Genomic DNA, 57,671 nt, shown 5'->3' on the forward strand with positions numbered 1-57,671 from the left:
GGAATATTTCAATTCCTGTATGGTGCGATTAAGGGATAGGAAGAGATATTTATGGTGTTAGTAGTTCCGTAATTTCAATTCCTGTATGGTGCGATTAAGGGGCCTTCAATTCATTCCCTTCCAGTCCTGTTAATTGTATTTCAATTCCTGTATGGTGCGATTAAGGGTCAGCCATTGCCCTCAATATCTTTGCAAGTAGCTTTATTTCAATTCCTGTATGGTGCGATTAAGGGATTAATAGGCTGATCGAAGGGCTGCCTGATAATGATATTTCAATTCCTGTATGGTGCGATTAAGGGGGCGGTTAATCAGTTTGGTAAACTTGGAATAGCAGAATTTCAATTCCTGTATGGTGCGATTAAGGGCCGTCGGCCTGCAAACAAAAATAGGCCAAATTCTTGTAAAATAAAGGCTTTTCTCTTTGGTTTTTTGCACGGAGATTGTCGATGCCCAATAACAGGATTTTTCCCTGTATTCGACAACCAGCCGCTAAGGCTTGAATCCGGGATTATTGGGTCCTGGGTAGGGGTAAATTCCGTAAAATTTCCACAGTGTCCCATTGATCGACAACCAAAACCCCTAAATAAACGTGTCCAGGTCATTTTTGTCCTGGCCGATGATTTCCTTTTCCAACCACTTCTGCTCCCGGCTCTTAAAAATAATTAAACTGTCGTCTTCTTCCTTCATAAACAACCTGGCCTGACTGATAAGTTCTTTCAACTTTACTTCTGTGATTTCTCCCTCAAACACGGAGTTCTGGATCCAATTCAAGTATTGCCGGCAGAGCTTTAACATCTTGCCAACCCGCTTTTCGCCAATGTCGTAAACCAGAATGATGTACATGCTAATGAGTTAATGTGTGATTTGTTCATCCAAGATGGAATGCAATCCCATCCCCCTATTTGGTTACACCCCAATAAGATTTGCTCACCACCAAACTTTAAATGGCTGATAGGTTTCCATTCCCAGCAAATGCTTGCTCAGTTTGTAGCACTCCAGCTTCACCAAATGCTTGTAACTTACTTGTTTTTTCAAGGTCCTGTGTTTGATGGTTTCATTCAGCCGTTCTTCAAACGCCCGGATAAAGGCTTTTTTGCCGCTTTCCTTCAAAATGACCTTATTGACATGAAAATCAAAGTCCTTGGATTTGACTTCCCTTTTGTTCAATACCCGGAAAATGGTGCGATCCACCAGAATGGGCTTGAATATCTCTGCCAGGTCCAGTGCCAGAGAGTACCTTCTGTATCCTGGTTCATGCAGAAAGCTGATGGTAGGATTGAGCTGGGTATGGTAAATCTGATCCAGGCAAAGTGTATAGCACATCATGTTGCCGAAGGAAATCAGCGCGTTTACCTCATTCATGGGGGGCTGCTTGCTCCGACCTTCCGTGGCATGGTCTTTCAGGATCAGGTCAAAGGCCCGGTAATATTCCTGCCGAATATTGCCCTCTACCCCCATCAAAGCAGGAATATCCGCAGCAGCATCTATAAGCATACCGAACTGGGAAATTTTCTTCAGGGAGTCTTCCAGGTCTTTGCCCCGGTTTTGGTAGTACTTCAGGTTTTTACTGATATTAAAGGAAGCTCCCTCTACAAATTTTTTGGCGATTTTCAATCTACTCTCCAATTGGGAATAGTGCATGGTTTGTTGGATCTTCATTTTTCCGGCCAGCAGGTATTCTTTTGGCTGAAAACTGCCCGTGTAATGCTCGTAATAATCAAAAAAATGCACGCTGATGCCCGCTTTTCCCAGAAAATTATACAAGGCCGAATTGGCGTCCAGGCTGCCAAAGCAATACAGGTCCGAGACGCCCTCCACAGGGATGTACTTGGGTGTGCTTTCTTTTCCCGCATCATCGACCGGAGTGAATTTCAATGTGAAATCCTTTCGACTGAGCCGCCCTGGGTTGAAGAGGTAGTAGGTTTTTTTCAATTTATCGGATAGCTAAAAATCAGATTTTCGATCCATGACATCAACCAATTTTTCATTGCTTTTTTGTTCAGCCGTTTCCAATTGATAGGTCGCCTGTTCACCTTTGATCAAATCCAATATTTGGTGTACGAGGTTTTGATCTGTCGTGCTGATAGTGATCTTGGTTTCCATTCTTTTTTTGGTTCAATATACTAAATTAACTCATTATCGGCACTTTCGGTTGCATAACAGAAGTCAAAATAGCTGCAGGAGCGGCAGATGCTTTTTTTCTCCAAAGAGGGACAGTTTTCCTGGGAAATAAGTGCTTTCACTTCCTGTACCCAACCTTGCACCAGCGTTTGATCCCCTTCTTCCCATTCCACAATTTGAGTTTGCCTCATTTTGGGGTATTCGAGTAGCGCACTGGCCCCTTCGATTCCATTTTTTGACAAAATATACAGGTAATACTTAACCTGAGCGATATGTGCCTGTTCGACCTTATCGGTTTTCTTGACTTCGTGAATGACTTTGTTTTTGGCATCGTAAAAGTCGATTTTGATACCATCCAGTTCCAGTTCAGTATATTTTTTCGAACGGTCGGGATAGCTGGTTTCTCCAATGAGTTTGCCTTCGGCTACAATATCCGAAGTATGCTCCATCCGTATGCCATGGGCAAAGAGCCAGAGTTTGCGGTGGCAGGTGTGCAGGTAGGCGATATGGGTGCCTGTGATGTTCAATTTTTACATTGAACTAAGGCATTGTGAATACCAGGAAGTTTGGCCTTATGCATGTGGGTTAATGGTATTTTCGCTCTGAATCTGGCTTATTAAAGTTGTTGTAGCCACCTCATTAATAGGGTGTCATGAAGGCGGTAGTGGTCTTTCTGATAAACAACAAACTCTTTTTTTACAAGTAACTGTAGGGCTGTACTTACTGAGCTGGCAGCACCAAGGCTATATTTGGCAATAAATTCCTGGGCCGTGGGGGAGGATACGATTTCTTGCGAGGCGATCGCTTTCAAGGTCCTCCACTGAAAATCAGTTAACAATTGCTAAACTGCTCCTCCAGCCAGGCCAACTCCGTTTTCCTGTTGCAGAAGTAGGCCGGACTGTGGTAACCGCTAAGGACAAATGGATTGGAAGGCTTTCTTATGTTTCGTGATGTGCGTTACGTAATCTACGTAAAGCAGGTTATGAAATAACCAACAGAAACCCAGTGAAATTATATGAGTTTTTTTAAATTTTGTATGGGCCAGCTTCCGGGGAAATCAATCTTTACTATGGAATTACAAAAACTGAAGTATTGTCAATCAGTACTTTGGCATTTACGATATACCCAAAATTAACATCCCGCTTCATTTCCAGACGTATCTCCGTAGGCTTCAGATAAAAAGCTTGGAAATCTTCTTTTAAATGAGGGTATTTCTTGAGAGTTTTTTCCTGGAAATCCAGTTTAAGACAGTCCCTCGTAATTTGGTGGAGTTGGTCGAACATTGGAATTCACCTTATTGATTTTATGGAAAAGAAATAAGAGTAGGGTAATTAATTCCAGTATAAGAATGAAATCAATATGTAATTCGGTTACATGTGACATGCGAGAAATGATCCGTTTTACTTGTTTAATTTACCTAACCAAATTCCGCATTATACTCCTCCTTTCTTTCAATTAAAAAAATCCACCCAACCCTCCTCAAACGATTGCCGGGTATCACGGCTCCATTCCCTGGAGTGAAAATAGGCTTTTAATGTTTCATTTATTGGAGCTATGGCCACTTTTTCCAACTCATAAGGGGTTTTCATGTCAAGCCCCAGCCATTCCCGGTAGGAACGGTATTCCGGATGTTTTTTATTGTCAATGGCATCACAAAATTCCTGATAACCCCATGGTCCGCCTACATCTTCCGGAGGACACTTACCAAAGGTATCAAGGCAAACGGGGAATCCCTCAAAATGCATAAGCTCCTTTTTGGTAGGTTTTAAAAGGCTGATCTTATGCCACCAATCATCCCCGAAATCATACCAGTACCAAAGGTTTTTTCTTCCCAGCGTTTCCATGAAATCTCTTTTAAGCTGGATCCTGTGCGCTTCAAACTCATTCGGAGGCAGTTCCTCAAAACCATCGATTTCTCCAAAGCTGGCAATAAGTTTAGGTCGCTGCCGGGTGTCTATAAATTGAAAAAGGTGACTAAATGTCCAGCCCATTGCAATTTGAAGGACGCCGTGAAGTTGCATCATGTTGATGTAACCGGGAACCAATAGTTTTCTGTAAACCCCATGGGGCATGTTTTCAAGCTGAATACCCAGTTTGATGGGGTTTAGGTGAATGTTTGAGGAAGACATAGATCTTTTAAGTTACCGCAAGGTAGCCGACAATTCGAAATTACCAACCAAATTTGAAAAGTTAGATAATACGGGCGGGCATGGCTGTTTGCCTGCCGAACAAACCACTAAACATGCTGATCAATAAGGATCGCATTGCCATCCGGATCGGTCAGGACGATGCTGGCAGGTCCGCTGGACGTATCGTTTGCTTCCTGATCCAAACGGAGGCCCTTTTCCTTTAACCTGGCCTGGATTTCCCGCACATCTTCAAAATCAGCCAGTGTTTTTGCGTCCGCATCCCACCCCGGGTTGAAGGTCAGGATATTGTTTTCAAACATCCCTTCAAACAAGCCGATTAGGCTGGCTTCATTTTTCATGATGAGGTATTTCTTTTCGAGGTCTCCAGCAAATACGGAAAACCCCAACTTTTCATAAAATTGTTTGGAAGCCCTGATGTCCTTGACACTGAGACTAACGGAAAATGCACCTAGTTTCATCATTTCGTGTTTAGGTTTATGATTTTGTTATCCTTTCATTTTATGAGTTTTCACATGATAGGGCAAAGATTGAAGAAAAAAGATTGAAAAAGAGACCCAATCTCCCTTCAATCTCCCCTCAATCTAAGGCCGTATAATCGTTCCGTCAAACTTTCTTACCGTCCAGTTGGAGCGGGTATGCATGGGGTATTTGGCTGCCAGCTCCTCGTTGATGTCTACTCCCAGCCCCGGAGCTTCGTTTACCCACATGTAGCCGTCTTTCATGGTCGGTGAACCAGGGAAAATTTCCCGGGACAGGTCGGAAATGCGTGCGGCTTCCTGAATGCCAAAATTCCATACCGCCAGATCAATGTGCGCATTGGCGGCATGCCCTACGGGCGAAACATCCCCAGGGCCATGCCAGGCAGTTTTGATCCCGTAAAATTCCCCCAGTCGCGCTACCTTCATGGCCGGACTGATGCCTCCGATTTGGGAGATGTGGATGCGGATATAATCAAACATCCTGTTGGTGATTGGCTCCTTGAATTCATTGATATTATTGAAGAGCTCGCCCATGGCCAGTGGTACGGTGGTAGCTTCCCGCAAGGCCTGAAACCACTCCATTTGCTCCGGAGAAAAGGGGTCTTCTATAAAAAAGGGATGATAAGGTTCCGTACTTTTGACCACCCGAATGGCATCCATGGGTTCCAGTCGCTCGTGGATATCGTGCAGCAATTCCACTTCTTCACCACATTGCCTCCGCACGGTTTCAAAAAGCTTCGGTACATCCCGGATGTATTTGCCCTGATCCATGTACTGGTCGCTTTCCCGCCCATAACTTTGTTTTTTGAAATCCGGCTCTCCGGTAAGCCCGGTTCCACCATAGCCTCCCTGCTGGATACGTACATAGCGGTAGCCTTCCTCCATGTATCCGGATACCTGATCGGCGGCAGCTTCGGGGGTATTGCCACTGGCATGGGTATAACAGGGAACAGCGAAACGAGATTTCCCGCCCAGCAGCTGGTAAACGGGCATGTTGGCCCTTTTGCCTTTGATGTCCCAAAGGGCCTGATCCAGGCCACTGATGGCATTGTTCAGGACAGGGCCGTTGCGCCAGTAGGAACTGACAAAGGCTGATTGCCACATGTCTTCAATATTGTCTACGTCCTTGCCCACGCAGAAATCCTGCAAGTATTTTTCAATTGCTGTAATAACAGCAAAGGCCCGCTGCGTAAAGGTGGCGCATCCCAGGCCGTATAAGCCGGGTTCAGATGTTTCCACCTTTACCACAATGAGATTGGAGCCACTGGGAGCAGTGCCTATGGCTTTGACATTGGTAATTTTCAAAGGGGGTAACCCGTTCAGGTAAGCGGGTGTCTCTTTTTCTGTTTTGGCCAGTGCCGCATTGCCATTGTACAAGCCGAAGAGGCCCGACATGGCACCCAACCCAATTCCTTTGAGTAATTTTCTTCTGGAGTTATTCGTTTCTGTAGGCATATTTTTCATGTTTTGGTTTGAAGCTTATGGAAATATAAAGGAGAATTGGCTCACCAATCCACTACCGATCCATCACGTGGATCATAGGTTTCAGGATTGGTCCAGTCATGGCCGATCTTATCCTGCAAGGCATCTTCATCCAGTTCTATCCCCAACCCCGGTCCTTCAGGAATCAAAAGGGTGCCGTCTGCCTGCAATTTGAATGGGTTTTTCAGATAGCCCTCTCCCAGAGAAACCTGCTCCTGCACCAGGAAATTGGGTATGCTGGCTGCCAGGTGCAGGCCGCAGGCCAGGGAAATCGGTCCCATGGGATTGTGAGGGGCGATGGCCGCATAGTAGGCCTCTGCCATGCCGGCAATCAGTCGTCCTTCTGTCAAACCACCTGCATGACAAAGATCTGGCTGTAAGATGCTGGCGGCGCCCTTTTCCAACAATTCCCTGAAGCCCCATTTGGTGAAGATTCGTTCGCCGGTGGCAATAGGCAGGTGAGTGCTACGGGCAATGTCCACCAATACATCTACATTCTGGGCCTGGCAGGGCTCTTCGATAAACATCGGCTGGTATTGCTCCAGTTCTTTGATGAGTAGTTTGGCCGTTTGTGGGGATATGGCCCCGTGAAAATCAATGCCAATATCCATTTCCGGTCCGCTCGCTTCCCTGAGGGAGGCAAAATTGTCTGCGGCATGTTGGATGAATGCCGGGTTTTCAACGATTCTGGCAGGTTGCTTTTTGGCCACTCCTGTTTTGATGACCATATAACCCTCTGCTTTCCGTGCTTTCATGTCCTGGGCATTGCTGGCCCGCCCGTAAATCCTCACCCGATCCCGGGTAGGACCTCCAAAAAGCTCATAGACCGGAACTCCCAGCAGTTTACCCTTAATATCCCACAAGGCCTGGTCTATGCCGCTGAGGGCGGAGGTTAGGATAGGGCCGCCTCTGTAAAATGCATGCCGGTAAATGGCCTGCCAATGGTGTACCACCCGCCGGGGATCTTTACCAATAAGGTAGGGTTCAATTTCCTTGATGGCCGTCTGTATGGTCAGGGCCCGGCCTTCCAGTAAGGGCTCTCCCAGACCGACAACTCCGGCATCGGTATGGATTTTTAGAAATATCCACCTGGGCTTGACCAGAAAGGTCTCCAGTTTGGTAATCCTCACCTCGTTTTTTCTCAGGTTCTGTGGATCGGGCTGCTGCGCATAGGAGGATAAGGGTAGCATCAGGCCGGTTCCAGCCAGCCCCAGAACAGATTGAATGGCGGCCCTTCGGGATAGAGGTGCAGAAGATTTTTTGGTTTTTTTCTTGACTTGACTTGGCATAGGGCTGGGTTTATTTGGGATTAAATGGTCTGGATGTTTTTTAAATTACCAATTATGAATGGCTCCATCCGGGCTTTTGAGATAGGGATGTGTAAACTCCGTATTTTTGGTGACCTCAAATAGGAAGTCTGCCTTCTTCGGATCAAAAGTGACCCCCAATCCGGGTCTGTCGTTGAGGTGCACCTTTCCTTCTCTGAAATCAATGAAGTCTTGATTAAAATAGGCAGGTTTTTCAGGCTCTCCGCCGGCCAGTTCTATCATGCAGCGGGTGGGACTGGAGGAGCCCAGCACATGCACCAGGGCTGCCGTAGAAAGCGGGCCGGTAAAGTGGGGGATGATGCCCACGTAATGTGTTTCGCCAATGGCAATGATTTTTTTTAGCTCTGTGATGCCCCCGGTATTGGGAAGGGTCACCCGGCTGTAGTCGATCAGGTGGTTTTCCATCAGTACATTGCTGTCCCAGCGGTCGCCAAATTGCTCCCCTACAGCAATAGGTACTTTGGTCTGGTTTCGGATGGTCCGGTATACCTCTGGATTCTCTGATCGGATGATGTCTTCTACAAAATAGGGTTCCAATTCTTCCAGGGCATCACAGATCTTGATGGCTTCCGGCGTGTCGAAGCGCGTGTGCAAGTCTACTGCCCAGTTGCCGTTGCCTCCCACTGCCTTGTCCAGCTGCTGACAAAGGGCGATGGTTTTTTTGCTGTGCTCGTAAAAATCAAAGGGCATATCTCCGTTTCCTCCGGTAGGGCCGATGCGGTAGCACCTGAGCCCCGCTTCCAGGCAGTCCTGCGCCCTTCCTTCCATGGTGCTGGCATTTGAATTTCGGAATCCTGTGGCATAACATTCCACATAGTTTCGGGTTTTGCCCCCCAATAAGTCATAGACAGGTACATCAAGTGCCTTGCCTTTCAGGTCCCAAAGCGCCATTTCAATGGCGCCCAAGCCGTGAAGTTTTTCTTTTCCGGGCGGGTAAAACATGCCCCGGTACAGGTACTGCCACAGGTGTTCGATACGGAAGGGGTCTTCCCCAATCAACATTTCCGCACACTGCCTTACCATATCAGGAGTACCCCCTTCTCCTATACCGATCAGCCCCGAATCGGTCTCTACTTCTACGATGCCCCTTGCCTGGTTAAACAGGGGTTTGTTGTAGCCTGGCGCAGCATGGTAGCGGATTTTATTGATTTTAAAATCGGAACGGGCATGGGATGCAAAGGGGTATCCCGCAAATGCCGCCATGGTGCCCAGGGATCCCAGTTTCAAAAATTGTCTTCGTTGCATGAGTTATTTTGGTAGGTACTGGAGATTTTTTTTATAATCTTCTAATAAATCCTGAAAAATGCAAATTCAATGTGGTAAATGGAAAGTTTTCGGCGCAAACGGATCGTCTGGTACCAATCAGTACTTGCCAACTAAATCTGGTTGACCCATCGGGATAAGGAATTAATCGTTTCATCCCGATTATTTAATCTGGTATAATATTCGAACTAGATGACTAACTGTTAAATTTATAATAAAATCAAAACAAAATATAATTATTTTGAATTAATAATGTTAAAATTTGTATTCTATAAATGTCAAAAAAACATGACAAACTTATCATGAAAAAATTCTGGAAGAAAGCGGCTAATTCTGATAAAGGAGTGTTAGCCAGGTTAAATGACAAATCTGAGGAAAAGAAAAAGGTAGTGCCCACAAGCAAGAAAAAGGGAATCCTTTCCAAGATGAATGATAATCCGGATCAAGATAAGGAAGTATCAGGCAAAAAGAGATGGTGGTCCCGGTAAAACTGCCCCGGAAAATAGGAGCAGGAGCATTTGTCAGTATTGATGGGGAAACAGAACCAAAATCCCCTTTGATACCAGATTAAAAAACGGCAAACATTTGAAAATTGAATTAATAACTAAACCAATTAAAAGTGTAATGAAAAATCCCATAGATTTTAAATCAGTCTTTGTTCAATCCTTATGGATGGCGGGACTAATAGTGGCAGTATCTGCTTGTTCTGATAATAAAACGGTAGATTCAAACGAGGTGACAAACCAGGAAGAAGTCAATACAGTGCCTACTAGTGATCATACCATCGTGGTAATCGAAAATGACAATGACTCGACATTTTTAAGGAAAGCGGCAGAAATGCAAATGGAAATGATCAACTTCGGAAAATTGGCTCAGGAAAAGGGCGATTCGCCTGAGGTAAAAGAATTCGGTAGGGTAATGGAAGCAGAAAACACCAAATCCCAGACTGAAATCAATGCGCTGGCCCAATCAAAATCGATGTCCTTGCCAGGCTCAGCCACAGACGATTCCATGGAGGCTTACAATGATCTTAATGAAGAAACAGGAAATGATTTTGGCAGGAGCTATAGCGATAGAATGGTTGATCAGCATGAAGACGCAATCAAGTTATTTGAAAACGCAGCGAATGATTCCGAAGATCCTGAAATCAAAGCCTGGGCTACTGAAAAGCTCCCAATCCTAAGAGTCCAACTGAAACAAGCGGAGGACTGTAAAGAGCAGAGTGATAACAAAACCTCTTAATTGCATTGGAAAAAGCATAGAACTGTATCAATTCATGTGCAACAGACCCCGTTTGTTGCACATTTTTTATGGGCTTAGGCCACAAAAAAAGGTTTGTATCTCCAGATTTTCACTTAAAACAAATATTTAACTCCCAGCGATGGTTGAATCATGTTAAACGCTGACCTTTTTGGCGCCAGCAGTAATTCTCCCTGCTCGCTGTAGGTAGCACTTTCCCTGCTCAGGTAATTAATTTTCCCCGAATGCACATAATTTGCCTTTAACTCAATAAAAGTATCCCTGCTGGAATTTACCGCAACCATTACTCCTGCACCTGCCTGCAGCATCAAGGCCCAATCGTAGTGCTCCGTCCCGGAGGCTATGGGATCGGCCAACCTGTTTTCCCGGATGCGTGACCTGGTGAAAGTATGGATTGCCCCAATCTGCCCTTCCAAAAAGGGACGGAATTTCCAATTCAAATCGGGCATTAACCTGACTACTCCCATGAGGTTGACAAAATTGTTGTTCCTTCTGATCCGGAAGCGTTGGTTGACTCCGGGGAAAATATCCTTTCTTCTGGTCACCGCCGTTCCATAGCGCCCATACCCGAGTTCTGCACCAATGAAAAGTGGGGTGCCTTTTATGCTATGCAAGCCGCTGGCACTCCATTCCGGAATAACACTTATCCCTGACTCCCTTTCAAATGCCCCGGTGGGAATACCTGATTTCAGATGGATGCCACCCAATAATTGCTGCGCATTCCCGTTCAGAATGGTAAAGGAGGTGGAGAGGAGGACGAGGAAGAGCAGCCGAACTTTCATGGTTGACAATGGTTTAGAGAAGAGGTTTTATTTCATAAACTATACGAATAGATTAGATGATTGGTTTTTTTAAAAATAAGCGCTGATCAAATTCCTGATTGACAGTTAATACCCGATAGGCACTACAGCTGTATGTAAATCATAAAAACTATAGTCGGACTTGTCGCATTTTCGTGCTTTTCTACGTATGGCCAGAGAAACCAAACCCGGCAGATGATGAACAGACAACCCAACCTGACTTGTGCCCTTTTTTATTTATTCTTGTTAGGCTCCTGTGACTGGATCGGTGGCGAAGGGGAACCCGCGACACCCAACCTCCGGGTGCTGCAGGCAGAAGAGCAGGAAATGGTCGTGTCCAGTTCCCGCTTTGCCATGGACCTGTTCCATCAGCTCCAGAAATCCGAAGATGTCAATCAGTTTTTCAGCCCTTACAGCATCCATCAGGCCCTTTCCATGGCCATAAACGGCAACGAAGGAGAAGTGTTGGAGGAGTTCATCCAGGTATTAAGGTATGGGGGTATGGGAGTGGAAGAAGCCAACGAAGCAGCCCAGTCCCTGACCAAATTTTTACTGGAGCTGGACCCTAAAGTCAGGCTGTCTATAGCCAATGCCATTTGGTACAAGCAGGAATGGGAAGTCCATCCGGAGTTTGAAGAAACGGTACGCAACAGTTTCGGTGCAGAAGTGGTTGGATTGGACATGGGCAATCCCCAATCGGTCAATGTGATCAACAATTGGATTGAACAAAACACTGAAGGCCTGATCAAAGACATGTTGGATGCTATTCCAGCCAATGCCGCAATGTACCTGGTCAATCCCATCTACTTCAAGGCAGATTGGAAGTACCGCTTCAATGCATCCAATACCCGAGAAGCACCTTTTCATGTCAGCCCAGGGGATGAAGTGGCAGTGGACATGATGCGAATGGAAGAAGCAGCATCGATGAGGTATTTCAGTGATGGCGGACTGGAATATCTCGAAATACCTTACAGCACCGGACAGTATAATATGGGCGTGATCATTTCGGACGAATTTGACCTGGATGATAAGCTGCAGGACTTTTCCTTTGAAGACCTGGAATACTGGAGGGAAAATGCGACCGAAGCCAATTTTATTCTGCAGATGCCCAAATTTAAGCTACGGTACAAGATGGAGAAAATGAATGAAGACCTGATGGCATTGGGCCTGGAAAAACCCTTTTATCCGAGTCCCATGAACTTTACCAAACTCTTTGCCCATCCCACAGACCCCATGTACATCAGCAGGGTCATCCATGATGCGCTGATTGAAGTGGATGAAAGGGGAAGCGAGGCCCCAGCAGCCACCATCGTGGAAGTGAGTTACACTTCTGTAGGACCCCATCAACCCAGGGTATTCGCCTTGGACAAACCCTTTGTTTTCTTAATCCAGGACAAGCACAGCGGGGCCATTCTTTTTATGGGAAAACTGGGTGATCCTTCTCTGTTGAATTAAATCAGGGATTAACTTAAATGCTGAGATCATAAAGTTGGCCTGATATTTTTTTAAAGCGGGGCCAAATCATTCAGGGTTGGTGGTAAAAGGTTATCTACCAAACTTAACATAGGTCAATGCAGGGATCAATGGGCATCCTTTATTTTGTATCCAACTAAATGGAAAATAAAATGATGCATATTAAATTCAATACCGGAAGTTTATCTTATTGGCCAGCTATAAGTGCTGTCCTTTGGCTTTTGATCTCCTTTTCTTTGGGTACGGGGATGTACGATTGGTTCCTCCATCAGCGGCACCTGGATTGGCATGAGCAGCTTGACTTTATCATGCTCAACGGGTTGACTGATGCAGTAGGATTTTTCTTGGTCTGGTTATTTTTAAGGTGGATGGCTGAAAAACTGATGAATAAATCCATCGAATTAACAGTGAAGCCTTCGGAGTCTGGGGAAAAGTAGGCCTTTCAAATAAATATTGCCTTCGTGATTCCTGCAGCCCATTTATACCTTCCAGGAAAAAAAATGACCATGAACGTTTCTTTTCCCGATAAGCATTGTAGCACATGAGGTTTGTTATGCGTCTGGGTAATAACCAAAATCGGAAGTTATCATGAAATCGAGCATGACGAGAACGTCACACAGTGGGATGATAATAAAGCATGTGAGATTCCATCTGACCAATCAAAGAAAATTATAAACACATGAAAAATTATTGCTGTCTTTTCGCTTCGCTTTGCTGGTTGTTTTGGTCCTGTAATGGGTTGACCGGGGAGGATCAACCACTGGAACCCAGGATCCGGACCCTTCAAACGGCAGAGAATTCTCTGGTAAACAGCAGTTCTGCCTTTGCGATGGACCTCTTTCAGCAGCTACAAACCCAGGAAGGTCCCAACCAATTTTTCAGTCCTTACAGCATTCACCTGGCACTTGCCATGGCGATGAACGGAAATGAGGGGGAGACCTTGGAGCAATTCAGGAAAGTACTCCATTTTGAGGGTTTGTACATGGAGGAGGCAAACGAGGCGGCCGGTACCCTTACCCGATTTTTGATGGAATTGGACCCAAAGGTCCGGTTAGCTATAGCCAATGCCATTTGGTACAAGCAAGGCTATACCCTTGATGAAGGCTTTGCCAGCAGGCTACGTGAAGCCTATGATGCCGAACTGGCTTCCCTGGACATGTCCAATCCTCAGGCAGCCAACATCATCAATCAGTGGATTGAAACGAACACGGAAGGACTGATCAGGGATATGTTGGATCAGGTTCCGTCCAGTGCGGTCATGTACCTGGTCAATGCCATATATTTTAAAGCAGACTGGAAATACCGGTTTGATGAGGAACTGACAAAAAAGGCTCCCTTCACTACATCCGAGGGAGCTGAGATAGAGGTCGACATGATGCAGTTGGCTGAGGCCACTACCCTGAAATTCCATACGGACAATGGTTTGGACTACCTGGAAATCCCATACAGCACCGGGCAGTACAGCCTGGGGATTTTGACCTCAGGTGAAGGATTGCAGGAAAAGCTGGAAGGGCTGGACCTGGAGAAGTTGGAGCAGTTCCGGGAAGAGGCGAGGGAAAGCGATTTTCTGCTGCACATGCCGAAATTTAAAATGCGCTATAAAGTAGATAATCTGAAAAATGACCTGATAAGCCTGGGGCTTACACTTCCATTTCAAAGTCATCCAGGAAATTTTACCCGTTTGTTTGCCAATACTACCGCACCTTTAAAAATAAGTCGCGTAATCCATGAGGCCTTGATTGAAGTAGATGAAAAAGGAAGCGAAGCAGCAGCTGCTACCATAGTAGAAATCAGAGAAACAAGTCTCCCATCTTTTTCAGAATATAAGCTGGATAAGCCGTTTGTGTTTTTTATTCAGGAAAAGCACAGCGGTGCCATCCTGTTTATGGGGAAATTGGGTGACCCTTCCCTATTGGATTGAATCCCGACCCGTTTATAGCGTGGAAAAAAAATCCGTTTTTTCCTGGTCGATGTCCGCAAGTTTTTTCTTCAGGTCCGGCACAAGTTGTGGATGGTCTTCCCGGATATTTTGATGGGGCAGCGGTTGCTCCCGGTTATCAAACAGGTTGATTTCCAGGGTGTCTCCGCTCGCTTTGTCGATCCATACCATCAATCGGTAATCCCGGCTTCGTACCGTCCTTCCGAGCACCCCCCAGGCATCTCGCTCTCCCAGTACGTACTCCTTGAGCGGGGCTTCCGGGTTATCCAAAGCGGAGGTGAAGCTTGTTCCATCCAGATGGCCAGGGGCAGTAATCCCGCACAAATCGGCAAGTGTGGGGAAAATATCCACGGTCTCCACCAGGCCATGTGCCGGCACACCGGGTTGCTTCATCTTGGGTTGCCGGACAATGAGCGGGCTATTGAGGGCGATATCGAAATTGGTATGTTTGCCCCAGATGCCGTAATCACCCAGGTGCCAGCCATGATCTCCCCACAAGACCACGACGGTTCGGTCATCCAAATCCAGGCGTTTCAGCTCGTCCAGTACCTTGCCTATCTGTGCATCGACGTAGCTAACCGCTGCCAGGTACCCGTGTTTAAGGGTTTTTTCCCGTTCTGGCGTAATCCTCCAGCCAAGAGTATCGCCGGGCCAGGTATACGTTCCCCGTGGTTCGTAGCTGTTGCGACCGTGGTGCAAGCTCAGGTCGGAGGTGACATTTTCCGGCATTTCCTGGTAGTCAGAAGCGGGGATATTTTCGGGATCGTACATGTCCCAATACTGTTTGGGAGCATTGAAGGGGAGGTGGGGCTTGTAGAATCCCACAGCCAGAAAAAACGTGGAATCCTTTAGTTGCTGCAGTTGCCGGATGGCTGCTGCTGCATTGTGCCCATCCGCATAGCCCTCGTCGTCCACCGCTGCAGCCTCGAAGGGGGGCAGGCTGCGGTTGGTTGGCCTGTTGTAATAGCTTGTCCGCGCCTTGCCTCCGGCATAGGAGAAAAACGCACTCCAGGGTTCCCTCCACTCACCTACGGGGGCATAGGATTCATCCCAGCTGTAAGGTACCTCGTGCAGGGTTTGCAGTGAATCCATCACCCCACCCGGTTGGTGGGAAATCTTACCGATACCGACGGTACGGTACCCGTTTTCTTTAAAGAGTTGGGGCAGGGAAAAAATTCCGGCCGGTTTCGATCCGGATTCACGGATGGTTTTGAAAATGTCCCAGTCTGTGGTTCGAATGCCTGAAAGCAAGGTGGACCTGGAAGGTCCGCATGCTGCCGCATGGACAAAGTGATTGAAAAATACCCGCCCTTCAGCCGCCAATTGGTCGATGTTCGGTGTATGTACATAGTCAAGACCATAACAACCCAATTCAGGACGTAAATCGTCTAAGGCAATAAACAGCACATTGAGTTTTTCCTTTTTTGCTTCCCGGTTTTCACAAGCGAAAAAAGCGAGGGTGCCTAAGGTCAGGCTGCTTAGGAGTAATCGTGTGTTCATAACTTCCTGTCAGTCGGTTTCATTGGCAATATTAATCAACTTGGCAACAATTTTTGTAGGTAGTGCAGCGCAGAGGCAGGCCTTATTTAAAAAACCCGGGCTGGAAATAATTGCCAGACCCGGTGTTTTACTGTTTTCCTGAAGTTTAAAAAAAGCTACCAGGTCATATGCCGCCCGGTAGGCTATTTGATCAATTTGGGATTAATCCATGGGGGTCGATTACAAATTTCTTGGCGGCACCGCCATCAAAATCTTTGTATCCCTGCACGGATTCCTTCAGCGAGATGATTTGTACATTCACTGCTTTGGCAATCTGCACCTTGTCGTACAATATGGCCTGCATCAGTTGCCGGTGGTATTTCATCACGGGGCACTGTCCGGTATGAAAGCTATGGGACTTTGCCCAGCCCAATCCCAAGCGGATGCTCAGGCTTCCTTTTTTGGCCGCCTCATCGACCGCTCCGGGATCCCCTGTAACATATAAGCCTGGAATGCCAATACCACCTCCGGCCCGGGTCACATCCATCACCGAATTAAGCACCGTGGCAGGTGCTTCCTTATCGGCATCGGCTCCATGGCCTTTTGCTTCAAACCCCACGCAATCCACGGCACAATCCACTTCGGGCACACCCACGATATCAGCAATGGCATCGGCCAGTGGGGTTTTATTCCTCAGGTCTACGGTTTCGCAGCCAAAGCTTTTGGCCTGAGCCAGGCGTTCGGGAATCATGTCGCCCACAATCACCACGGCTGCCCCAAGTAAATGACAAGAAGCCGCACAGGCCAGTCCTACCGGGCCGGCACCTGCCACGTAGACTATGGACCCGGGACCAACACCAGCGGTCACGGCGCCGTGAAAGCCGGTTGGGAATATATCGGAGAGCAAGGTCAGGTCCCTGATTTTTTCCATGGCCTGATCCTTATCAGGAAATTTCAACAGGTTAAAATCTGCATAAGGTACCATTACGTACTCGGATTGGCCACCTACCCAGCCCCCCATGTCCACGTACCCGTAGGCAGCGCCTGGTCGGGCAGGATTTACGTTCAGGCAAATGCCGGTTTTCCCTTCCTTGCAGTTGCGGCAGCGCCCGCAGGCAATATTGAAAGGAACGGATACCAGATCACCTTCTTTGATAAACTCCACATCCCGGCCGGCTTCAATCACGAGTCCGGTAATTTCGTGTCCAAGGATCAAGCCTTCAGGGGCGGTGGTACGGCCCCTGACCATGTGCTGATCACTGCCGCAAATATTGGTGGAAACGATCTTAAGGATGACCCCGTGATGGCATTTTCGATTTCCTAAGGCCAGTTTGGGATAGTCAATCTCTCTTACTTCTACTTCTCCGGGTTTGACGTATGCTACGCCGTGGTTTTTACACATGGTTATTGGGTTTTAATTGAAAACTGAATCTATTGAATCGATAACTAAAATCGAAAATTAGGTTTAGGATTAATACAGGAGATTAAAGTAATGATTTTCACTAAAAATACCAATGATTTATATAGAATAGCGCATGAAAAATTAAAATGTGGACAATGACCTAATAAAACAGACCGGAAAACGCTTCCTGCGGAATATGCCGAAGGTTTGAGCATCCAGTCTGTTCAACTGATCATTTACCCATTTGATTTTCATAAAAACGGGCCAATGATTGCAGTGTAAGTTTTTACTTGTTGCACACCGTCAATAGCTATCCGGCTGCGGAGGGTTTTTTATTGCCATCTACACTCCATATTCCGGAACCGGAAGCAGCGATGAACAAGAAAAGGAAACAATAAATCAAGGCTTTTTCTCCTCCATTCAATAATGGGTTCCAGCCTTGTGGGACATGAGCCATAAAAAAAGCTACTGCCATCTGACCACTTGAAATAAAGGCTGCAATGCTTCCCAAAAGACCAATCATGATAAGGATGCCGCCGACAAGTTCTACGACTCCTGCAAAGCCCATCATTGAAAATAATTCTTTAGGTTCATCGCCTCCGGGCCAACCCAGCAATTTTTGGGAGCCGTGCATGGCAAAACAAAAACCTGCCACAATTCTTAAAATGGCATACAGTTGGGGAGCAAATTTTCCAAGGTACTTTTCCATAGTTTTTATTGTTATTTGATTAGATGAATGAATGAATTTAATAAATATCCTTCAAAAACCAATCAATCAACGGGTAAAACCTTATAAAATAGAAAGGTCATCCTATATATAAGAAATAGGAACAGTATTCAAAATTATCTTTTTGTGATATTTTTTTCATTTACTTACCTTTAATAAAATATCTAAATCAAACATGAAATCGACAAAGATTTCATCTGACCGCTTAAAACAAACTATAAACATATGAAAATACTGGCCACCTTCCTGCTTATATCCCTGTCTACGGCATCATCCTTCGGGCAACAAGCCAATATAACAGGCAATTTGAGGGCTTACCAGAAATTGACCCTTTCCTGGGAGGGCCCCCATGCTTTGGAAGAAGAAGATACTTTCCTGGATCACCGGCTTCAAGTTGTTTTTACAGGTCCGGAGGAGCAGAAGATAAGCGTACCCGGGTATTTTGCCGGAGATGGTGTAGCCGGAGAAAGTGGCGCCAAGGAAGGGAATGTTTGGCGTGCCCATTTTTTACCCCTGGTTCCGGGGGTATGGAGCTATGAGGCCAGGTTTATCCGGGGAGATCGGGTTGCCATTAGCCAGGAACCCGATTGGTCACAAGGTTCGTATTTTCATGGTGATACCGGTACCATTAGCATATTGCCTCCCGATGCCTCCGCACCAGCCTTTTTGGCAAAAGGCAAGTTGCAATACATCGGGGAGCATTTTTTACAGTTTACAGACGAAAGCTATTTTTTAAAAATGGGAGCCAATTCCCCCGAAGTATTTTTGGAATATGGTGAATTTGATGGAACAAGCTCTGAGAGGTCTTATCCCTCACATGTGAAGGATTGGAAAAGTGGCGATCCGCTCTGGCAGGAAAATAAGGGGAAGGGGATCATCGGGGTAATCAATTACCTGAAAAACCAGGGGATCAATGCCCATTATTTCATGCTGATGAATGCCTATGGAGATGGCAAGCAGGCTTTTCCCTGGACAGGTCCGGATGATTATTACCAATATGATTTGTCCAAACTGGATCAATGGCAGCTGGTTTTTGATCACATGATGCAGGTTGGTCTGATGCCCCAATTGGTCCTTTCCGAGCAGGAAAATCAATCCTATTTCGAACACAAAGAAGGCGGAACGTTTGCCGACTCCAGAAAGGTTTTTTACCGGGAGATGGCAGCGAGATTTGGATACCTGAATGCCGTCACCTGGAATATTGGGGAGGAAAGTGGCTGGGACAATGAGCCCACTTATGGGAAAGGAAATACCACAGCCCAACGCAGGCAGTATGCAGATTATTTGAAACAATTATTGCCCAATTCCGAATTGATCGTCGTCCACAATGGACCATCCGATACAGATGCGATTTTTGAAGGACTTGTAGGGTACAAATCTTTTTCAGGCATAAGTTATCAGGGTAACTTTGAAAACCCTTACTATGGCTATGAGCGCATTTTGCATTGGAAAGAACTGTCTGCCTCAAAAGGCTATCCCTGGGTAGTAAGCTATGATGAGCCTTACACCAACCCTGAGTTTCCGGATCTGGAAACCTGGAGCAACAATTCACTCTGGGCAGCACTGATGGCTGGGGGAGCAGGTGTGGAATTCTATATTGGAAAAGGGATGGACCTCAGGATAGAAGATTACCGCCAATATGAAGATTACTGGCAGGCAATGGCGCTGGCCAAATCCTTTTTTCAGGACAATGAAATCCCGTTTCAGCACCTGAAGCCGTTTCAGGGCAGGGATACTGAAATATGGGGGCTTACCGATGAGGATCAACACCATGTTTTGTATTTAAGGGAAGGGGGAGAGGCCAGTTTGTGGCTTTCCGAAGGCCAATACAAACTCAGTTGGTTTGATCCTGTACTGGGGGAGAGCTATACCACCGGCGCACCGGTAGCCGTACTGGAAGCTGGTCTGGTGCACTTGGGTCATCCTCCCACTGCAAATGATAAATCCTGGGTACTTTGGCTCCAAAGGCAGTAGTTTCATTTTTTGGGCATCAACAAAATCCGGAAGGCATTTCTCCCCTTAATCCACCATATAATCTAATATTCAACTAATTGGGAAAAGGTAAAACCTGTCCGGTTTCATCTACTCAAATTTTGTTGTTAGTTGAATATCGACAAAAACCTGACAGGTTTGCGGATTTTGGGTTTTAAGAAAATTGTGATTTCTCCTAATTGATGATGGCGAAATTTGATGCAAACCCTTAAGGATTTTATGGTCTTTTTTGAATAAAATTTGTAAATTTAAATACATCAATATCCTATTGTCATGAGATCTGCCCTGCTTTCCGGATTATTAATTGCCCTTGTTTATCCCTTTTTGCTGTGCGCTCAGCAGCAGGAAACCAGAGAACTTGCTCCCTTTACCCAGGTCAGGACATCGGGCAGTTGGAATTTGATCATGAAACAGGGTGAGCAGCCATCCGTTACCCTGACAGCCTCCAATATGGACTTGGAAAAGGTTATAACGGAGGTTAAGGATCAGGTGTTGGAAATCAAACTGGACAAGGGGAAGTTTAAAAAACCTGATTTGCAATTGACAGTGGTATATGCAGACCTGCAGGCAATAAATTCGGGTGGTTCCGGAGATATACTCTTTCTGGATCCGGTTGAGGTGGACGATGAAATGAATATTGATTTTTCCGGCTCCGGAAATTTGGACATTCCCGGAGTGATTTCCCAAATATTAACTATCCGGCAGACGGGTTCAGGGAACCTGAGCATTCATGAAGGAGAAGTGCAGCAGGCCAGAATCAACCAATCTGGCTCCGGCGACTTTCTGGCCGGTAAACTGCAAGCAGCAGCCGTAGTGGTAAAAAAGTCGGGATCAGGCAATACGGCATTGGGAAGTGTAATAGAGCTGACGGTAGATGCTTCCGGTTCTGGATATATTGTATATCAGGGCAATCCCAGGGTGGAGCAAATAAAGATGTCCGGCTCCGGTAGCCTTATCCAGGAGTAATAACACCGTAGATCAGGGGATATACTTTTTGTATTTGGGAAATGCCATATTTTTTTCTCTTTTTTGGCCTGTCAAAACAAGATAAATGCCAGGGAAGCGGAAAAAAGGTAAATCAAGTCACAAATTGGGTACTTTTGGAGGGGTATTTACCCCCTCCCTCCTGACCATTTTGGGTGTTATCATGTACCTGAGGTTTGGTTGGGTAGTGGGGAATGTAGGGTTAATCGGTACTTTGCTAATCGTCACCCTATCCACCGCCATCACCTTTCTGACCTCCCTTTCCATATCAGCCATTGCTACCAATACTCCTGTGAAGGGAGGGGGTGCCTATTTTCTGATCAGCCGTTCGCTGGGAGCAGAAATTGGTGGAGCAGTGGGGATCCCGCTTTATCTGGCCCAGGCCTTATCTGTTTCCTTGTATATCATTGGTTTTTCCGAAAGTTTATCCGCCGTGTTTCCCTATCTGGAGATTCGCTGGATCAGCATCTGCACCACTTTAGGACTGGGTGCTCTGGCCTTGTTTTCGACCGAAGCCACCATAAAGGCGCAATATTTCATCATGGTTTTGATTGGACTATCCCTGGTTTCCCTGGTACTGGGAAGTCCTCTGGAGGAGTCGCAAATTGAATTGTGGGGCGTGCCTGCTGCTCAATCGGTAGGCTTCTGGCAGGTATTTGCGATTTTTTTTCCTGCCGTTACCGGGATCATGACGGGTGTCAACATGTCCGGAGATTTGAAGGATCCGGCCAGATCCATACCGAAAGGTACTTTTATGGCGGTAGGGGTGGGTTATGTGATCTACATGCTGTTACCGATCATTTTAGCAGGTAGGGCAGATGCGGCAACGCTGGTGGAGGACCCCCTGATCATGCAAAGGATTGCCATTTGGGGCGGAGCCATATTGCTGGGAATCTGGGGAGCTACGCTTTCCAGTGCTACCGGTAGCCTGCTGGGAGCTCCCAGGGTGCTTCAGGCCCTGGCAAATGACAAAATATTACCGCAATGGGCTGGGTTTTTCAGCAAGGTGGTTGGGAAGGAAAAGATTCCAAGAGCTGCCACACTATTTACCATTGCCCTGACATTGGTGACGGTTTATTTTGGTAACCTTAACCTGATTGCTCCGGTACTGACCATGTTTTTTCTCACCACCTATGCGGTTTTAAATATTACCGCCGGTGTAGAACGACTGTTGAAAAGCCCTTCTTTCAGGCCCAAATTTAAAGTTCATTGGGTTTTTTCACTTTTAGGAGCACTGGGATGTGCGGGGGTCATGTTTTTGATCAATCCTTTGGCCACTATAGCTGCATTTTCCGTCATTGCCCTGATCTTTATTTGGCTGAAAAGAAGGAGAATCACCGCCACCTGGGGAGGGTTAGGCAAAGGGGTTTTGTCTTCCATCATACGTTATGCCCTACTAAGGCTGGAAAAGGAGGGAGATGCCAAAAGCTGGCGGCCCAATATCCTGGTATTGTCAGGGTCACCCGTAAAGCGCTGGCGCCTGATAGAACTGGCGAATGACATTACCAATGGGAATGCGCTTTTTACGGTCAGCACCGTAGTGTCAGAAAACAATGTGCCTCAGGAGAAGGTGAAAAATTACGAATCTCAAATCATGGATTTCCTGGGTAATAAAAATATCCAGGCACTGGTCCGGGTAATCCGCGCTTCCGATCCTTTTACCGGCGGCACCCAGCTGGTAAATGCCTACGGTTTGGGCCAATTGGTACCCAATACCATTTTACTGGGAGATACCAGGGAAGAGGAGCGTTTGCGTCCTTACTCAGAAATGATCCGGCATTTTTTCAGGTCAAAGAAAAATGTGATCATTGTTCAGGACGATGAGAACAAGGGTTTTAAGAAAAAACAACACATAGACATTTGGTGGGGCGGACTCAAGAAGAACGGCAGCCTGATGATCATATTGGCCTACCTGCTGAAAAATAGCAGGGAATGGCAGCAGGCAAGGGTAAATGTAAAAATGGTGGTACCTACCCAGGAAGCATACCATGGAGCCAGAGAGAATCTGGAAAATATTTTTGCCGGGATGCGAACAGGTTTTGGCTATCAGATCCTGGTAGCGGAGGGGAGAAATTTCTGGGATATTATGGCCGTTGAATCCAAAAACACCGATCTGGTAATGATGGGTTTGGCATTCCTGGAGGGGGAGGAAAGTTTTGAGGAGTATTACCTTTCTTTAAAGGAAAAAACAAATGCCCTTTCCACCAAGGTGTTTGTTTTGGCGGCACAGGAAGTGCAGTTTGATCAGGTGTTGCGGTAATGTGTAGGGGAATATATTTCGCCCTTCCAGGGCTTGGGTTCCGGTAGAGGATGCTGGTCACAGGGCTTCACCCTGTGTTTTGATATGGCGCACTTTCAGTGCTAGTGTTTCGAGCAATTTTTCATGCTGCTATGTCCTAAAAAAAATCTATGGATTTAAAATTTCTTTACTATTAGTCCTACCCCAAATTTACATTCAACTTAGCCTGTGATGTACCTAATGTCCTGGTATTAAATTTATCCCATCTCAGAAAGCTTACCCAATATTCCAACCCTGAAAGGGAGAGATCTCCCAGCGATGGGTGCAGCCCATCGTAATTAGAGATCATTAAATATTTTAAGTTCTGTAGGGGCGGGATATTTTTTCCTGGAACAGGTCTGCGGATAAAACTACCGGGTTTCTTACCCCCACCAGGAATAATACATCATTACCAAAGAAAACAACACTAAAAATCCAATTCCTGCCAGAGAAAGCAGCTGCATGGCGGTTCCGGGTTGGTCTGCTTTGGACAGGTGGTCGCTGAATACCAGCCGGTAATTTAGCAGGGCAATGACCGGTGCGATCAGAAAGGAGATGGTGGTGGCCAGGCTTACCAGCTGGTTAAAAGCATCCATAAACAACGTGATGACCAGAAATCCCCCCACGGTGATCAGACCCAACCACCAAAGGTAAGCCGACGGCTTTTCTTCCTTTCCCTGCATGACGGAGATCACCCTGGCTGTAGACCTGGCGTAGCCGTCCATCACACCTATACAGGTGCCCAGCATGATGGTAAATCCTGCTGCAGCAATGATGGGAAAAGTCCAGGACCCCAATTGAGCAGCGTAGAGCCTGACTACTCCGGAGGCAAAGCCCACATTGTTGTCTGGCAGGCTGTTTTCCGTACCGTACAAAAGGTAGGCCCCCAAAACTACAAAGCAAAGGGAAAGAATGGCAGAAGTCCAAAAACCGATATTGAATTCAAAAACAGTTTCTTTTACAGAAGGAAGGTAGCCGCTTTGCTTGCTTCTCTCCATGGTCCAGAGGCTGTTCCAGGTGGAGGAGTCAATGGCAGAAGGCATCCAGCCCATCAAGGCAATGATAAATGGCAATGATTCCAGACCTATTCTGGCAGAAGGCGATTCAAAAACGACAGGGTTTTGCGGTCCTTTAAACAACGCAATGAAGAAGGCCAGCAAGGTGCTGATCAACATGAATGAACCGATGATTTTTATACCGGTATCCAGCAAGGAATATCTTCCCAGTGCAAGGAAACCAAAGGAAAAGCACAACAGTACCAGAGATGGCACATAATAGAAAGCAGGAGGAGGAGAAATGGCAAACAGGTTTTGCAGGAAACCTGCGGCGACAAAAGTCACTGCCGCATTGACAAAAAACATGGAAAGCAGGTTGATCAACAGGTACAACCTGGAATACCAGGGACTGATCATTTGATACCCATCGATCAGAGACCGCCCGGTGGCGGTGGCATACCGGGAACCAAATTCAAAAAAGGGCCATTTGAAAAGGTTGGCCGCCAGGATAAACCCGACCAGTGCAAAGCCGTATTCTGCTCCGGCACGGGTGCTTTGGACCAGGTGAGATACCCCAATGGCCGTGCTGGCAAAGAGGATGCCCGGGCCCAATGTTTTCAGGAATGTCCGGAACTTAACACTTCGGATCATTTTTGTACCCAGTCAACGCCCAACCTATCGCCCAGATTTTTCAGGTCTGCTACCACAGGGTCCAGCAAAGGAATACCATGTTGCCTTCTTTCTGCTTCCAGCTCGCGCTCAGGATCACCTGGAATCAATACTTTTTCCTGACCGGCCACCGGTTCGGCAGCCCTGAACCTTTTGATCCAGTTGTCCATGTGGCTTTTGAATTCATCCGCCGGTCTGAAGGCATCCACCCGCATGGCCCCAAAAAAATGCCCCAGACCTTCACCCACGGGGTTGGGATGAGGCTCCAGGAAAGCTACAAAGGGAGGCACCCATGGGCCGTAATTGGCCCCTGACAATACTGCTGAAAATATATCCACCACGGCTCCCAGGCCATAGCCTTTTTGGGAGCCGTGCTCCCGGTCTCCTCCCAGGGGTAACAGGGCACCGCCTTCCTTGACAGCAAATGGGCTGCGGCTAGGTTGTCCTTCCTTGTTCTGGATCCACCCATAGGGTGCTTCTTTTTGTTTTCTCTGTAGGATTTCCAGTTTTCCATTGGCAGCAGTGGTGGTGGCCATGTCCAAAACAAATGGGGGTTGGTCACCGGCTGGGATGGCAATGGAAATGGGGTTGGTGCCCAGCAGTCTTTCTTTGGAAAATGTGGGGCTGACCAGGGGGCTGGCATTGGTCAGTGATATGCCGATCATATCCTGCTTTATGGCTTCCATGGCATGGATTCCCGCAATACCATAGTGATTGGAATTCCTGACAGATACCCAGCCTGTACCTGCAATTTTTGCTTTTTCCATAGCGACCTTCATGGCAAAAGGAGCGACTACCAGGCCCAGCCCTCCATCCCCATCTACTACCGCTGTACTCGGGGTTTCGTGCGTGACCCTGATATCAGGCCGGACATTGATTCTATTGGCTTCCCATAACCGTACATACCCCGAAAGGCGGGCGACTCCATGGGAATCCACTCCTCTCAGGTCGGCCGCCAAAAGCACCTTTGCGGCTGTAGTCGCATCCTTTTCGGAGCAGCCCATTTTTATCAGAATATTTTTGGTGAAGTTTTCTAACTGGCGGAAGTCAAAATTCATGTTGACAGGAGAAAAGGGTGATACAATGGTGCAAAAGTGCAAAAAGTTGAAGAATATGGGAAATGTTGTTCCGGATTATTGCCAGGAGTTTACCGTCAGGTCCTGACCGGTAGCTACTTTTTCCAACATTTCGGATAATACGCCTTCTTTTAGGGAATAGGTAGAGCAGAGCAAATCTTTAGGTGCCAAATGGTTGAGGATGAACCTGATCAGACAGGATGCAACCACGATCATGTCCACCCGCATGGGGATCATCCCCGGAATGGCCAATCTTTTATCCTTGGTAAGGTGAATGAGCCTGGCAGCAATCTCCTGAAAAGAATCGATGGGAAGCAGGTGCTTGTGCAGGCTTTGGGAGTTGGCCTGCTGATTTCCCTCCAGGTGTATGGCTGTCAGCGTATCAAAGGTTCCTGAGGCGCCTACCAGTTGCCGGGGGTTGTATAGTGCAATGGCCTTGATCAGGGGCTGCAGGTTCTGGAATAAATATTGGTTCAATTTATCAATTTCTTCAGGTAAAATAGGGTCATGGTAGTGAAATAAGTCAAGCATGCGCTGCCCCCCAATCTCAAAACTACCTTTCCAAAGGATCCGCTCCTCGTTTCCAATAATGAACTCCACCGAACCTCCCCCAATATCCATCATCAGGGCATTGGCATGGTCCAGGCATCCACTCAACCTGATGCCTTTATAGATCAGTTCCGCTTCCCTGTTCCCGTCTATTACCTGAATGGCTATTCCCGTTTGTTGCTTCACCTCTTTTACAAAGGAGTGCCCATTGTCTGCATTTCGGACCGCACTGGTAGCAAAGGCGAATATTTGTTCAATTTCCTCCCCCTTGAGCAATTCATTAAAGTGGTGAAGGGTATGCAAGGCCCTCTTTTGGGCATCGGGTAATATAAGGTTTTGGCTGATGCCACCCTGGCCGATTTTTACCGGTATCTTTTCCTTGTAGATGGTTTCAAAATGCTTTTCACCCAATGCCACCATGAGTAAATGGAAGGTATTGGTACCCATGTCGATAACGGCGGCCTTATTTTTCATGAACCTTGTCTTCAAAAGTTTCTGCGAATATAGAAAGTTTATTGAATAAGTATTAAAGCCAATGTTTTTATATTCAGAAAGAGCAGGTTAAAAGGCATGGCCCATATTTTCCCACCAGGCAAGACCCGGTTCATTGATTTATCGGGTAAATATCGCAGCCCCATATTTTTCCTATTGGCCTTACCTGACTATATTTGATTGACATGAAAAATAAAGGACATCAACCCGGGAAGTTTGAAACACTTCATTCAAAAAACGAAGAGGCACTGAAAGGAGGAGGGGAGCAAAGGATGCAAGCCCAGCATGCCAAAGGCAAACTCAGCGCAAGAGAAAGGCTGCTTTTACTGCTCGATGAGGACTCTTTTGAAGAGCTGGATCGTTTTGTGGTGCATAGAAGCAGGGATTTCGGACTGGACAAACAACAGTATTTAGGAGATGGGGTAGTAACCGGATATGGTCAAATCGAAGGGCGATTGGTGTACGTTTTTTCCCAGGACTTTACCGTATTTGGTGGTTCCCTGTCGGAAACGCATGCGGAGAAAATTTGTAAAATCATGGATTTAGCTATGAAAAACGGAGCGCCGGTGATTGGTTTAAATGATTCCGGGGGAGCCCGTATACAGGAAGGGGTCAATTCATTGGGGGGCTATGCAGACGTGTTTTACAGGAATACCAAAGCCTCCGGGGTAATTCCGCAAATTTCGGTGATTTTGGGCCCCTGCGCCGGTGGGGCAGTGTATTCTCCTGCCATTACAGATTTTATTTTCATGGTCAATCAATCCGCCTACATGTTTGTGACCGGCCCCAATGTGGTCAAAACAGTAACCCAGGAGAATGTAAGTGCAGACGAGTTGGGGGGTGCTACTGCGCATGCTACCAAAAGTGGGGTATCACATTTTTCCTGCCAGAATGAATGGGAATGCCTGCAGGAAGTCCGCAAATTGCTGGCCTATTTACCACAGAATTGTGAGGACGATGTTCCCTTCAATAATTACAAGGCAGGAGAAGAATCGCGTCCGGTCCTTGACGATATCATTCCGGAAAGGCCGAATCAGCCCTATGACATGCATGAGGTGCTGCAAGCACTGCTGGATGAAGGTGGTTTAATGGAGGTGCACCAGGAATTTGCCCAAAACATCCTGGTAGGTTTTGGCAGGCTGGGAGGAAGATCCATTGGATTAGTGGCCAATCAGCCGGCGGCACTTGCCGGTGTCCTGGACATTCATGCCTCGGTTAAAGCTGCGCGTTTTGTCCGGTTCTGTGACAGTTTCAATATACCCTTGCTTGTGTTGGTAGATGTGCCGGGTTTCCTGCCAGGTACCGATCAGGAATGGAATGGGATTATCAGTCACGGTGCCAAGCTACTTTATGCCTTTGCAGAGGCTACAGTTCCCAGGATAACCGTAATCACCCGAAAGGCCTATGGAGGAGCCTATGATGTAATGAATTCCAAGCACATTGGTGCAGATTTGAATTTTGCCTGGCCCTCTGCAGAAATCGCCGTCATGGGACCCCAGGGGGCAGCCGCCATTATTTTTAAAAATGAAATTGCCCGATCTGACCATCCTGAAAAAAAGCTGGCAGAAAAGGTACAGGAATATTCGGAGAAGTTTGCCAACCCCTATTTGGCCGCCGAAAGGGGATTTATTGATGAGGTAATACAACCTTCCCTGACCCGGATCAAGTTGATGAGAGGTTTTAAAATGCTCGAAAACAAGGTGGATCATTTGCCCAGAAAAAAACATGGAAACATCCCCCTTTAAGAGAATCGTCCATTTTAGGGTAAATCTTTGGATTACGTTTTTTAAACCCCATCTAATCTGTATTTTTGTATTTTGATTCAGTAAATCAGAAAAACGGTACTGCGCTTAAACAAATGCCAGGCATTCAAAAAGACCACCCATGCATACAAACGAAAAATTCCTCTATCAATACTTAAACAATGCATCACCCACAGGATTTGAAGCCTCTGGCCAGCAAATCTGGCTGGATTATGTCCGGCCTTTTGTGGATGATTATTTTACAGACGCTTATGGTACCGCCGTTGGTGTGATCAATCCCAAAGCAGATTTCAAGGTGGTCATAGAAGCCCATGCTGATGAAATCAGTTGGTTTGTCAACTACATCACAGCAGAGGGGTACATCTATGTGATCAGAAATGGAGGGTCGGACCATATGATCGCCCCCTCCATGCGGGTTAATATCCATACAGATAAGGGGATAGTCCCCGGAGTATTTGGCTGGCCTGCCATACATGTCAGGGATAAGGCCAAGGAAGAGACGCCCAAAATGGAGAATATTTTCCTTGATGTAGGGGCCCGCTCCAAAGATGAAGTCCTGGAAATGGGCATACATGTGGGTTGTGTGGTCACATTCAAAGATGAGTTGACCGAGTTAAACAACAAGTATTACTCAGGCAGAGCCCTGGACAACAGGATCGGCGGATACATGATTGCAGAAGTTGCCCGGAAGATCAAACAAGACAAGGTATCCTTGCCTTTTGGTCTTTACATTGTCAATGCTGTTCAGGAAGAAATTGGCTTGCGTGGAGCTGAAATGATCGCTGCCAATATCAAACCCAATGTGGCCATCATCACGGATGTCTGCCATGATACTACAGCCCCCATGTACAATAAAATCACCAGTGGGGATTATACCGCAGGTAATGGACCGGTACTTACTTGTGGGGCAGCCGTGCACAAAAAGCTGTTGGACCAGATCATTGCCAGTGCAAAAAGCAGGGACATTGCCTTTCAACGGTCCGCCTCGTCCAGAAGTACCGGGACAGATACCGATGCTTTTGCCTATTCAAATGGAGGAGTGCCTTCAGCATTAATCTCCCTGCCTATAAAATACATGCATACAACGGTAGAAACGGCCAGCAAGAAAGATATTGAAAATGTCATTCAGTTGATTGTTGGCTTTCTGGAAGATTTCGACCAGAAGTTTGATTTCAGATACGTGAAGTAAAATTCATTCCGGCACATGCTTGGGTTTTAAAAAATCATGAAGTTTAGTTCTTGTCGGTATTTAAAAATAACTAAAATCCGCAAACCTGTCAGGTTTTTGTTGATATTCAAACACCAACAGTCATTGAGTAGATGAAACCTGACAGGTTTTAGCCCTTCTTAATCAGTTGAATATAGGATTGGGTTGAGGATTTACGGAAGTGTCTTAATTTTAATCAATGAAAGTATTTATTAATAAAATCATCCCGGAACTAGGCTACCGCATGTTGAAAGAAGCAGGGATCAGCTATACGGTCTGGAAAGAAAAGCCGATATTGGACCGGGGGCAGGCCATTCAGTTTTGTAAGGGCCATGATGCTTTTCTAAGTGCAGGTCAGGCCGGTCTGGATGCTGATTTTTTTGAGCAATGCAAACACCTGAAGGTAGTGGCCCTGCATTCCGTAGGTTTTGATAGCGTGGACATAGCAGCGGCTACCGAGAGGGGTATACCTGTAGGCAATACACCAAATGTGCTGAACAAAGCTACCTCTGAGACGGCATTGCTACTGATGTTGACCGTGGCAAGAAGGGCGTTATACCATCACAAGAGAATTAAAAAAGGGCAATGGGGTATTGCCCAGCCAACGGAAGGCTTAGGGTTTGACCTGGCGGGTAAGACCCTTGGCATTGTAGGTCTGGGAAGGATCGGTGCTGAACTGGCAGCGATCTGTCACCGCTCCTGGGGCATGAACATTCTCTATCACAACCGCAGCAGCAACCCTGAGGCAGAAAAGGCATTTGGCGCCCGGAAGGTAAGCCTGGATGCGTTGCTGCAGCAAAGTGATGTGGTGTCGGTTCACACCGCCCTGACGGAACAAACCCGGGGGATGTTTGGTATGGAGCAATTTAAAAAAATGAAGCCCTCAGCTATTTTTATCAACACAGCCAGGGGGGGTGTGCATCGTGAGGATGAATTGATAGCCGCTTTGGAGCAAAAGGTTATTTGGGGGGCAGGCATCGATGTGACCAATCCCGAACCCATGAAGCCAGACAACCCATTGTTGGATATGGATAATGCTGTTGTTTTTCCTCACATTGGATCAGCTACCAAAGAGACAAGAGATGAGATGACCCGTTGTGCGGTGGAGAACATTATTGCCGGATTAAAGGGAGAAAGAATCCCTTATCCTGTCAATCCGGAAGTGTATCAGAAATAATGAAAGCCTGAACACCTTTTCCTATCCCAGGGCAACATCCAGGATCATCATGATCGTAAAGCCCCCAATGAATCCCAGGGTAGCCAAATCGGTGTTTCCAGCTTGCTGCGTTTCAGGGATCACTTCTTCAATGACCACAAAAATCATGGCACCGGCAGCAAAGGCCAGGGCATAGGGTAATATGGGGGTAAATACTGTGATGGCGGCTGCACCAAGCACGCCTGCTATTGGCTCTACCAAAGCCGATGACTGGCCGAAAAAGAAACTCTTCCTCCGGCTCATGCCCATGCGGCGAAGGGGAACGGCCACGGCAATGCCCTCCGGCAGGTTTTGTAAGCCTATACCCAGAGCCAATACAACAGCACCTGAGATAGTGGCTTCTGATACTGCAGAGGCTGCTCCACCAAACAATACCCCAACTGCCAGGCCTTCCGGTATGTTGTGCATGGTAATGGCCAATACCAGAAGGGTAGTCTTCTGCCAGGGCGTCTTGATTCCCTCTGCCGTTTTAAAATTAACATGGAGGTGGGGCAAAAATTTGTCCAGGAAAAAGATAAACAAGGAGCCTCCCAGAAAGCCTAAAGCGGCAGGCAGGACTTTGATGAATCCCTCCCCCTCACTCATGCTAATGGCCGGTGCAAGTAAACTCCAAAAGCTGGCAGCAATCATCACTCCGCCCGTAAAACCCAACATGGCGTCTAACAGTGGGCGATTCATTTGTTTGAAAAAAAAGACAAATGCTGCCCCTAGAGCCGTCAAAAGCCAGGTGAATAATGTCGCCAGCAAGGCAGCATTGACGGGAGAAATACTTCCTAAATATTCTATGATATGGTCCAACATACGCTTTTGTTATTTGATAGCCTGATCAAATGATTCCCTACTTTACAGACAGGTGTCAATATTTAATGTGTAAATATGCGGCTAATTTATGGTCAAACAATCTGTTTTGGCCGTAATTAGTTATAACAAATTTAAATAGTTAGCATAGACTAACAAATTTATTTCAATAATTTTTTATATTTGTTTGAAAAGTTGATGTCATGAACAGCCAATCCATAGAAAATTATTTAAAAGTAATCTTTAATCAGGCCATTGCCACTGATGAAGTGAACACCACAGGTATCGCTCAGGCCCTGGAAGTAAGTTTACCCTCCGTGAATAGCATGGTTAAAAAGCTTGCAGGTATGGGGCTGTTGGAATACCAAAAATACAAACCGTTAAAGATTACGGAAAAAGGGCGGCAGATGGCGGCAAGGATTATCCGCAAGCACAGGTTGACGGAAATGTATCTGGTAGAAAAAATGGGTTTTGGCTGGGAGGAAGTTCATGACATTGCCGAGCAGCTGGAGCATGTACAGTCTGCTGCCTTCTTTGACCGGATGGATGAATTGCTGGGATATCCTCAACGAGATCCACATGGTTCACCCATACCCAATAAAAACGGGCAAATTGCTACGCAGGAGTACCAGAGCCTGGCAGATTGCCGGCCTGGGGAGCAGGTAGAGTTGAAAGCATTGAGTCATACCTCTGATGAGTTTCTGAAATACCTGAACAGTAAGGATTTGAAATTAGGGATCAAAGTGGAAATTCTGGAGGTGGAGGCTTTTGATAGAAACATGAAAGTAGCTTATGGGGGGCATCAGGAGGTGCTATCTGCATTGGTTTGTTCCAAGTTATTGGTAAGTTGAGCCTATCCATGGAAAATAAGCTTTCAAAATATACCATAATTGTAGCAGGAGGTTCAGGAAAACGCATGGGGGGGGCTGTGCCTAAACAATACCAGATCATTGGGAATTGGCCTGTTCTGATGCATACCCTAAATAAATTTCATGCCTATGATAAAGGGATGGAAATCCTGTTGGTGTTGCCTGAAAATGATTTTACCTACTGGAAGGAGCTGTGTTTAAAGCATGATTTTGATATTCCCCACCGATTGGTGAAGGGAGGGCAAAGCAGGTATGGAAGTGTCAGCAATGGACTCAGCAGTATTGAAGGCTCAAGGGGACTGGTGGCAATTCATGATGGAGTGAGGCCTTTTGTAAGCACAGAGGTGATTCATCAAAGTTTTGTCGAAGCCGCGAAAAGAGGGAGTGCAGTGGCTGCTGTGGCATTAAAGGATTCTATCAGGGAGGTAGTGAGCGAGGATCAATCGGTATTCAGGGACCGGCAGCGGTACCGACTGGTACAGACTCCTCAAACTTTTCAGCTGGAAAAAATCAGGGAAGCGTTTTCTGTGGGAGAGAGGGATTATTTTACGGATGATGCCACCGTCTATGAAAACATGGGCTGGAAGGTCCACCTGATCCCCGGAAACCTGGAGAATATCAAACTGACCACGCCGGAAGACCTGAATTTTGCAGCCTTTCTGCTTGAAAAGACCAAGGGACAGCTTTAACGGGAAAATCCTGCAGTTTATCGATGATTGGCTTGGTTTTACGGGATTTGACTTTAGGATTCAATGTACATCCGGTAATTTCAAGGCAACATTTAACTTAATCAATCATGAAAAACGAAAGAAATGGAAATCATGCCCTGGGGTTATTGATTTTAGTCATCGGGGCATTGCTGCTGTTAAAGCAATCAGGCCTTTTTATACCGGGATGGGTATTTTCCTGGCCCATGATATTGATTGCTATAGGCCTTTATTCTGGCTACAAAAACGGCTTTCAAAATACAGGATCGGTGGTTTTGCTATTGATAGGTGGGTTCTTTCTTTTAAGAGATAAGATATTCCTTCCCTACGAATTGGGTCCTTATTTATTGCCGGTAGGTTTGATTTTACTAGGCTTATTCATCATTTTCAAAAAAACCAATAATCCGGCGATTAACTGGAAAGATTGGGAGGGAAATTATGACAAGTGGGAAAAGAAGCTAAGGACCGGTGGGGCCGCAGAAGGGGAGATGAAGGATAATTCCGATTATTTGAATGTGGAAGCCCTTTTTTGCGGGATTAAAAGGAAGGTGATATCAAAAAACTTCAAAGGCGGGGAAATCACCACCGTATTTGGTGGTACAGATATAGATTTGATGCATGCTGATATTCAAGGTCAGGCAGTATTGAAGGTTTCCGTGGTTTTTGGCGGTGTCAAACTAATTGTGCCTCCCCACTGGGATGTACAGCTGGGCGTAAGCAATCTGGCTGCCGGTGTGGAAGACAAGCGTTACCTGCACCAGGCTACCCAGGATCCGGAAAAGAAGTTGGTCATTACAGGATCGGTTATTTTTGGAGGCATTGAAATTTCCTCTTATTGAAAATCAAGTTAAGAATGGAAACTCCTGGAAAATCATATCGTATTTCCGGCGAATGGCTGGATCAGGTATTCTTTCTACTGTTGGTTTTTGCAGGAGTGTTGGTTTGTTCGTTTTGCTGGCACCAGCAGTGGGCATGGGGTCTGCAGGATGCCCTGATGAGCATGCTTGCTTTTGCGTTGGGGGTCTTGGGCATGAACCTGATTTTGTATTATTATCCCATTGGAAAGTTCAGGACCTGGCCAGCACTCATGTTTTCCTTATTGATCAGTATGGCCTTGGTTTTCCTTTGCAGAATGGTTTGGAAGGGTGATTTATGGGGAGATCAATTGTTTTTATCATTTTTTGACGCCTCTGTTCCATTCAGGCTGACCCTGGGTTTGTTGCTTTTTCACCTGGTGGCATTGCAAATCATGTCAGGGAAAACAACGGTAAAGGATTTTCAGCTGATGCAACAAGGAGAACAGCGCCAGAAATTAACGAAGGATGCGGAGTTGCATTATTTGCGACAGCAGATGCAACCCCATTTCTTGTTCAATAGCCTGAATTCTATCAATGCCCTTTTGGGAAATCAACCCGAAAAAGCCAGGGAAATGGTACAGGGCCTGGCTGACTTTTACCGGGAGAACCTGAATAAAGACCCGAATAAATGGGAAAATCTGGAAAAGGAGATGGCAGTTATCTCACAGTATCTCGCCCTGGAGAAAATTCGCTTCGGACATCGCCTGGGCTATGAAATTGAAATCCCCGAAGAGTTAAAAGAAGTGAAATTGCCTTCTTTGTTGATTCAGACTTTGGTAGAAAATGCGGTGAAGCATGGGCTGTATGGTACCACGGGAGAGATTACCATCCGGATTGAGGCGAAAAGGGATAAAAACATGTTGGTGATCATTGTTCAAAATCCAACGGAAAAAAAATCAGGGAAAGCCTCCGGGACAGGATTTGGGCTAAAATATCTGGAAAGAAGGTTATTTCTTATTTTTGGAAGGCAAGACCTGCTTAGCTATAGCCAAAAGGCAGGGTTTTTCTCAGCCATCCTTAAAATCCCCTATCTTGTATGATACGCTGTTTGATTGTAGATGATGAGCCATTGGCGCAGGAGCTCCTAATGGAATACCTGGAGGATTTTCCGGAAATTCAGGTGATAGGAGCCTGCAATGATGGATTTGAAGGGTTTAAAGCCATCTCAGAGTGGCAGCCAGATTTGTTGTTTTTGGATATTCAAATGCCAAAAATCAACGGCTTCGAATTACTGGAGTTACTGGAAAATCCCCCGAAAGTAATCTTCACCACTGCCTATGATGCTTATGCCTTGCGTGCTTTTGATCAGCATGCCCTGGATTACTTGCTGAAACCATTTTCCAAAGAAAGGTTGAAACAAGCCTTAGATAAAGTTTCAAAGGACCCTCAGGTATCCTCCACCGTCACCAACCCCTCCACCATCAACAGGGATCTTCAACCAAAAGAAAACCTCAGGCGGTTGGTGGTCAAAACCGGAAACAAAATCCATGTCCTACCCATAGAGAACATTGCTTATATGTCGGCAGATGGTGACTATGTCAAAATTGTATCAGAAGGCAAAAGTTACCTGAAGCTGAACACCATGAGTGATCTGGAACAAACCCTAGATCCGATGGAATTCATTAGAATCCACCGTTCCTATTTGGTCAATATTCTGGAAATAAGCAAAATAGAGCCCTACCAAAAAGAAAATTACCTGGTGATTCTTAAGGATGGAACCCAATTGCCTGTCAGCAAAACGGGTATGGGAAAGCTCAGAAAGGCATTAAGGATTTAGGAAGTCATGACAGGCTTTTTTTAAAAAAAATCCCGGTGGGGAATAAACAAAAACGTCTTCCTAAAGAGGAAGACGTTGATTCTTAATATTCATCTTCATTAAAGAAGAAATCATCTTTGGTAGGATAATCCGGCCAGATTTCCTCAATGTTCTCATAAGGTTCACCATCATCTTCCAGCTCCTGAAGGTTTTCTACCACCTCTAAAGGTGCTCCTGAACGGATAGCAAAGTCAATCAACTCATCTTTAGTGGCAGGCCACGGAGCGTCTTCCAAATAGGAGGCAAGTTCTAAAGTCCAATACATAGTCTACACAAGTTTTAAACGTCCCCTTGAACGGGGTGCAAAAATATAAATTCTTTTTAAATCTCAAACAATTATGGGTCAATTGTTTGTAAGTTCTTTTAATATGTGGTTTTTCACGTCCACCTTTCTTTTATAAGCCCCGATTTTTCTTCGCATCATTTGGTCAAACCCATCTTCCTGGGTCCTGAAGTTGTCCGCATTTTCTTTTACGGTATTCAGCTCTCGTTGATCTCTGGCAATCAAGTCTTTCAGTAAACCGGATTTGATGGTGATTTGCTCCTCGATAGGTTTATTTTCAAATCCCGGGTACTTGGAATTACAAAGTTTGTCCAGAAAGGATTTTTCAAAAACGATTTCTGAAAAGAATACGAATGAGCCAATACTTTGTTGTGCATTTCTGGGTTTTTTTGGAGGTAATTTTTTCCATTCTGCCTGCAACCTTTTGGCCTGTGCCAATTTGTCCTCATCTACCTTTCCCCTGGAAAGCACTTTCATTTCATCGGCCAATTTTTCTATTTTTTTGATCATCAGGCCAGGGCTCAGTTTGGGTGCGTTTTGAGCCATTCGTTTGTACCTGCTAAAAATGCGGTTGTTCAACTTTGAAAACTCATCCCAGATAGGTTGTCTCTTGGCAGCGGGTACCCTGCCGGAGGTTTTCCACTGTTTTTGGATCTTCTTGCTGATCTCAAAAGCTGTTTTTACGTCGGCCATGTCATGGGCTTCCCGGGCCTGCTCCAGCAAGCTTTCGTATACCTTGATGTTCTGCTCTGCCTGTAGGGCCAGTCCGTCAAAATAGTTTTTCCTGTTGCCATAAAAAACATCCAGAATAGACTGAAATTCCTGTTCTATGTCGGCTTCCAGCTCTTTTTCCACCGGTCCGGTTTTGAGCCATTTCAGCTTTAATTCCTTGAAAGCTTCGGATGCTTCCTTCCAATCGGTACTGTCTTTAATGGCTTCAGCTTCCGCTATCAAGGCCCTTTTGATTTCCAGGTTTTTCTTTCTGTTGGATTGGATGATTTCTTCCAGGTAAGCTTCCTGTTCTTCAAGTTCCCTGATCAGGGCTGGAAAATCTCCCAGGCCGTCATAATTCATCAAAGAATTTTTCAGGTGGATCAGTTTCATCAGAAAAGAACCTTTGTTCTGATTTTCCTGAATATCTGATTTGAGCTTTTCCACTTTGCCTTTCACTACCTCATACCGATCCTCGAAATAGCGAATCGTGGAGGCTTCGTCCTCTTTCACTTCTCCTATTATCCGGTCTTCCTGGCCCAAAAAACCCTTTAAATAAATTTTGTCTTCTTTTATATATCCATAAGGATGCTCCGTCATGATCAGCAAGGTTGGTTGTAATTCTGAAGTGGTTTTTCCAATTTCTGCAAATTAATTAATAATGCTTCATTTATCCTAAGAAAGCGGATTTTTTACCATCTTTGTTGATTAAATTAAACGTAAAAGAACCATGAGTAATGAAAAAATAATTTTTTCTATGGCCGGGGTCTCAAAAATCTACCCTCCACAGAAGAAAGTACTTAAGGATATTTATCTGTCATTTTTTTATGGTGCCAAAATTGGTGTATTGGGTCTCAATGGCTCTGGTAAAAGCTCTCTGCTTCGAATCATAGCGGGCAGGGATTCGGAATACCAGGGAGAAGTGGTTTGGTCACCAGGTTATTCTGTGGGAATGCTGGAGCAGGAACCTGTACTAGATCCTGCCAAAACTGTCAAAGAAGTGGTGGAAGAAGCCGTTGAGACTACCATCAACCTGCTCAAGGAATTTGAGGCCATCAACGAAAAATTTATGGATCCTGCCGTGATGGAGGATCCCGATGCCATGGATAAATTGATCAATCAGCAAGGAGAAGTTCAGGAAAAACTGGATGCGGCCAATGCCTGGGAATTGGAAACCTTGTTGGAAAAGGCCATGGATGCCCTCAGGTTGCCTCCTGCGGAAGCCATTGTAGAAAACCTATCCGGTGGAGAGAAGCGAAGGGTGGCCCTCTGCAGGTTGCTTTTGCAGGAGCCGGATGTATTGCTGCTGGATGAACCTACCAACCACCTGGATGCGGAATCCGTGCTTTGGCTGGAACAACACCTCAAATTGTACAAAGGGACAGTCATCGCAGTCACCCACGATCGTTACTTTCTGGACAATGTGGCAGGTTGGATATTGGAACTCGATAGGGGAGAAGGCATACCCTGGAAGGGCAACTATTCCAGCTGGTTGGAGCAAAAGCAGGATCGTCTGAAAAAGGAAGAAAAGACCGAATCCAAAAGACAAAAAACCCTGGAAAGAGAATTGGAATGGATTCGCATGTCTCCCAAGGCCAAGCAGTCCAAAGGTAAGGCGAGGTTAAATGCCTATGATAAATTGGTAGGTGAAGAAGCCAAAGAGAAAGAATCCAAACTGGAGCTTTACATTCCCCCGGGTCCCCGCCTGGGCAGCAAGGTCATAGAAGTAAAGGGGGTGTCCAAAGCATTTGGCGAAAAACTCTTGTTTGATGACCTGACCTTTTCTCTCCCTCAGGGTGGAATAGTGGGGGTGATAGGCCCCAATGGAGCAGGAAAGTCCACCTTGTTCAATATGATTACGGGCAAAGAAAAACCCGATGCCGGTCATTTTGAGATTGGAGAGACGGTTGAAATTGCCTATGTAGACCAGGAGCATGATGATTTGGATCCCAAAAAATCCGTGTACGAGATCATCTCTGAAGGCAATGAATTTATTCAATTGGGAAATAAGGAAATCAATGCCCGGGCCTATGTCAGCCGCTTCAATTTTGGCGGGGCAGACCAGGAAAAAAAGGTAGGCGTTCTTTCAGGGGGTGAGCGAAATCGCGTCCACCTGGCCATGACCTTGAAAAAAGGAGGGAATTTATTGTTATTGGATGAACCTACCAATGACCTGGACGTCAATACCCTCAGATCCCTGGAGGAAGCCTTGGAGAATTTTGGAGGTTGTGCCGTGATCATTTCCCACGACAGGTGGTTTTTGGATAGGATATGTACTCATATTCTTGCCTTTGAGGGAGATAGTTCAGTGTACTGGTTTGAAGGTAATTTCAGTGACTATGAAGAAAACAAAAGAAAACGGCTGGGTGATTTGAGTCCGAGAAGGATTAAATACAAAAAATTGATATAGTACCCGGGGATTTTTCTAAAAAGATGCATTGAATTTAAAGGAAGGCACCCGAAAGACGGGTGCTTTTCCGCTTTATTCAGTGCCCCATTCCCTCCCTTTCGGAAACCAGGTTGCTATTATTCAACCCAGGTTATGTATTAGGTTTCGTTATGAAGGCTTTGGTGTAAAAGAATCGGTCGAACCCACGTTTTTAGGAAGTTTTTTTTAAACTAAAGGCATCTAATAATTCTCCTGTTTCCATATCCACAAAGGAAGCCCGTGACTCGGATAAGGTGGGATTATTTTCCTTGAGATAGGTCCAGGCACATTTCCTCCAATAGTGGCCGGAACTGGGGTAATAGGTATATAACTTTTTGTAGATGTAAAACTGGTTTCCTTCCACCATGATGGATCTGTTTTGAATCAGGTGTCTGAACCCCTTCATCATTTCCTGATTCATTTGCTCAGGTTCATCCAAAAAGTTTTTCCAACTGGTTTTTAAATCCTCCATCGCATCCCTATAAAATTCTAAATGAAATCAAAAAAATTGAATTTCTCCCAAGACATATTTTGGCCAGTCACTACCATGAATGAAGTAACAATCGTTTAAATTTGGTTAGGTATATGAAGAATCCCGGTGATTGGAAGCTTCAATCTGGAATATATGGATTTTTTGTGTAAAAAATCAAGAAATGTCCAAAATTTTTCCAATATAATTAAATCCCTGTTTCTAATCAACTGATTATAAATCAGGAAGGATTTAATTGACTGATGCCTGTTTTGCTGTTGTCATAAAATTTCTCAATTTTTCTGCCGCATTTAAAGTCCATCCTTGATTTACTTTGACTGGATCGGATAGGATCTGAAAACCTGGTTTTTTTTGGAAATTAATTTTCCCTCCGAATGAATTTATATGTTCAACGGAAACAGCCTGACCTGCTGCAAACCGATTTTCCTGAGCAACCTGTTTTGACCTCTGTTAAGTTTTCTTTTTTAAATAAAATTGAATGGGTTAATCCTCTTTTTTGTTTCTTTGTATTTTACAGGGTATACCACGGGAATTTATGATGAGACAATTGTTATTGCGTCCGGGCGCTGAAGAATTGAATTATGAAATCAGGGGCATAGTTAAAAAAGCCCGGATGATAGAAGAGTTGGGTTATGCCATCACCTGGGAAAATATTGGTGACCCCATCCAGAAAAATAATGTCATTCCTGAATGGATGAAGGAAATCGTTGCGGGATTGGTTCAGGATGACCACAGCTATGGATATGCGGATAGCAAAGGTATGATGGCTACACGGAAATTTCTGGCCACCTGCAATAACAAGAAAGGAGGCGTGCAAATTGGTCCTGAAGACATCCTTTTCTTCAATGGATTAGGTGATGGGATAGCCAAACTCTATCAATTTCTTATACCCACGGCCAGAATCATTGGTCCTTCTCCCGCCTATTCCACCCACAGTTCAGCAGAGGCTGCTCATGCCAATACCCGACCCATTACCTATAATCTTGACCCGGGTAATAGTTGGTATCCTGATATGGACGACCTGTACAATAAGGTGAAATACAATTCATCGATTGTGGGAATATTGATCATCAACCCTGATAATCCCACAGGTATGGTTTATCCCAGGGAGGTATTGGATCGGTTTGTAGAGATTGCCAGGGAGTTTAACCTGCTTTTGATCGCAGATGAAATATACCAAAACATCACCTATAATGGATACGAGGCCATTGGACTTTCCGAAATTTTGGGAGATGATCTTCCCGGGATTTCCCTGAAGGGCATTTCCAAGGAGTTTCCCTGGCCCGGGTCCCGCTGTGGCTGGATGGAGTTTTATAACAAGCATACTTCGGAGGAGTTTTCCAAACTTTGCACCACCTTGGAGAATGCCAAAATGATAGAAGTTTGCTCTACTACCCTGCCCCAGCTGGCCATACCAAAAATCATGAGTCATCCGGATTACAAAGCTTACAGGAAAAAAGCCAATGCGGCCATAGGCACCAGAAGTAGGATCATGGAGGAGGTTTTGGGCAATGTAAAAGGGATCAAGTTCAATAAAACCAAGGGTGCTTTTTACAATACAGTAATTTTTGAAGAAGGAGTCTTGGATGAAAACCAATCTTTACCCATCAGCGATGAGCGAATAAGGGTGTACCTGGATAAGTGGTTGCAGGAAAAAGAAATGCCTCATGATAAGCGGTTTGTTTACAATTTACTGGCATCAGAGAAGATTTGTGTGGTACCTGTCAGCTCCTTCTGTTCAGACCTGAGGGGATTCAGGGTTACCCTCTTGGAAGAAAACGAGGACGTCTTTCGCGATACTTTTGAAAGATTGGCCAAAAGCATTGGGGCTTACCTGAACTCTTCCAAAAAGGTGCTGACCAACCATTGAGACTGGTTTCATGTTCCCGCAGTTTTTTCAATGAATCATCAGGCATAAACAGGCTATCGCTTTCATCTATTGGTTCTGCCGCTGGATCCAACTCAGGCTGGCCGGCGAGAATCCAGGCGGTATACCAGAAGTCAGCGATCATTTTGATGGTATGGCGCAATTGCCTTTCCACCTGACCGGCAAGCATCTGGTGGTAGGCCCTGCTATATGCTTTGGAATATACCCGGGTGTTGATGCCGCCTCGTTCCTCATAGCTGTATTTTTTATCTTTCGGAAAACGTGCATCTAGCCGTGCTTCAAATCCCAATACCGAGTCCAGCGCAGCATGCGATTGCCTGAGAGCTTCCCAAATAGCTATTTGTGGATCAGGAATATATGCTGCCTTTCCTACAAAAAAATTGTAATCTGAGGCAAAAAGCTCCGGGAGGCGGCTTTCCCAAAATCCGTGGATGCCATATTGTCCGGTAAATTGTCCATTGTAGTTTTTGGTGGTATGCAAAGGAACGTTAATATCTCCCAAGTAATGCCCCAGGTCAGCAGCTAGACGGAGAATGACCGGAATGTCCTTTCGGCCAAACGCATGGGTTAGTTGCAGGAATGTCTGGTAAGTACTCCAGGGTGCGATGCCATTATTCCTGAGGCTATCCTCCCCGATCTGCTTTACGGCATCTGACCAATATCGGGGCAATACCAGTAGGGCACTATCCCCGTATACATCCAGGTCAATAAAGTGTTTTTCAGCTTCCCCTTTTACGGCATACCTCCTCCGGTCCGGGTTTACTGCCCTTTCACTGATGTACCGGATATGTGGTTTGAAGCATGCCATCAGTTCTGTCGGGAGTGAAAATACAGCCTGTCTGTTGATCAATTTGTGTGCATAGAACCCCCAGGCCGAAGTCTGCGTCAGGCCGGCTTGCAGAAGTATAATTATCAAAAGTATTATTCTCATGCAGGAAGGGGATTCAAAATGATAGTTAATTTAGTTAAATAGAGGGGAATATAAAACCTTTATTCAAGGTATATTTGGGCAAATGTTTTGCAATTATAAATTAAACCGTTAAATTTGCGGTCCATAAAAGAACAAGAAAAAGTTAATCATAAAAACATATGGCAAATCACAAATCGGCTTTAAAGAGAATTCGTGCAAATGAAGCCAAAAGATTGAGGAACAGGTACCAGGCCAAAACTACCAGGACCTTTATCAAAAGATTAAAAAACACGGAGGACAAGTCTGAGGCGCAGGAACTGTTGAAGCAGGTGACTTCCATGCTGGACAGATTGGCCAAGAAAAATGTGATACACAAAAACAATGCTGCCAACAAAAAGTCTAAATTGACCAGATTCGTGAATACCCTTTCCTAAAGAAGGTACTTCTGGACAGTAAAAAAAACCCGTTTTGAGAAACAGGGTTTTTTTTATGTGTATTTTTTTATATTTTTAATGGTAATCCCTTGAAAGCAAGAACTTTGTTGTAGGGTTTGGTAGCGGAGGGTTTTTCCAGGGTGCTTGTATCCAGTCACCATTGATTTTTTACCATGGAAGATTATCGATCTATACGCATTTCTGCATTGGCAGAAGAAGACCGGCCAAGGGAGAAATTATTGCTAAGGGGAAAATCTCATTTGACCGACGCAGAACTGATCGCTGTTTTGATAGGATCGGGCACCCGCTACCTCAGTGCTGTGGACCTTTCCAGGCATATCCTGAAGAGTGTAGGCAATGATCTGGCCCAATTGGCCAAACTTTCTGTAAACGATTTAAAAAAGTTCAAAGGTATTGGTGAGGCCAAGGCCATCAGCATTGTCAGTGCCCTGGAATTGGGCAGGAGGAGGAAGGCGGCAGAACCCCGGAAACGATTTAAAATCACCTCTTCTGCAGATGTTTATCAATTGATGCGTCAGGAATTGCTGGATGAATCGGTTGAATTTTTTTACGCCTTGTTTTTAAACCGAAGTAATTTTGTAATCAAAAAGCAACTGATCAGCCAGGGGGGTACTTCTGCTACGATTGCTGATCCCAAGTTAATTTTTAAATTTGGGATGGAGTACCTTGCCAATGCGATGATACTGGTGCACAATCACCCTTCCGGAAGCCTCAAGCCATCAGCTGCCGATATCAACCTGACCAAGAAATTATGCCTGGTAGGTAAAAATTTGGAGCTTCCTGTATTAGATCATGTTATTTTCACAGATGTTGGCTATTTTAGCTTTGCAGATGAAGGCATGATCGAATAAGAAATGAGTAAAAAAAATATTTTCTGGACTATAGTGGCCCTGGTGGTAGGAATATCCTTGTTTTATACCTTTACAGGAACCGAAGATCCCCAATTGTATCAGGATACCGTAGAAGCGGAAAGAGAACGGCAATTTAAGTTTTTGAAATATAACCTGGAGTCCCCGCTGAAGGAGGAGCAAAAACAGGCACTGGATTCACTGGACTTTTATCCGATAGACCCGGCTTTTAAGGTTCGGGCGAGAATGGTGCCAGCAGAAAACAAGCGGATTCTGGAAATACCCATGACAGATGGTTCCATAGAACGCTATATCCGGCACTCTTTTGCGGAATTTGATTGGCAGGGACAACCTCTAAAGTTACTTTTACTGCAGGCCGAAGATGAAACGGACCGCAGGAATTTTTTTCTTGCCTTTGCCGATGAAACCAGTGGGGAGGAGACCTATGGAGGAGGACGCTATCTAAACCTCAGACAGGATGGTCAATCCTCCATTACCATTGACTTCAACCTGGCTTTTAATCCTTATTGTGCTTACAATCCGGATTTTGCCTGCCCGATTCCACCCCGGGAAAACATACTTGAAATCCCCATCAGGGCAGGCGAGAAAAATTACGATAAATAACCTTTCAGTAGAGGCCAATTATCGTAAATTTGTGTTTTAGTCAAAACTTTAGTAATGAAAATTTCGATCAACCGTCTTAAAGATTTTATTCCTTTTGATCATTCCTCTGAGGAAATAGCCCATTTATTGACAGCTTCCGGACTGGAAGTGGAAGGCATGACAACCTATGAATCCATAAAAGGAGGCTTGAAAGGGGTGGTTGTAGGAGAAATTACCCACTGCGAACCCCATCCCAATGCGGACAAACTCAGCCTGACCAAGGTGGATATTGGCGGTGAGATTGTGCCAATAGTATGTGGGGCACCCAATGTGGGCAAAGGACAAAAAGTGCCCGTAGCTACCGTAGGCACCACCCTTTACCCCAATGATGGGAAAGCATTCGAAATAAAAAAAGCTAAAATCAGGGGAGAGGTCTCCCTGGGAATGATTTGCGCCGAGGATGAATTGGGCCTGGGTAGCAGCCATGAGGGAATCCTGGTGTTGGAAACAGACTTGCCAAACGGCAGTCCAGTGGCCGGTTTATTCGATTTGCATACCAGTGACGTTTTGGAAATCGGACTTACTCCCAACCGGGCAGATGCTGCCTCTCATCTTGGGGTAGCCAGAGATTTGAAAGCCCTTTTGGGCAAAGCATTGGTCATACCGGATGTAAGTGGTTTTGCATCAGATCAGGAAGGGCGGAGCATACAGGTATCGGTAGCAGATAGCAAAGACTGTCCCCGCTATGCCGGGTTGACCATCAGCGGGCTAAAAGTATGCCCTTCACCCAAATGGCTGCAGGACTACCTGAAAGCATTGGATCTGGATCCAATCAACAATGTAGTGGATGTGACCAACTTCATTTTGCATGATCTGGGGCAGCCTTTACATGCTTTTGATGCAGATAAAATCAAGGGTCAGGAGATACAGGTAAAAAAATTACCTGCCGGGACGGTGTTTGTCACCCTGGAGGGAAAAGAACGCAAGCTTACCGGAGATGAATTGATGATTTGCGATAGGGAAGAGGGTTTGTGTATGGCAGGAGTATTGGGTGGGCTGGATTCCGGTGTGACGGCTTCCACCACTTCTATTTTCCTGGAGAGTGCTTGTTTTGGTGCTGATGTGATCAGAAAAGGGGCGCAGCACCACGGGATTAAAACAGATGCCTCCTTCCGTTTCGAGCGGGGCACAGATCCCAATATGCCGGTCTATGCCTTGAAAAGGGCAGCCATGCTGATCAAAGAGCTGGCCGGGGGAACCATCAGTTCCAGTGTGGTGGATATTTACCCGGAGGCTATTGCGGATTTTCAGGTTCCTGTAAAGTTCCGGCATATTGACCGGTTGATTGGTAAAAAGCTGGAGAGGAGTAAAATCAAACAAATCCTGGAATCATTGGACATACAAATCAGCAGGGAATCAGAGGAAGGGTTTGTGGCCTTGGTTAAACCCTACCGGGTAGATGTGACCCGGGAGGCAGATATCATCGAGGAAATACTCAGGATTTACGGATTTGATGCCATCCCTTTGGAGGAGAACTACCAGTCGGACTTTTTGGCGGAACACCCGGAGAAAGACCTGAATAAGTTACAATACAGGGTTTCGGAAATGCTGGCAGGAATGGGTTACAGTGAAATACTTACCAATTCCCTCAGCAAGTCATCGTACTCCGAAAAGTCTTCCTTTTTGGATGCACAGGATGATGTGGTAATATTGAACAAGTTGAGTGAAGACCTGGGGGTGTTGAGGCAAACCTTGTTGTATACCGGGCTGGAAGTACTGGCACATAATATAAACAGAAGACAAAAAGATTTAAAATTATTTGAGTTTGGCTCCGTTTATTCAAGACAGCAGGAGGGTTACAGGGAGGTAAAAATGTTGTCCCTTTTTCTGACGGGAAATTCCAGGCATGAAAACTGGATGGATGCAAGCAGGCCGGTAGGTTTTCCTGATTTGTATGCCATCGTAGAAGCCCTGTTGACCAAGTTGAATATCCAGCAGCCAGAAATAGATGTGGTAGAGGAAGCACCTTATGTCTTTGGCCTTGTTTTGAAGGTCAGACAGCAGGAAATAGGAAAAATAGGATTGCTGGAAGAGCGGATCAGCAAAATGGCTGAAGTGAAGCAAGAGGTTTACTTTGCCGGCTTAAACTGGGAAGTTTTGTGTGAACTTGCCAGGAGCAAGGAAAAATTTCAGGAAATTTCAAAATTTCCCGAAGTCAGAAGAGACTTGTCGCTGGTCATTGATCAAGCCGTAAGTTTTGACCAATTGCGTCAGTTGTCCCTGAAGGCAGGCGGAAAGTTATTAAAGCGGATCAATGTGTTTGACGTTTACACGGGGGATAAAGTAGAAAAAGGTAAGAAGGCTTATGCCTTGAGCTTTTACCTTCAGGATGACCAACAGACCCTGACCGATAAGGTAATAGATAAGACCATGAATAAATTAATGGTCATGTTTGAAAAAAATGCCGGTGCTTTGATCAGAAAGTAAAATGAAGGTTTTCGATGAACTTCAAAGGTTAGAAAGGTTGTCTGAGCAGGTTGAACAAAAGGTCAGCAGGCTTGAACAGGAAAATTCTGCCCTTAAAAATCAACTTTTGGATTACCAAAAAAAACTATCTGATCAGGAAGAAGCCTTGGAGGATTTTAAAAATCAAATTAAAATTAGTAAAATTGTAAGAAACATACCGGTAGAAAATAAAGCATCTGCTGAATTGAAGGGAAGAATTGATGACTATATAAAGGAAATCGATAAAATTATTACTTACCTGTCTGAATAATATGGATACACTTTCGATCAGAATAAAAATAGGAGATAGGGAATATCCTATGAAAGTGAAGGCCGATGAGGAAGCCAGAATCAGACGGGTTGGAAAATTAATTAACGATAAAATTAAAAAGTACAGGGAAGAATTTGGACTAGAGGACCGGCAGGACCTGTTGGCCATGGTGGCGTTTGATTGCATGGTAGAGTCTATGGAGTTAAATGAAGATCATACCGAGGGCAGTGAGCAGGTTAAAAATGTGATCCTGCAGGTAAACCAACGCCTTGAAACCATACTTTAAATTATAGCAGCTTTTCACCCATCTCAGCGGACAGCGATTTTTTCCGGTAGATAAACTCAAATATATCTATGGGAATTCCAATATACATCATTTTATCAGGAGCGGTCGGCATTTTGCTGGGTGCCCTGCTGGCAGGACTGTTTATCAAAAACAACAGCAAAAAATTAGAAGCTGAAGCCCGGGAAAAGGCCAAGAGTATCGTTAGAGAAGCCGAGATTACGGCAGAAGGACTTAAGAAGGATAAAATCCTGGAAGCCAAGGAAAAATACCTTCGATTGAAATCTGAGTTTGAAGACGAGGTTGGCAAAAAGAAAAACATCCTGATTACCAACGAAAACAAGCTCAAGCAAAGAGAACAGGTTTTATCCAAGGAGATGGAGCAGCTCAAGCGAAAAGAAGCTGAGCTGGACAGTAAAAAGGAAAATTTAAGTGCCCAATTGCATGCGGTACAGGTTCGGAAGGATGAGTTGGATAAGGTGACCCAGCAAAGGATCACCGATCTGGAAAAAGTAGCTTTGCTGACCCGGGAGGAAGCCAGGGATCAGCTCATAGAAATGCTGAAAGATGAAGCAGCTACCAAGGCATCTTCCCACATCAAGGACATTCTGGACCAGGCCAAGCTAAGTGCCACCAAGCAGGCCAAGAAGATTGTACTCGACACCATTCAGCGGACTGCTACAGAACATGCGATTGAGAACTGTGTTTCTGTATTCAACATTGAAAGTGATGATGTCAAGGGAAAGATCATCGGTAGGGAAGGTAGAAATATCCGTGCGTTGGAAGCTGCTACAGGAATCGAAATAGTGGTGGACGATACGCCTGAGGCCATAATCATTTCTGGTTTTGATCCGGTACGAAGAGAGGTGGCCCGTTTGTCCTTGCACAGGTTGGTACAGGATGGTAGGATACATCCTGCCCGAATAGAGGAAGTGGTGGCCAAAACAGAAAAGAATATTGATGAAGAGATCATAGAGATCGGAGAAAGAACCTGTATTGACCTGGGCATCCATGGCTTACATCCGGAATTGATCAAGATGGTAGGCAGGATGCGTTTTCGCTCCTCCTATGGACAGAACCTGCTGCAACACTCCAGGGAAGTGGCCAAGCTCTGTGCTACCATGGCTGCAGAAATGGGGATCAATGCCAAACTGGCCAAAAGGGCCGGACTGCTGCATGACATCGGAAAGGTTTATCCTGAAGAAGCAGAATTGCCACATGCCATTTTAGGGATGGAGTTGGCCAAGAAATACAAAGAACATCCGGAAGTCATCAATGCCATAGGCGCTCACCATGATGAGATAGAAATGACCTCCATGCTATCACCCATTGTGCAAGCTTGTGATGCCATTTCCGGTTCCAGGCCCGGAGCCCGAAGAGAGATCATGGACAGCTATATCAAAAGGCTCAAGGACCTGGAAGACCTGGCATTGAGCTTTGATGGAGTCAACAAATGCTTTGCCATGCAGGCAGGCAGGGAGTTGCGGGTTTTGGTAGATGCGGATAATGTGGATGATACGACTGCAGGTCGCCTCTCTTTCGAGATATCTCAAAAAATAGAAAAAGAAATGCAGTATCCCGGACAAATTAAGATCACGGTGATCCGTGAGATGCGGTCTGTAAATTATGCGAAGTAGTTTGTAGTTGCTAGCCGTTCACACAGGCATTAAGGGTAGCCATCCGTAAGGAATGGCTGCCCTTTTTTTATTTAGGCTTAAAAAAAGCAAAATAATTTTTATTTTAAAAATTATTTATTTAGTTTTAATGAGTATCTGATTTAAGATTAAATTCGTATTTGCACCTTGAATATGCTCTCCAAAACCCTTTCCCAATTGGCCCTGATTGTTGCGATCATAGGTATCAACCTTTCCTGCAACGGAGACAACCAGGGCAATAAAACAGGTGATGTTGTTGAGCCCCGATTTGTGATCACTGATAGTTTGGTGGTTGATTACCTGGGAGAACTCAAAATCATGGACATAAAGCCTGACCGGTCGGAATTTCTGATGTTTGATTTTCAAAGGAAAGAGATGGTCAGGGTAGACAGTAAGGGACAAATACTGCTTGCCAGGAACCTTACCGGAGACATTAAAGATGGATACGGATCGTCTTTTATTTCTGCCCATTACCATGGGTATAATGAGGTACTGATTCTTACGCATCAAGGATTTTACAGCTATGATTTGTCTTTGAATTTGATCGATTCCAAAGACAGCCCATTTGCGGTTTTTACCAATACAGCTATAGGAGGTCATGCCAATCTAATTACTGATGGGGCCCTGTTCACTAATATTTATCCGGATAACTTTTCCCGGGAAATGTTCGAGCAGGAAGACTTTTTATCCCAATTTCCCTTTCTAACGGTATATGACCTGGAACAGGAAAAGATCCTTGCCCGTCAATACATTCCTGCTTCCTGCCAAATGATAAAAAATAAGGGGGAATACAGGGAAACCGCACCTTTTTCTATAAGAGACGGTGATACCATTTACCTCTTGTTCTCCTATTCACCGGAGATTTACCAATATTCGTTTCCGGAGCTGGAATTGCAAGATACCATACATTTAGAACCCGGAGATGTGTATGTGCAGATTGATCCCGCTTCTCCCAAAGCGGAAGCTTTCGATCGGTTTTTCAATGAACTGGCGGCATCTAGTTATGTGGGTTTGTATCAATCCAATGGTTTTTTGATGACGGCTTATCATGGCGCAGCGCCACGGGAAAAGGTGGATGCCTTGCCAAAAAATGTGGTCGGGGGTCCGGAGTTTTCCGCCCTTCGTAAGCAATATAAAATCCCCTACTACCAGCTTATAAAAGATGGTAAGAAGTTATGGGAAGGGCATTTAGACGTTGATTTTAGGTACAAGGGCGGTAGATTGTTTGCTTATCGGAATATGCACCTGCCCAAAGTGGAAGAAGAATCGGACCATGTCGTTTTTTATTTCTATGAAATCGAGCATGAGGGTAGGGACACGTAGCGGGATGATTATCAACCCTGTGAGATTCCGGCTGCTTGATGGCAGAAGGAAAATTATATCCCGTGGTTTACCATGAAAGGCTGAAAGCATGTATAAGGCCAATATTTTATATTTAACCCCTAAAGAATGACACCATTTCGCCTGGTCATTGCCTTTTTTGTAGTCTCCATCATCGGATTTGCACTACTTCCCGAGCTTTCTGTGGACCTCAATCCCAGAGAAAAGGAGCCGGTATTGAATATCAGTTTTTCGGTAAGGAGTGCTTCTCCGGAGCTGGTAGAAAAATTGGCTACCTCACCCCTTGAAGGTGCACTCTCCCAACTATCAGAACTTAAAAAGACGACCTCTGTTTCCAATTACGATCAGGGATCTATTCAGCTTCGGTTTGATAAGCAAACCGATATGGAATACAAGAAATTTGAGGTGGCAGCCCTGATCCGGCAGGTTTACCCCTCTATGGACAGCAAAGTGAGTTACCCCATCGTTACCCAGTCCTCACAAAGGAATATACAGGAAAAAAGCCCCATCCTCACCTACAGTATAAATGGCCCATTTGCTTCCTTTGAAATAAAAAAAATAACGGAGGATGTTTTGGTGTCCACGCTGAACAGGATAGAGGAGATCGAGGAAATGGAGGTAAGAGGCGCCAATGAATTGTACCTGTATGTAACCTATGATATCAAGAAACTGCAGGCATTTCAATTATCCAGGACTTTTTTGGAAAATAAGCTGAGAAATTCTTTTGGGAAAAACTACCCGGGGCTGGCAATGAATGTATCCGGCGAGTCACTCTTTCTGGAAATAGATCGCTCCCTTCATAGTCTGGAGGCATTGGAAAACCTGCTTATTAGGAGGATCAATGGGAAAGACATTTTCCTAAAGGACCTCGCTACCCTGACCATGGAAGAGGCAGCACCTCAGCGCTACTATAGGATCAATGGCAATAATTCCGTGAACCTGACCATTAACAGCCGTGAGGGAGTAAACAAGGTGTTGCTGGCACAAAATATCAAGGAAAAGGTAGACGCATCCAAGGCACTACTTCCGGAAGGAATCGATGTGAGGTTGGAATTTGACAATACCTCATTTCTGGAAAAAGAGCTGCAAAAAATTTACAAGAGATCAGGGCTTTCCATCCTGATTTTGATCGTATTTATATTTTTGATCAATAGGAACCTCCGCTACCTGCTCAGCTTGTTTCTGGGTATTTTGGTAAATGTAAGCCTTACCGCCATTATTTTATATCTCCTCGGTGTAGACATCCACCTGTACTCTCTGGCAGGGCTTACCATTTCGTTTGGGTTGATAGTAGACAATGCCATTATCATGATAGACCATTTGCACAAGCATAAAAACAGGAAGGTGTTTTTGGCATTGCTGGCGGCTTCACTCACTACCATTGCGGCCTTGTTGATGGTGTTTTTGTTGCCTGAGGAGGATCGTAAAAACCTGGGCGAATTTTCTATTGTTGTGGCGGTGATGTTGGCCAATTCCCTCTTGGTGGCTTTGTTGTTTACCCCCGCCATTTATGATTTGCTTTTTGGTAATGCCCAGGTTAGGGGAAGGAAACTGTCTGTCAAGAAGCTGAGAAAAAGGGTCAGGGCATTCAACATGTTTTCAGGTACCATCTCATTTTTTGCCCGGTACCGGAAAGCCTTTGTGATGGTGCTGCTGCTACTTTTTGGTTTACCCATCTTTTACCTTCCGGCAAAATGGGAAGATAAGGAATGGTATAACAATACGGTGGGCAGCACGGTATATCAGGAGGAGATCCGACCTTATGTGGACAAGGCGCTTGGCGGTACCCTGAGAATGTTTGTTCGGGGAGTTTTCGAAAAATCAGCTTACAGGGAAGCCGAAAGGACGCGCTTGTACGTCAATGCCAGTTTACCCTTTGGCAATACCCTGGATCAGATGGATTTTATCATCAGGGAATTTGAAGCCTACCTCAAAGGAGTGGAAGGGATAGATAAGTTTGTAACCACAGTCAATTCCGGACAAAGTGCCAGGATCGAGATTACCTTTAAAGAAGCACACGAGACCTCAGCCCTCCCTTACAGGCTTAAGGGGAAACTGGCCATGAAATCTACCGACTGGAGTGGTGTACGCTGGAACATCTACGGGGTGGGGCAGGGCTTTTATACCGGGCCGGGAGGGGAAGGCATTCCCTCTTTTCGGGCAGAACTGAGGGGGTACAACTTTACGGAATTGGAAAAACAAGCAGAGATTTTGGCAGAAAAGCTTTTGTCGCATCGTCGGATACAGGAAGTGAACACCAATGAAAGGCTGAGTTATGGAGAGCAGAAAACCGAAGAATACGTCTTGCGCCTTGACCAGCAGCGTTTGGCCATGGCAGGAGCCAACCAGTATGAGTTGGTCAATGCGCTCAATGACATGTCCCGGCATGAACAGCCCTCTTTGTATCTGGATGTAGCAGCAGTGCAATACGGGACAGTAGTAAGAGAGAAGCTTTCAGACCGTTTTTCCAGATTCGATTTGGAGAACAGCAGCCTCATCACCGGAGAAGACAGGATCTTTAAGGTGTCCGGCTTCGGATCACTTCATAAGGAAACCACCACCAATGCCTTGCACAAGGAAGACCGCCAATACATACGGCTGGTTTCCTTTGATTATATGGGTTCGGCAAAATTTGGGGGAGAATACCTGGATGAGGTGTTGGAAGAAATGAAGGCCAGCATGCCTATAGGATATAGTGCAAGTCGGCAAACCTATTCCTGGAACTACGAACAAGCCAAAAGGCAATACGGCCTGTTACTGGTATTGGTATTGGGGATTTTCTTTATTTGTTCCATATTGTTTGAAAATTTCAAGCAACCGCTCTTTATTATTTTCATCATACCCATTTCTTTCATAGGTTTGTTCCTTATTTTTTCGGTATTTGATTTTTACTTTGATCAGGGTGGCTATGCGGCCTTTGTGATGTTGGGAGGACTGGCGGTCAATGCAGCTATTTTTATTGTCAATGATTTGAACAATAGGGTAGTAGGAACATATAATAGAAATGTATTAAAGGCGGTGGCTGGTAAGGCTACCCCTATCTTATTGACCGTATTGTCTACCTGTTTTGGGTTGATTCCTTTTGTGATGGAGGGGCAGAATGAGATTTTTTGGTTTTCTTTGGCTATCGGAACCATTGGAGGCCTGCTATTTAGTATGGTAGGGGTTTTCCTGGCTTTACCGGTCTTTTTGTGGAGAAAGGACCGGCCGATGAAATGATTCGATCTGACTTACAAATATGCCTGTGAAATCTTTATGTAGTTTTTTCCTATTGCTTGCAGGAATTGTGGGCTGTTCCTACGACAAGCAATCCGTGCAGACCGGACCTTTGCATAAACTGAACCTTGAGCTGGTCGATAGTATCCTGGTAGACGAACTGGAGGTATTGGTCATAGATGATTTCCATGAGGAGAAAAAGCAATATCTCATGAGAGGAACAAAAAGCAGGAAACCCTATCTGATCGCTGAGGATGGCAAGGTTTTACATGTTTATGACGTTTTGCATGAAGGTCCTGATGGTCTGGGCTCAAATGGTGCCTTTGGCTATGGCTTTCTGGACAATGACCATTGGGTAGCTCAGGGCCTATTTAATGGATACCATGTATACAATATGAAAGGAGAAAAAACACGCTTACTACCTCCGATCCATATCGATATTTTTGCCATGTCCATGTATTCCCACCGGACCTTCTTCAAGGGCTTCACTAAGGGAGATAGTCGAATATTGATCGGGCAGGAGCAGAATCTGTTTAATCCTGAAGATATTGAAAGGGATGAAAGACAAACAGCTTCCTATTATGAAAAGGTAAAAACGGTATTTTCATATGAACTGGAGGGGGAAAATCTCCAACTCCTGGAGACCTATCCTGAAAACTGGGTACCAAGGAAGGAAGGTAGATTTGTGGGACAGAGTCAGCCTATAGTGGCTTACCACAGAGCTAAGGATGAAATGGCAGTACTGCCAGCTAAAGGAAATCAATTGTTTGTTTATGATTATTCCGGTGAAAATCCTGAACTGAAGCATGAGGTAGCGCTGCAGCATCGGTACCGGCCGGAGGATGTACCTGAAGAAATTCCCGGAGAGAGTAATTACCAAAGTTATCCCGGATTTACCGATCTGAGATACGTGGGGGAGCGGCTACTTGTGGAATTTAAAACCAGGATTCCCATAGATATCATGACGCAGCTTCGGTCAGGATCGGAACAATATTATGATACGCCCGAATTTAAAGCAGCAATGGATGCCTATGTCAAACCCTATTATATGATCGTGGAAGAAGGGAAGCAAATAGGGGTTTTAGACGGGCTTCCGGTACCGGGTGCCCTGGATTTTGGGGATGAAAAGGGCTTTATTTATGTGAATGATAATCTCGAACCTCAGGTGGAAAGGGAGTATAATATTTTTTATAAATTGAAATTCAAGGGTTTAGAGTAAAAATAAGGTAATTCTCTTTCTGGTTTTAATATTATTTCATTTTTTTGAATAATTCAAACCCTAAAAAAAATATAATTTTGTTTAATTGCGATATTAGGGTTTAAAAATAACCCCTATTCATTGTTTTTTGTCAGTTAGCAGTCCTTGTTTGCAATTTCGAAATAAATAATATTTTATACTTAATATTATCTAATAGTTAATTTTAATATATTTTTATTGAGATATTTGCAATAGAGAATCTACTCCATTACATTTGTGTCATACTTACGTAAGTGATTCAATTACCCGCCCAAAATAATTAGCCTCAAACAAAAATTTTTCGGGAAGTACCCGGGAAGAGGTTTTAAAAGTTTCTAAACCTTTAAAAATTTATTACCATGAGATTAATTATTGTAACATTACTCGTTTTATCTTTAAGTGCATCAGCCTTCGCGACAGCACCAGTGGAGAATCCCATCGTCACCCTGGAAAAAGTGGGTGAAAACAAATTTCAATTGAAATACATGGGTATTCCGGAAGGAAAAATTACTGTAGCGATAAAAAATGACAACAACAGGGTGATTTTCCGGGATGTGATCGAATCTGAGAAAGTGTTTTTCAAAAACTATGATTTAAACAAATTGGATTTGGGAAATTATCAGGTGGAAGTCTTTACTGCTGAGTCAGGTAAGTTGGAAGATTTTGATGTTTTCCTAGGTCCTAAAAGTGTTGAAAAGACCTATTTTGCTAAAGTACAGGTACTGGATAATCAAACCCTGGCCTTTGTTTTGAAAAATTTGGATGGAACTGAAAAGAAGCTGGAGATTTTTGACAATGGGAAATTGGTCTTTGAAGAACCAATCGTCGGAGATACATTTGGTAAAAAATTTAAGTTTGAAAAAATAGGATCCTTGCAAAACATTTCCTTCAAAGTTTCTGATAAAAGTGGGTTTGGAAATTACATTTCTGCCCTTTAACATTAATTTAGCCACTAAAAATTAGAAAAAGCTGCCTTCGGGCAGCTTTTTTTGCTTGTGGGCAGGCCATTTATTAACATTTGAAATTTATTTTCCCCGATCTTTGTTTTGGAAGCATGCATAAAGTAGGGATAAAAAACATGGTTTGCCCCAGGTGTGTCATGGCTGTAGAGGGCTTACTAAAAAGCATGAAAGTGGATTTTGACCGGGTGGAGCTTGGTCAGGTGCTGTTTTCTCATACCCCTGAGGAATTATTTTTAAAGGCATTTGAGGAGAAATTGGCGGTTTTGGGCTTTGCTCTTGCCAGATCAAGAGAATCGGTTTGGGTGGAAACGACTAAACTCGCTTTAATTGATTTGCTGGAAGGAGAAGGTGACCTAAAGCGAGAAGCACCTCTTTCAGAGTTACTATCCCAAAAGACAGGACTACCCTATAGCAGATTAAGTCAGCTTTTCAGTAGTTTTGAGGGTATGTCCATTGAACAATATTTTATCGGACTAAAGATAGAAAAGGCAAAGGAGTGGCTGAGTTATGAAACCCTGAATATCAGTGAAATCGCATGGAGTTTGGATTATAGTAGCGTGCAGCATTTCTCTGGCCAATTTAAAAAAGTCACGGGTATGACTCCCAGCCAATACAAAAAATCAAACGAAAAGTCCAGGATGTTTTTGGACCAGATAGGAGAAGCCCGCTAAAGATTTTTTACTATTAAAACAGGCGAATGCCAAGGGAAAGCATCAATTGGTTTTGCCTTTGGTCTGTAGAAAGCGCTGCGATGGCATCTGCGTGTTTACCCAATGCCCCTTCATACTTAAAGTCTAAAATCATATTGGCAATATCGAAACCTATTCCTGCCTGATACCCTAAAGTTGTACTGTTATAATCCGGATCGGGACCGTTTGAATTACCTGAGTCGGTAAATTGACTATCAATAATGAAGGTAGTGACAGGGCCGGCCTGAACCCGGAAAAACCTGGCTATTTTAAATCCGGCCATCAGTGGCACATCAATTCTATCGAAACTAGCCGTGTAGGTAATGGTGTTGTTTCCCTGAGTGTTTTCAAATTCTCCCCCTGTGTTGGTATACAAAACCTCAGGTTGAATATAAATACGGTTGCCACCCAATCGGGCAAATAGGCCGGCATGGTAACCTAATTTTTCATTTCCTTTATTAAAGTCAGTCCCGGTAACGGAAATATTACCCTGAGATATTCCAATTTTGGGACCAATGGAAAATTCCTGTGCCTGCGTTTGGGTGAAAACAAGCTGGAAAATTAGTAGAACAAGGTTAATTTTAATCACCTTTTTCATGGGAGATCCTTTTAAGTTTAGAAACAGCATTAAATGAATCAGGGTTGAATTGCTGAGAACACCAAATTGGCATTGAATTTTCATGTTGACAGGGTACAAAATTGCTTGAAATAATATGAAATACAAA

At 45.0% G+C, this 57,671-nt stretch carries 52 protein-coding genes and 1 CRISPR repeat array; of the genes, 30 read left to right on the top strand and 22 right to left on the bottom strand.

What is annotated here, in order from left to right:
• Positions 1-5 precede the first annotated feature (5 nt).
• A CRISPR array of direct repeats spans positions 6-365; the repeat unit is 30 nt; unit sequence ATTTCAATTCCTGTATGGTGCGATTAAGGG.
• Positions 366-579: 214 nt separating this feature from the next.
• The 9 genes from cas2 to GL182_RS02985 form a co-directional block, all read right to left on the bottom strand.
• Entirely contained in the window at positions 580-843 is a 264-nt protein-coding gene (gene cas2 / locus GL182_RS02945) for a CRISPR-associated endonuclease Cas2 (RefSeq protein ID WP_163378054.1), read from the bottom strand.
• Positions 844-927: 84 nt separating this feature from the next.
• Positions 928-1,875: a type I-B CRISPR-associated endonuclease Cas1b gene (gene cas1b / locus GL182_RS02950; protein WP_240469543.1), complete on the bottom strand. Its 948-nt coding sequence runs from the start codon at positions 1,873-1,875 to the stop codon at positions 928-930.
• A 69-nt stretch (positions 1,876-1,944) separates the two neighbouring features.
• Positions 1,945-2,103 (bottom strand): hypothetical protein, encoded by a 159-nt coding sequence (locus tag GL182_RS02955; protein ID WP_163378056.1) that lies wholly within the window; start codon positions 2,101-2,103, stop codon positions 1,945-1,947.
• Between the two features lie 20 nt (positions 2,104-2,123).
• Complete coding sequence (cas4, locus tag GL182_RS02960) at positions 2,124-2,648, bottom strand: CRISPR-associated protein Cas4 (RefSeq protein ID WP_163378057.1); 525 nt, start codon at positions 2,646-2,648, stop codon at positions 2,124-2,126.
• Between the two features lie 924 nt (positions 2,649-3,572).
• Positions 3,573-4,250, bottom strand: coding sequence for a plasmid pRiA4b ORF-3 family protein (locus GL182_RS02965; RefSeq protein WP_163378058.1), 678 nt, complete (start codon positions 4,248-4,250; stop codon positions 3,573-3,575).
• Positions 4,251-4,357: 107 nt separating this feature from the next.
• Positions 4,358-4,729: a VOC family protein gene (locus GL182_RS02970; protein ID WP_163378511.1), complete on the bottom strand. Its 372-nt coding sequence runs from the start codon at positions 4,727-4,729 to the stop codon at positions 4,358-4,360.
• A gap of 123 nt (positions 4,730-4,852) precedes the next feature.
• Complete coding sequence (locus GL182_RS02975; protein ID WP_410492705.1) at positions 4,853-6,214, bottom strand: enolase C-terminal domain-like protein; 1,362 nt, start codon at positions 6,212-6,214, stop codon at positions 4,853-4,855.
• A gap of 41 nt (positions 6,215-6,255) precedes the next feature.
• The gene (gene dgoD / locus GL182_RS02980) at positions 6,256-7,521 is read right to left on the bottom strand and encodes a galactonate dehydratase (RefSeq protein WP_163378059.1); all 1,266 of its coding nucleotides are present in this window, start codon (positions 7,519-7,521) and stop codon (positions 6,256-6,258) included.
• Positions 7,522-7,566: 45 nt separating this feature from the next.
• Positions 7,567-8,805 (bottom strand): mandelate racemase/muconate lactonizing enzyme family protein, encoded by a 1,239-nt coding sequence (locus GL182_RS02985; protein WP_163378060.1) that lies wholly within the window; start codon positions 8,803-8,805, stop codon positions 7,567-7,569.
• A gap of 320 nt (positions 8,806-9,125) precedes the next feature.
• Here GL182_RS02985 and GL182_RS02990 point away from each other — a divergent pair, with 320 nt between their 5' ends.
• The gene (locus GL182_RS02990; RefSeq protein WP_163378061.1) at positions 9,126-9,311 is read left to right on the top strand and encodes a hypothetical protein; all 186 of its coding nucleotides are present in this window, start codon (positions 9,126-9,128) and stop codon (positions 9,309-9,311) included.
• A 136-nt stretch (positions 9,312-9,447) separates the two neighbouring features.
• Positions 9,448-10,065, top strand: coding sequence for a DUF4142 domain-containing protein (locus GL182_RS02995; protein ID WP_163378062.1), 618 nt, complete (start codon positions 9,448-9,450; stop codon positions 10,063-10,065).
• A gap of 113 nt (positions 10,066-10,178) precedes the next feature.
• Here GL182_RS02995 and GL182_RS03000 read toward each other — a convergent pair whose 3' ends face one another.
• The gene (locus GL182_RS03000) at positions 10,179-10,865 is read right to left on the bottom strand and encodes a hypothetical protein (protein ID WP_163378063.1); all 687 of its coding nucleotides are present in this window, start codon (positions 10,863-10,865) and stop codon (positions 10,179-10,181) included.
• 213 nt (positions 10,866-11,078) lie between these two features.
• Here GL182_RS03000 and GL182_RS03005 point away from each other — a divergent pair, with 213 nt between their 5' ends.
• From GL182_RS03005 to GL182_RS03015, 3 genes are all read left to right on the top strand, one after another.
• Positions 11,079-12,338 carry a serpin family protein gene (locus GL182_RS03005; RefSeq protein WP_240469545.1) on the top strand — a complete coding sequence of 420 codons (1,260 nt, stop codon included), beginning with the start codon at positions 11,079-11,081 and terminating at the stop codon, positions 12,336-12,338.
• Between the two features lie 170 nt (positions 12,339-12,508).
• Positions 12,509-12,793: a hypothetical protein gene (locus GL182_RS03010; RefSeq protein ID WP_163378064.1), complete on the top strand. Its 285-nt coding sequence runs from the start codon at positions 12,509-12,511 to the stop codon at positions 12,791-12,793.
• A gap of 242 nt (positions 12,794-13,035) precedes the next feature.
• Entirely contained in the window at positions 13,036-14,277 is a 1,242-nt protein-coding gene (locus GL182_RS03015; RefSeq protein WP_163378065.1) for a serpin family protein, read from the top strand.
• A 12-nt stretch (positions 14,278-14,289) separates the two neighbouring features.
• Here the strand turns inward: GL182_RS03015 and GL182_RS03020 are convergent, their stop codons facing one another.
• From GL182_RS03020 to GL182_RS03030, 3 genes are all read right to left on the bottom strand, one after another.
• On the bottom strand, positions 14,290-15,795 hold the full coding sequence (locus GL182_RS03020; protein ID WP_163378066.1) for a sulfatase: 1,506 nt from the start codon (positions 15,793-15,795) through the stop codon (positions 14,290-14,292).
• 190 nt (positions 15,796-15,985) lie between these two features.
• Positions 15,986-17,176 carry a formaldehyde dehydrogenase, glutathione-independent gene (fdhA, locus tag GL182_RS03025; protein WP_163378067.1) on the bottom strand — a complete coding sequence of 397 codons (1,191 nt, stop codon included), beginning with the start codon at positions 17,174-17,176 and terminating at the stop codon, positions 15,986-15,988.
• A 310-nt stretch (positions 17,177-17,486) separates the two neighbouring features.
• Positions 17,487-17,885 (bottom strand): DoxX family protein, encoded by a 399-nt coding sequence (locus GL182_RS03030; protein ID WP_163378068.1) that lies wholly within the window; start codon positions 17,883-17,885, stop codon positions 17,487-17,489.
• Between the two features lie 243 nt (positions 17,886-18,128).
• Here GL182_RS03030 and GL182_RS03035 point away from each other — a divergent pair, with 243 nt between their 5' ends.
• The 3 genes from GL182_RS03035 (at position 18,129) to GL182_RS03045 (ending at position 23,139) form a co-directional block, all read left to right on the top strand.
• Positions 18,129-19,877, top strand: a complete 1,749-nt coding sequence (locus GL182_RS03035; protein ID WP_163378069.1) for a DUF5060 domain-containing protein — start codon at positions 18,129-18,131, stop codon at positions 19,875-19,877.
• 291 nt (positions 19,878-20,168) lie between these two features.
• Entirely contained in the window at positions 20,169-20,861 is a 693-nt protein-coding gene (locus GL182_RS03040; RefSeq protein ID WP_163378070.1) for a head GIN domain-containing protein, read from the top strand.
• Between the two features lie 85 nt (positions 20,862-20,946).
• Entirely contained in the window at positions 20,947-23,139 is a 2,193-nt protein-coding gene (locus GL182_RS03045) for an amino acid permease (RefSeq protein WP_163378071.1), read from the top strand.
• A 401-nt stretch (positions 23,140-23,540) separates the two neighbouring features.
• Here GL182_RS03045 and GL182_RS03050 read toward each other — a convergent pair whose 3' ends face one another.
• From GL182_RS03050 to GL182_RS03060, 3 genes are all read right to left on the bottom strand, one after another.
• On the bottom strand, positions 23,541-24,803 hold the full coding sequence (locus GL182_RS03050; protein ID WP_163378072.1) for an NRAMP family divalent metal transporter: 1,263 nt from the start codon (positions 24,801-24,803) through the stop codon (positions 23,541-23,543).
• Positions 24,800-25,879 (bottom strand): Ldh family oxidoreductase, encoded by a 1,080-nt coding sequence (locus GL182_RS03055; protein ID WP_163378073.1) that lies wholly within the window; start codon positions 25,877-25,879, stop codon positions 24,800-24,802. The genes GL182_RS03050 and GL182_RS03055 overlap by 4 nt, the downstream gene beginning before the upstream one ends.
• 75 nt (positions 25,880-25,954) lie before the next feature.
• Positions 25,955-26,920 (bottom strand): exopolyphosphatase, encoded by a 966-nt coding sequence (locus GL182_RS03060; protein WP_163378074.1) that lies wholly within the window; start codon positions 26,918-26,920, stop codon positions 25,955-25,957.
• A 203-nt stretch (positions 26,921-27,123) separates the two neighbouring features.
• On the opposite strand from GL182_RS03060, the gene GL182_RS03065 reads away from it, so the two are divergent.
• From GL182_RS03065 to GL182_RS03075, 3 genes are all read left to right on the top strand, one after another.
• The gene (locus GL182_RS03065) at positions 27,124-28,683 is read left to right on the top strand and encodes an acyl-CoA carboxylase subunit beta (protein ID WP_163378075.1); all 1,560 of its coding nucleotides are present in this window, start codon (positions 27,124-27,126) and stop codon (positions 28,681-28,683) included.
• A 139-nt stretch (positions 28,684-28,822) separates the two neighbouring features.
• Positions 28,823-29,890, top strand: coding sequence for a M20/M25/M40 family metallo-hydrolase (locus GL182_RS03070; RefSeq protein WP_163378076.1), 1,068 nt, complete (start codon positions 28,823-28,825; stop codon positions 29,888-29,890).
• 217 nt (positions 29,891-30,107) lie between these two features.
• Positions 30,108-31,085, top strand: coding sequence for a 2-hydroxyacid dehydrogenase (locus GL182_RS03075; protein ID WP_163378077.1), 978 nt, complete (start codon positions 30,108-30,110; stop codon positions 31,083-31,085).
• A 21-nt stretch (positions 31,086-31,106) separates the two neighbouring features.
• Here GL182_RS03075 and GL182_RS03080 read toward each other — a convergent pair whose 3' ends face one another.
• Positions 31,107-31,925 (bottom strand): ZIP family metal transporter, encoded by an 819-nt coding sequence (locus GL182_RS03080; protein ID WP_163378078.1) that lies wholly within the window; start codon positions 31,923-31,925, stop codon positions 31,107-31,109.
• 200 nt (positions 31,926-32,125) lie between these two features.
• Between GL182_RS03080 and GL182_RS03085 the strand changes: the two genes are divergently transcribed.
• From GL182_RS03085 to GL182_RS03105, 5 genes are all read left to right on the top strand, one after another.
• On the top strand, positions 32,126-32,773 hold the full coding sequence (locus tag GL182_RS03085; RefSeq protein WP_163378079.1) for a metal-dependent transcriptional regulator: 648 nt from the start codon (positions 32,126-32,128) through the stop codon (positions 32,771-32,773).
• A gap of 8 nt (positions 32,774-32,781) precedes the next feature.
• The gene (locus GL182_RS03090; RefSeq protein ID WP_163378080.1) at positions 32,782-33,480 is read left to right on the top strand and encodes a 2-C-methyl-D-erythritol 4-phosphate cytidylyltransferase; all 699 of its coding nucleotides are present in this window, start codon (positions 32,782-32,784) and stop codon (positions 33,478-33,480) included.
• A gap of 107 nt (positions 33,481-33,587) precedes the next feature.
• Positions 33,588-34,337 (top strand): LiaF transmembrane domain-containing protein, encoded by a 750-nt coding sequence (locus tag GL182_RS03095; protein ID WP_163378081.1) that lies wholly within the window; start codon positions 33,588-33,590, stop codon positions 34,335-34,337.
• Positions 34,338-34,351: 14 nt separating this feature from the next.
• A complete protein-coding gene (locus tag GL182_RS03100) occupies positions 34,352-35,395 on the top strand; it encodes a sensor histidine kinase (protein WP_163378082.1) in 1,044 nt (347 codons plus the stop codon).
• Positions 35,392-36,132: a LytR/AlgR family response regulator transcription factor gene (locus tag GL182_RS03105; protein WP_163378083.1), complete on the top strand. Its 741-nt coding sequence runs from the start codon at positions 35,392-35,394 to the stop codon at positions 36,130-36,132. Before GL182_RS03100 ends, GL182_RS03105 begins: the two co-directional genes overlap by 4 nt.
• Before the next feature lie 82 nt (positions 36,133-36,214).
• Here GL182_RS03105 and GL182_RS03110 read toward each other — a convergent pair whose 3' ends face one another.
• Together GL182_RS03110 and GL182_RS03115 are read right to left on the bottom strand one after the other, a co-directional pair.
• Positions 36,215-36,436, bottom strand: a complete 222-nt coding sequence (locus GL182_RS03110; RefSeq protein WP_010855875.1) for a DUF2795 domain-containing protein — start codon at positions 36,434-36,436, stop codon at positions 36,215-36,217.
• Positions 36,437-36,514: 78 nt separating this feature from the next.
• Positions 36,515-37,765 (bottom strand): DUF349 domain-containing protein, encoded by a 1,251-nt coding sequence (locus GL182_RS03115; protein WP_163378084.1) that lies wholly within the window; start codon positions 37,763-37,765, stop codon positions 36,515-36,517.
• Between the two features lie 130 nt (positions 37,766-37,895).
• Between GL182_RS03115 and ettA the strand changes: the two genes are divergently transcribed.
• Entirely contained in the window at positions 37,896-39,575 is a 1,680-nt protein-coding gene (gene ettA / locus GL182_RS03120) for an energy-dependent translational throttle protein EttA (RefSeq protein ID WP_163378085.1), read from the top strand.
• A 190-nt stretch (positions 39,576-39,765) separates the two neighbouring features.
• On the opposite strand, the gene GL182_RS03125 is transcribed toward ettA, so the two are convergent.
• Positions 39,766-40,065 carry a hypothetical protein gene (locus tag GL182_RS03125; protein ID WP_163378086.1) on the bottom strand — a complete coding sequence of 100 codons (300 nt, stop codon included), beginning with the start codon at positions 40,063-40,065 and terminating at the stop codon, positions 39,766-39,768.
• Positions 40,066-40,621: 556 nt separating this feature from the next.
• Between GL182_RS03125 and GL182_RS03130 the strand changes: the two genes are divergently transcribed.
• Complete coding sequence (locus GL182_RS03130; protein ID WP_163378515.1) at positions 40,622-41,953, top strand: pyridoxal phosphate-dependent aminotransferase; 1,332 nt, start codon at positions 40,622-40,624, stop codon at positions 41,951-41,953.
• Here GL182_RS03130 and GL182_RS03135 read toward each other — a convergent pair.
• Positions 41,844-42,902 (bottom strand): zinc dependent phospholipase C family protein, encoded by a 1,059-nt coding sequence (locus GL182_RS03135; protein WP_163378087.1) that lies wholly within the window; start codon positions 42,900-42,902, stop codon positions 41,844-41,846. The genes GL182_RS03130 and GL182_RS03135 overlap by 110 nt on opposite strands.
• A 158-nt stretch (positions 42,903-43,060) precedes the next feature.
• Between GL182_RS03135 and rpsT the strand changes: the two genes are divergently transcribed.
• The 12 genes from rpsT (at position 43,061) to GL182_RS03195 (ending at position 56,928) form a co-directional block, all read left to right on the top strand.
• Positions 43,061-43,315 carry a 30S ribosomal protein S20 gene (rpsT, locus tag GL182_RS03140; protein WP_163378088.1) on the top strand — a complete coding sequence of 85 codons (255 nt, stop codon included), beginning with the start codon at positions 43,061-43,063 and terminating at the stop codon, positions 43,313-43,315.
• A gap of 173 nt (positions 43,316-43,488) precedes the next feature.
• Positions 43,489-44,187 (top strand): RadC family protein, encoded by a 699-nt coding sequence (gene radC / locus GL182_RS03145; protein ID WP_163378089.1) that lies wholly within the window; start codon positions 43,489-43,491, stop codon positions 44,185-44,187.
• A gap of 3 nt (positions 44,188-44,190) precedes the next feature.
• Positions 44,191-44,808 carry a DUF1684 domain-containing protein gene (locus tag GL182_RS03150; RefSeq protein ID WP_163378090.1) on the top strand — a complete coding sequence of 206 codons (618 nt, stop codon included), beginning with the start codon at positions 44,191-44,193 and terminating at the stop codon, positions 44,806-44,808.
• A gap of 54 nt (positions 44,809-44,862) precedes the next feature.
• On the top strand, positions 44,863-47,274 hold the full coding sequence (gene pheT, locus GL182_RS03155; RefSeq protein ID WP_163378091.1) for a phenylalanine--tRNA ligase subunit beta: 2,412 nt from the start codon (positions 44,863-44,865) through the stop codon (positions 47,272-47,274).
• 1 nt (position 47,275) lies between these two features.
• Positions 47,276-47,563, top strand: coding sequence for a hypothetical protein (locus tag GL182_RS03160; RefSeq protein ID WP_163378092.1), 288 nt, complete (start codon positions 47,276-47,278; stop codon positions 47,561-47,563).
• A gap of 1 nt (position 47,564) precedes the next feature.
• Entirely contained in the window at positions 47,565-47,849 is a 285-nt protein-coding gene (locus GL182_RS03165; protein WP_163378093.1) for a cell division protein ZapA, read from the top strand.
• 68 nt (positions 47,850-47,917) lie between these two features.
• Entirely contained in the window at positions 47,918-49,483 is a 1,566-nt protein-coding gene (gene rny / locus GL182_RS03170; protein WP_163378094.1) for a ribonuclease Y, read from the top strand.
• 171 nt (positions 49,484-49,654) lie between these two features.
• Complete coding sequence (locus GL182_RS03175) at positions 49,655-50,824, top strand: hypothetical protein (RefSeq protein ID WP_163378095.1); 1,170 nt, start codon at positions 49,655-49,657, stop codon at positions 50,822-50,824.
• A gap of 126 nt (positions 50,825-50,950) precedes the next feature.
• Positions 50,951-54,061, top strand: a complete 3,111-nt coding sequence (locus GL182_RS03180; protein WP_163378096.1) for an efflux RND transporter permease subunit — start codon at positions 50,951-50,953, stop codon at positions 54,059-54,061.
• A gap of 19 nt (positions 54,062-54,080) precedes the next feature.
• Positions 54,081-55,277, top strand: coding sequence for a hypothetical protein (locus GL182_RS03185; protein WP_163378097.1), 1,197 nt, complete (start codon positions 54,081-54,083; stop codon positions 55,275-55,277).
• 377 nt (positions 55,278-55,654) lie between these two features.
• Positions 55,655-56,233, top strand: a complete 579-nt coding sequence (locus GL182_RS03190; RefSeq protein WP_163378098.1) for a hypothetical protein — start codon at positions 55,655-55,657, stop codon at positions 56,231-56,233.
• Positions 56,234-56,349: 116 nt separating this feature from the next.
• Positions 56,350-56,928, top strand: coding sequence for a helix-turn-helix domain-containing protein (locus tag GL182_RS03195; protein ID WP_163378099.1), 579 nt, complete (start codon positions 56,350-56,352; stop codon positions 56,926-56,928).
• A gap of 13 nt (positions 56,929-56,941) precedes the next feature.
• On the opposite strand, the gene GL182_RS03200 is transcribed toward GL182_RS03195, so the two are convergent.
• Positions 56,942-57,544 (bottom strand): porin family protein, encoded by a 603-nt coding sequence (locus GL182_RS03200; RefSeq protein ID WP_163378100.1) that lies wholly within the window; start codon positions 57,542-57,544, stop codon positions 56,942-56,944.
• Between the last annotated feature and the right edge of the window lie 127 nt (positions 57,545-57,671).

The organism is Cyclobacterium sp. SYSU L10401, from assembly GCF_010993705.1.
In the GTDB taxonomy this organism is placed as follows: Bacteria; Bacteroidota; Bacteroidia; order Cytophagales; family Cyclobacteriaceae; genus Cyclobacterium.

Coding starts and splice junctions, on each gene's coding strand:
- cas2 (WP_163378054.1), bottom strand. CDS start 843: ATGTACATCATTCTGGTTTACGACATTGGCGAAAAGCGGGTTGGCAAG.
- GL182_RS02955 (WP_163378056.1), bottom strand. CDS start 2,103: ATGGAAACCAAGATCACTATCAGCACGACAGATCAAAACCTCGTACAC.
- GL182_RS02965 (WP_163378058.1), bottom strand. CDS start 4,250: ATGTCTTCCTCAAACATTCACCTAAACCCCATCAAACTGGGTATTCAG.
- GL182_RS02970 (WP_163378511.1), bottom strand. CDS start 4,729: ATGAAACTAGGTGCATTTTCCGTTAGTCTCAGTGTCAAGGACATCAGG.
- GL182_RS02975 (WP_410492705.1), bottom strand. CDS start 6,214: ATGAAAAATATGCCTACAGAAACGAATAACTCCAGAAGAAAATTACTC.
- dgoD (WP_163378059.1), bottom strand. CDS start 7,521: ATGCCAAGTCAAGTCAAGAAAAAAACCAAAAAATCTTCTGCACCTCTA.
- GL182_RS02985 (WP_163378060.1), bottom strand. CDS start 8,805: ATGCAACGAAGACAATTTTTGAAACTGGGATCCCTGGGCACCATGGCG.
- GL182_RS02990 (WP_163378061.1), top strand. CDS start 9,126: ATGAAAAAATTCTGGAAGAAAGCGGCTAATTCTGATAAAGGAGTGTTA.
- GL182_RS02995 (WP_163378062.1), top strand. CDS start 9,448: ATGAAAAATCCCATAGATTTTAAATCAGTCTTTGTTCAATCCTTATGG.
- GL182_RS03000 (WP_163378063.1), bottom strand. CDS start 10,865: ATGAAAGTTCGGCTGCTCTTCCTCGTCCTCCTCTCCACCTCCTTTACC.
- GL182_RS03005 (WP_240469545.1), top strand. CDS start 11,079: ATGATGAACAGACAACCCAACCTGACTTGTGCCCTTTTTTATTTATTC.
- GL182_RS03010 (WP_163378064.1), top strand. CDS start 12,509: ATGATGCATATTAAATTCAATACCGGAAGTTTATCTTATTGGCCAGCT.
- GL182_RS03015 (WP_163378065.1), top strand. CDS start 13,036: ATGAAAAATTATTGCTGTCTTTTCGCTTCGCTTTGCTGGTTGTTTTGG.
- GL182_RS03020 (WP_163378066.1), bottom strand. CDS start 15,795: ATGAACACACGATTACTCCTAAGCAGCCTGACCTTAGGCACCCTCGCT.
- fdhA (WP_163378067.1), bottom strand. CDS start 17,176: ATGTGTAAAAACCACGGCGTAGCATACGTCAAACCCGGAGAAGTAGAA.
- GL182_RS03030 (WP_163378068.1), bottom strand. CDS start 17,885: ATGGAAAAGTACCTTGGAAAATTTGCTCCCCAACTGTATGCCATTTTA.
- GL182_RS03035 (WP_163378069.1), top strand. CDS start 18,129: ATGAAAATACTGGCCACCTTCCTGCTTATATCCCTGTCTACGGCATCA.
- GL182_RS03040 (WP_163378070.1), top strand. CDS start 20,169: ATGAGATCTGCCCTGCTTTCCGGATTATTAATTGCCCTTGTTTATCCC.
- GL182_RS03045 (WP_163378071.1), top strand. CDS start 20,947: ATGCCAGGGAAGCGGAAAAAAGGTAAATCAAGTCACAAATTGGGTACT.
- GL182_RS03050 (WP_163378072.1), bottom strand. CDS start 24,803: ATGATCCGAAGTGTTAAGTTCCGGACATTCCTGAAAACATTGGGCCCG.
- GL182_RS03055 (WP_163378073.1), bottom strand. CDS start 25,879: ATGAATTTTGACTTCCGCCAGTTAGAAAACTTCACCAAAAATATTCTG.
- GL182_RS03060 (WP_163378074.1), bottom strand. CDS start 26,920: ATGAAAAATAAGGCCGCCGTTATCGACATGGGTACCAATACCTTCCAT.
- GL182_RS03065 (WP_163378075.1), top strand. CDS start 27,124: ATGAAAAATAAAGGACATCAACCCGGGAAGTTTGAAACACTTCATTCA.
- GL182_RS03070 (WP_163378076.1), top strand. CDS start 28,823: ATGCATACAAACGAAAAATTCCTCTATCAATACTTAAACAATGCATCA.
- GL182_RS03075 (WP_163378077.1), top strand. CDS start 30,108: ATGAAAGTATTTATTAATAAAATCATCCCGGAACTAGGCTACCGCATG.
- GL182_RS03080 (WP_163378078.1), bottom strand. CDS start 31,925: ATGTTGGACCATATCATAGAATATTTAGGAAGTATTTCTCCCGTCAAT.
- GL182_RS03085 (WP_163378079.1), top strand. CDS start 32,126: ATGAACAGCCAATCCATAGAAAATTATTTAAAAGTAATCTTTAATCAG.
- GL182_RS03090 (WP_163378080.1), top strand. CDS start 32,782: ATGGAAAATAAGCTTTCAAAATATACCATAATTGTAGCAGGAGGTTCA.
- GL182_RS03095 (WP_163378081.1), top strand. CDS start 33,588: ATGAAAAACGAAAGAAATGGAAATCATGCCCTGGGGTTATTGATTTTA.
- GL182_RS03100 (WP_163378082.1), top strand. CDS start 34,352: ATGGAAACTCCTGGAAAATCATATCGTATTTCCGGCGAATGGCTGGAT.
- GL182_RS03105 (WP_163378083.1), top strand. CDS start 35,392: ATGATACGCTGTTTGATTGTAGATGATGAGCCATTGGCGCAGGAGCTC.
- GL182_RS03110 (WP_010855875.1), bottom strand. CDS start 36,436: ATGTATTGGACTTTAGAACTTGCCTCCTATTTGGAAGACGCTCCGTGG.
- GL182_RS03115 (WP_163378084.1), bottom strand. CDS start 37,765: ATGACGGAGCATCCTTATGGATATATAAAAGAAGACAAAATTTATTTA.
- ettA (WP_163378085.1), top strand. CDS start 37,896: ATGAGTAATGAAAAAATAATTTTTTCTATGGCCGGGGTCTCAAAAATC.
- GL182_RS03125 (WP_163378086.1), bottom strand. CDS start 40,065: ATGGAGGATTTAAAAACCAGTTGGAAAAACTTTTTGGATGAACCTGAG.
- GL182_RS03130 (WP_163378515.1), top strand. CDS start 40,622: ATGAGACAATTGTTATTGCGTCCGGGCGCTGAAGAATTGAATTATGAA.
- GL182_RS03135 (WP_163378087.1), bottom strand. CDS start 42,902: ATGAGAATAATACTTTTGATAATTATACTTCTGCAAGCCGGCCTGACG.
- rpsT (WP_163378088.1), top strand. CDS start 43,061: ATGGCAAATCACAAATCGGCTTTAAAGAGAATTCGTGCAAATGAAGCC.
- radC (WP_163378089.1), top strand. CDS start 43,489: ATGGAAGATTATCGATCTATACGCATTTCTGCATTGGCAGAAGAAGAC.
- GL182_RS03150 (WP_163378090.1), top strand. CDS start 44,191: ATGAGTAAAAAAAATATTTTCTGGACTATAGTGGCCCTGGTGGTAGGA.
- pheT (WP_163378091.1), top strand. CDS start 44,863: ATGAAAATTTCGATCAACCGTCTTAAAGATTTTATTCCTTTTGATCAT.
- GL182_RS03160 (WP_163378092.1), top strand. CDS start 47,276: ATGAAGGTTTTCGATGAACTTCAAAGGTTAGAAAGGTTGTCTGAGCAG.
- GL182_RS03165 (WP_163378093.1), top strand. CDS start 47,565: ATGGATACACTTTCGATCAGAATAAAAATAGGAGATAGGGAATATCCT.
- rny (WP_163378094.1), top strand. CDS start 47,918: ATGGGAATTCCAATATACATCATTTTATCAGGAGCGGTCGGCATTTTG.
- GL182_RS03175 (WP_163378095.1), top strand. CDS start 49,655: ATGCTCTCCAAAACCCTTTCCCAATTGGCCCTGATTGTTGCGATCATA.
- GL182_RS03180 (WP_163378096.1), top strand. CDS start 50,951: ATGACACCATTTCGCCTGGTCATTGCCTTTTTTGTAGTCTCCATCATC.
- GL182_RS03185 (WP_163378097.1), top strand. CDS start 54,081: ATGCCTGTGAAATCTTTATGTAGTTTTTTCCTATTGCTTGCAGGAATT.
- GL182_RS03190 (WP_163378098.1), top strand. CDS start 55,655: ATGAGATTAATTATTGTAACATTACTCGTTTTATCTTTAAGTGCATCA.
- GL182_RS03195 (WP_163378099.1), top strand. CDS start 56,350: ATGCATAAAGTAGGGATAAAAAACATGGTTTGCCCCAGGTGTGTCATG.
- GL182_RS03200 (WP_163378100.1), bottom strand. CDS start 57,544: ATGAAAAAGGTGATTAAAATTAACCTTGTTCTACTAATTTTCCAGCTT.